Source organism: Micrococcus luteus (genome assembly GCF_014138885.1).
Classification (GTDB): domain Bacteria; phylum Actinomycetota; class Actinomycetes; order Actinomycetales; family Micrococcaceae; genus Micrococcus; species Micrococcus luteus.
In genome coordinates, this window is the sequence record NZ_JACJIK010000002.1 from 55090 (window position 1) to 112218 (window position 57129).

At 66.4% G+C, this 57129-nt stretch carries 54 protein-coding genes and 1 pseudogene (1 of these 55 only partly in view); 34 read left to right on the plus strand and 21 right to left on the minus strand.

The genetic code is table 11. The annotated features are described in order from the left end of the window. From HDA34_RS11580 to HDA34_RS11635, 12 genes are all read right to left on the minus strand, one after another. Positions 1-134, minus strand: the 5' portion of a protein-coding gene (locus tag HDA34_RS11580) for a hypothetical protein (RefSeq protein WP_087114226.1). Its footprint begins 103 nt before the window's first position; only the first 134 of its 237 coding nucleotides appear in the window; it begins with the start codon at positions 132-134; its stop codon lies beyond the left edge, outside the window. Between the two features lie 90 nt (positions 135-224). After that, the gene (locus tag HDA34_RS11585) at positions 225-1172 is read right to left on the minus strand and encodes a hypothetical protein (protein ID WP_134377209.1); all 948 of its coding nucleotides are present in this window, start codon (positions 1170-1172) and stop codon (positions 225-227) included. Then, on the minus strand, positions 1166-1900 hold the full coding sequence (locus HDA34_RS11590) for a hypothetical protein (protein WP_134377210.1): 735 nt from the start codon (positions 1898-1900) through the stop codon (positions 1166-1168). The genes HDA34_RS11585 and HDA34_RS11590 overlap by 7 nt, the downstream gene beginning before the upstream one ends. A gap of 15 nt (positions 1901-1915) precedes the next feature. Further along, the gene (locus HDA34_RS11595) at positions 1916-2332 is read right to left on the minus strand and encodes a pilus assembly protein TadG-related protein (RefSeq protein ID WP_134377211.1); all 417 of its coding nucleotides are present in this window, start codon (positions 2330-2332) and stop codon (positions 1916-1918) included. A gap of 2 nt (positions 2333-2334) precedes the next feature. After that, entirely contained in the window at positions 2335-2784 is a 450-nt protein-coding gene (locus tag HDA34_RS11600; protein ID WP_134377212.1) for a pilus assembly protein, read from the minus strand. Then, on the minus strand, positions 2781-3191 hold the full coding sequence (locus HDA34_RS11605; RefSeq protein WP_031943861.1) for a hypothetical protein: 411 nt from the start codon (positions 3189-3191) through the stop codon (positions 2781-2783). Before HDA34_RS11605 ends, HDA34_RS11600 begins: the two co-directional genes overlap by 4 nt. 43 nt (positions 3192-3234) lie before the next feature. Then, positions 3235-3417: a hypothetical protein gene (locus tag HDA34_RS11610; RefSeq protein ID WP_061867359.1), complete on the minus strand. Its 183-nt coding sequence runs from the start codon at positions 3415-3417 to the stop codon at positions 3235-3237. Positions 3418-3516: 99 nt separating this feature from the next. Beyond that, positions 3517-4389: a type II secretion system F family protein gene (locus HDA34_RS11615; protein ID WP_061867358.1), complete on the minus strand. Its 873-nt coding sequence runs from the start codon at positions 4387-4389 to the stop codon at positions 3517-3519. Beyond that, a complete protein-coding gene (locus HDA34_RS11620) occupies positions 4386-5252 on the minus strand; it encodes a type II secretion system F family protein (protein ID WP_061867357.1) in 867 nt (288 codons plus the stop codon). Before HDA34_RS11620 ends, HDA34_RS11615 begins: the two co-directional genes overlap by 4 nt. Then, positions 5249-6832 (minus strand): TadA family conjugal transfer-associated ATPase, encoded by a 1584-nt coding sequence (locus tag HDA34_RS11625; protein ID WP_061873037.1) that lies wholly within the window; start codon positions 6830-6832, stop codon positions 5249-5251. Before HDA34_RS11625 ends, HDA34_RS11620 begins: the two co-directional genes overlap by 4 nt. Continuing rightward, positions 6829-7653 carry a P-loop NTPase family protein gene (locus HDA34_RS11630; protein WP_031943866.1) on the minus strand — a complete coding sequence of 275 codons (825 nt, stop codon included), beginning with the start codon at positions 7651-7653 and terminating at the stop codon, positions 6829-6831. The genes HDA34_RS11625 and HDA34_RS11630 overlap by 4 nt, the downstream gene beginning before the upstream one ends. Further along, a complete protein-coding gene (locus tag HDA34_RS11635; RefSeq protein WP_084785986.1) occupies positions 7650-8354 on the minus strand; it encodes an SAF domain-containing protein in 705 nt (234 codons plus the stop codon). Before HDA34_RS11635 ends, HDA34_RS11630 begins: the two co-directional genes overlap by 4 nt. 144 nt (positions 8355-8498) lie before the next feature. Between HDA34_RS11635 and HDA34_RS11640 the strand changes: the two genes are divergently transcribed. From HDA34_RS11640 to HDA34_RS11650, 3 genes are all read left to right on the plus strand, one after another. Further along, positions 8499-8795 carry an ArsR/SmtB family transcription factor gene (locus tag HDA34_RS11640; RefSeq protein ID WP_031943868.1) on the plus strand — a complete coding sequence of 99 codons (297 nt, stop codon included), beginning with the start codon at positions 8499-8501 and terminating at the stop codon, positions 8793-8795. Positions 8796-8979: 184 nt separating this feature from the next. Continuing rightward, a complete protein-coding gene (locus HDA34_RS11645) occupies positions 8980-9903 on the plus strand; it encodes a ParA family protein (RefSeq protein WP_031943869.1) in 924 nt (307 codons plus the stop codon). 1 nt (position 9904) lies between these two features. After that, the gene (locus tag HDA34_RS11650; RefSeq protein ID WP_126860355.1) at positions 9905-10531 is read left to right on the plus strand and encodes a hypothetical protein; all 627 of its coding nucleotides are present in this window, start codon (positions 9905-9907) and stop codon (positions 10529-10531) included. Positions 10532-10582: 51 nt separating this feature from the next. On the opposite strand, the gene HDA34_RS11655 is transcribed toward HDA34_RS11650, so the two are convergent. Next, positions 10583-11488, minus strand: coding sequence for a replication protein RepA (locus HDA34_RS11655; RefSeq protein WP_161972429.1), 906 nt, complete (start codon positions 11486-11488; stop codon positions 10583-10585). Between the two features lie 398 nt (positions 11489-11886). After that, positions 11887-12693 carry a hypothetical protein gene (locus HDA34_RS11660; protein ID WP_031943871.1) on the minus strand — a complete coding sequence of 269 codons (807 nt, stop codon included), beginning with the start codon at positions 12691-12693 and terminating at the stop codon, positions 11887-11889. Between the two features lie 262 nt (positions 12694-12955). Here HDA34_RS11660 and HDA34_RS11665 point away from each other — a divergent pair, with 262 nt between their 5' ends. From HDA34_RS11665 to HDA34_RS11700, 8 genes are read left to right on the plus strand one after another with little or no spacing between them, the layout of a single operon-like run. Next, positions 12956-13183, plus strand: coding sequence for a hypothetical protein (locus tag HDA34_RS11665; protein WP_031943872.1), 228 nt, complete (start codon positions 12956-12958; stop codon positions 13181-13183). Next, complete coding sequence (locus HDA34_RS11670; RefSeq protein ID WP_031943873.1) at positions 13180-14274, plus strand: conjugal transfer protein; 1095 nt, start codon at positions 13180-13182, stop codon at positions 14272-14274. The genes HDA34_RS11665 and HDA34_RS11670 overlap by 4 nt, the downstream gene beginning before the upstream one ends. A 26-nt stretch (positions 14275-14300) precedes the next feature. Continuing rightward, positions 14301-14570, plus strand: coding sequence for a hypothetical protein (locus tag HDA34_RS11675; RefSeq protein ID WP_031943874.1), 270 nt, complete (start codon positions 14301-14303; stop codon positions 14568-14570). A 17-nt stretch (positions 14571-14587) separates the two neighbouring features. Further along, positions 14588-15103, plus strand: a complete 516-nt coding sequence (locus tag HDA34_RS11680; RefSeq protein ID WP_031943875.1) for a hypothetical protein — start codon at positions 14588-14590, stop codon at positions 15101-15103. Then, the gene (locus HDA34_RS11685) at positions 15100-17655 is read left to right on the plus strand and encodes an ATP-binding protein (protein WP_031943876.1); all 2556 of its coding nucleotides are present in this window, start codon (positions 15100-15102) and stop codon (positions 17653-17655) included. The genes HDA34_RS11680 and HDA34_RS11685 overlap by 4 nt, the downstream gene beginning before the upstream one ends. Further along, positions 17652-19598 carry a hypothetical protein gene (locus tag HDA34_RS11690; RefSeq protein WP_031943877.1) on the plus strand — a complete coding sequence of 649 codons (1947 nt, stop codon included), beginning with the start codon at positions 17652-17654 and terminating at the stop codon, positions 19596-19598. The genes HDA34_RS11685 and HDA34_RS11690 overlap by 4 nt, the downstream gene beginning before the upstream one ends. Then, positions 19595-21361 carry a peptidoglycan DD-metalloendopeptidase family protein gene (locus HDA34_RS11695; protein ID WP_031943878.1) on the plus strand — a complete coding sequence of 589 codons (1767 nt, stop codon included), beginning with the start codon at positions 19595-19597 and terminating at the stop codon, positions 21359-21361. The genes HDA34_RS11690 and HDA34_RS11695 overlap by 4 nt, the downstream gene beginning before the upstream one ends. After that, positions 21358-22143 carry a hypothetical protein gene (locus tag HDA34_RS11700; RefSeq protein WP_134377213.1) on the plus strand — a complete coding sequence of 262 codons (786 nt, stop codon included), beginning with the start codon at positions 21358-21360 and terminating at the stop codon, positions 22141-22143. Before HDA34_RS11695 ends, HDA34_RS11700 begins: the two co-directional genes overlap by 4 nt. A 231-nt stretch (positions 22144-22374) precedes the next feature. On the opposite strand, the gene HDA34_RS11705 is transcribed toward HDA34_RS11700, so the two are convergent. Continuing rightward, the gene (locus HDA34_RS11705; protein WP_126860576.1) at positions 22375-23148 is read right to left on the minus strand and encodes an alpha/beta hydrolase family protein; all 774 of its coding nucleotides are present in this window, start codon (positions 23146-23148) and stop codon (positions 22375-22377) included. Between the two features lie 351 nt (positions 23149-23499). Here HDA34_RS11705 and HDA34_RS11710 point away from each other — a divergent pair, with 351 nt between their 5' ends. Then, positions 23500-24051 (plus strand): hypothetical protein, encoded by a 552-nt coding sequence (locus tag HDA34_RS11710; RefSeq protein WP_134377214.1) that lies wholly within the window; start codon positions 23500-23502, stop codon positions 24049-24051. A gap of 310 nt (positions 24052-24361) precedes the next feature. On the opposite strand, the gene HDA34_RS11715 is transcribed toward HDA34_RS11710, so the two are convergent. The 3 genes from HDA34_RS11715 to HDA34_RS11725 form a co-directional block, all read right to left on the minus strand. Next, positions 24362-25624, minus strand: a complete 1263-nt coding sequence (locus tag HDA34_RS11715; RefSeq protein WP_220482113.1) for an IS110 family RNA-guided transposase — start codon at positions 25622-25624, stop codon at positions 24362-24364. Between the two features lie 261 nt (positions 25625-25885). Then, complete coding sequence (locus HDA34_RS11720; protein ID WP_010078638.1) at positions 25886-27139, minus strand: IS256-like element ISMlu1 family transposase; 1254 nt, start codon at positions 27137-27139, stop codon at positions 25886-25888. Between the two features lie 388 nt (positions 27140-27527). Next, complete coding sequence (locus HDA34_RS11725; RefSeq protein ID WP_126860574.1) at positions 27528-28007, minus strand: AAA family ATPase; 480 nt, start codon at positions 28005-28007, stop codon at positions 27528-27530. 450 nt (positions 28008-28457) lie between these two features. On the opposite strand from HDA34_RS11725, the gene HDA34_RS11730 reads away from it, so the two are divergent. The 6 genes from HDA34_RS11730 (at position 28458) to HDA34_RS11755 (ending at position 34381) form a co-directional block, all read left to right on the plus strand. After that, positions 28458-30671 (plus strand): type IV secretory system conjugative DNA transfer family protein, encoded by a 2214-nt coding sequence (locus HDA34_RS11730; protein WP_134377335.1) that lies wholly within the window; start codon positions 28458-28460, stop codon positions 30669-30671. A gap of 1 nt (position 30672) precedes the next feature. Continuing rightward, entirely contained in the window at positions 30673-30978 is a 306-nt protein-coding gene (locus HDA34_RS11735; RefSeq protein ID WP_134377336.1) for a hypothetical protein, read from the plus strand. A gap of 103 nt (positions 30979-31081) precedes the next feature. Next, complete coding sequence (locus tag HDA34_RS11740; protein WP_134377337.1) at positions 31082-32425, plus strand: hypothetical protein; 1344 nt, start codon at positions 31082-31084, stop codon at positions 32423-32425. 33 nt (positions 32426-32458) lie between these two features. Next, positions 32459-32854, plus strand: coding sequence for a hypothetical protein (locus tag HDA34_RS11745; RefSeq protein WP_134377338.1), 396 nt, complete (start codon positions 32459-32461; stop codon positions 32852-32854). A gap of 203 nt (positions 32855-33057) precedes the next feature. Next, entirely contained in the window at positions 33058-33288 is a 231-nt protein-coding gene (locus HDA34_RS11750; protein WP_031943917.1) for a hypothetical protein, read from the plus strand. 466 nt (positions 33289-33754) lie between these two features. Then, a complete protein-coding gene (locus HDA34_RS11755) occupies positions 33755-34381 on the plus strand; it encodes a hypothetical protein (protein WP_134377339.1) in 627 nt (208 codons plus the stop codon). 164 nt (positions 34382-34545) lie between these two features. On the opposite strand, the gene HDA34_RS11760 is transcribed toward HDA34_RS11755, so the two are convergent. Beyond that, on the minus strand, positions 34546-34776 hold the full coding sequence (locus HDA34_RS11760; protein ID WP_134377340.1) for a hypothetical protein: 231 nt from the start codon (positions 34774-34776) through the stop codon (positions 34546-34548). Between the two features lie 427 nt (positions 34777-35203). Next, positions 35204-36083: pseudogene (locus HDA34_RS11765) on the minus strand (IS5 family transposase). Between the two features lie 102 nt (positions 36084-36185). Between HDA34_RS11765 and HDA34_RS11770 the strand changes: the two are divergent. From HDA34_RS11770 to HDA34_RS11785, 5 genes are all read left to right on the plus strand, one after another. Next, entirely contained in the window at positions 36186-36338 is a 153-nt protein-coding gene (locus HDA34_RS11770; protein WP_166795217.1) for a hypothetical protein, read from the plus strand. After that, positions 36335-36970, plus strand: coding sequence for a DUF6338 family protein (locus HDA34_RS12190; RefSeq protein ID WP_220482390.1), 636 nt, complete (start codon positions 36335-36337; stop codon positions 36968-36970). Before HDA34_RS11770 ends, HDA34_RS12190 begins: the two co-directional genes overlap by 4 nt. A 472-nt stretch (positions 36971-37442) precedes the next feature. Further along, positions 37443-38756 (plus strand): replication protein RepA, encoded by a 1314-nt coding sequence (locus HDA34_RS11775; protein WP_166795218.1) that lies wholly within the window; start codon positions 37443-37445, stop codon positions 38754-38756. Further along, complete coding sequence (locus HDA34_RS11780) at positions 38749-39528, plus strand: hypothetical protein (protein WP_134377342.1); 780 nt, start codon at positions 38749-38751, stop codon at positions 39526-39528. Before HDA34_RS11775 ends, HDA34_RS11780 begins: the two co-directional genes overlap by 8 nt. 159 nt (positions 39529-39687) lie before the next feature. Beyond that, positions 39688-40005, plus strand: a complete 318-nt coding sequence (locus tag HDA34_RS11785; protein WP_134377343.1) for a hypothetical protein — start codon at positions 39688-39690, stop codon at positions 40003-40005. Between the two features lie 321 nt (positions 40006-40326). Here HDA34_RS11785 and HDA34_RS11790 read toward each other — a convergent pair whose 3' ends face one another. After that, a complete protein-coding gene (locus tag HDA34_RS11790) occupies positions 40327-41937 on the minus strand; it encodes a toll/interleukin-1 receptor domain-containing protein (protein WP_134377344.1) in 1611 nt (536 codons plus the stop codon). A 221-nt stretch (positions 41938-42158) separates the two neighbouring features. On the opposite strand from HDA34_RS11790, the gene HDA34_RS11795 reads away from it, so the two are divergent. The 11 genes from HDA34_RS11795 to HDA34_RS11845 all read left to right on the plus strand — a co-directional run bounded on the left by HDA34_RS11795 (position 42159) and on the right by HDA34_RS11845 (position 55080). Continuing rightward, positions 42159-43025, plus strand: a complete 867-nt coding sequence (locus tag HDA34_RS11795) for a helix-turn-helix domain-containing protein (protein ID WP_134377345.1) — start codon at positions 42159-42161, stop codon at positions 43023-43025. 11 nt (positions 43026-43036) lie between these two features. Then, entirely contained in the window at positions 43037-43714 is a 678-nt protein-coding gene (locus tag HDA34_RS11800; RefSeq protein WP_166795219.1) for a DUF3800 domain-containing protein, read from the plus strand. A 132-nt stretch (positions 43715-43846) separates the two neighbouring features. Further along, positions 43847-44998, plus strand: coding sequence for a DUF6414 family protein (locus HDA34_RS11805; protein ID WP_134377347.1), 1152 nt, complete (start codon positions 43847-43849; stop codon positions 44996-44998). Between the two features lie 133 nt (positions 44999-45131). Then, complete coding sequence (locus tag HDA34_RS11810) at positions 45132-45470, plus strand: histone-like nucleoid-structuring protein Lsr2 (RefSeq protein WP_134377348.1); 339 nt, start codon at positions 45132-45134, stop codon at positions 45468-45470. A gap of 2311 nt (positions 45471-47781) precedes the next feature. After that, positions 47782-48834: a cytochrome P450 gene (locus tag HDA34_RS12145; protein ID WP_166795220.1), complete on the plus strand. Its 1053-nt coding sequence runs from the start codon at positions 47782-47784 to the stop codon at positions 48832-48834. After that, a complete protein-coding gene (locus HDA34_RS11820; RefSeq protein WP_134377350.1) occupies positions 48831-49982 on the plus strand; it encodes a glycine amidinotransferase in 1152 nt (383 codons plus the stop codon). Before HDA34_RS12145 ends, HDA34_RS11820 begins: the two co-directional genes overlap by 4 nt. Positions 49983-50046: 64 nt before the next feature. Then, the gene (locus HDA34_RS11825) at positions 50047-51369 is read left to right on the plus strand and encodes a preATP grasp domain-containing protein (protein ID WP_134377351.1); all 1323 of its coding nucleotides are present in this window, start codon (positions 50047-50049) and stop codon (positions 51367-51369) included. Further along, positions 51369-52055, plus strand: a complete 687-nt coding sequence (locus HDA34_RS11830; RefSeq protein WP_134377352.1) for a peptide deformylase — start codon at positions 51369-51371, stop codon at positions 52053-52055. Before HDA34_RS11825 ends, HDA34_RS11830 begins: the two co-directional genes overlap by 1 nt. 42 nt (positions 52056-52097) lie before the next feature. Continuing rightward, positions 52098-53321 (plus strand): MFS transporter, encoded by a 1224-nt coding sequence (locus HDA34_RS11835; RefSeq protein WP_166795221.1) that lies wholly within the window; start codon positions 52098-52100, stop codon positions 53319-53321. A gap of 17 nt (positions 53322-53338) precedes the next feature. After that, complete coding sequence (locus HDA34_RS12195) at positions 53339-53653, plus strand: 2Fe-2S iron-sulfur cluster-binding protein (RefSeq protein WP_375139121.1); 315 nt, start codon at positions 53339-53341, stop codon at positions 53651-53653. 419 nt (positions 53654-54072) lie between these two features. After that, the gene (locus tag HDA34_RS11845; protein ID WP_134377355.1) at positions 54073-55080 is read left to right on the plus strand and encodes an IS481 family transposase; all 1008 of its coding nucleotides are present in this window, start codon (positions 54073-54075) and stop codon (positions 55078-55080) included. The last annotated feature ends 2049 nt before the right edge of the window (positions 55081-57129 follow it).

The following is a 57129-nucleotide window of genomic DNA, read 5'->3' on the forward strand; positions in this document are numbered from 1 at the left end:
TCGCCGGTGTACTCCACCCAGGCGTGCAACTTGGCCTCATAGCTACGGGGGATGCGCGCGGTCACATTGAAGCGGTCGCCGCGAGACGGGCGGCCGCCACGATGCCGGCGGGGCGTGGCTGTGGTGGGGCTCATGCGATCACCATACTTGTTTCAGCTTCCACAAGCGGAGCGGTCCTAGCGGGACACGCCGGAGCAGATCTGCGACCTGCTCCGGCGCACGCGTCACGGGCGGACGTTCAACGACTGGAACTCGCCGATCCGCACGTCCTGCGATGAGCGCGTGAGGGTCTCGATCACCCCGGACTGGCCCTGGGCCGTCCACTCCACAGACCACGTCGTGATCGCCGTGACCTTGTAGGTGGGGTTGGACATCTTCATGTACGTGTGCCCGCAGTCCGGGGACTCCTGCTTGCCGAAGCGGTCCTCGTAGACGGTGCCGGGACCGTCGCAGACCACCTGCGTCCCATCGCCCATGTCCCAGGTGACGTGCACCGGCCGCGCCGTGGCCTGCACGGCGATCCCGTTCACGTCCTTGGAGACCGTGTACGGCCCCCACGCCTGCGGATCGTCAGGGTTCCCGACCCACATCCACGCCGGCAGACCCACAGCACCCGTGCCGTTTTCCGCCACCGGGTACGGCACCATGCCGATCTCGATGCCCTTGAGCTGCATCTCCTTCACGACTGTCTGGGCGGCCTGGCGGATCTCCCCCGGCCCGGCCTGCGTGGAATCCATCCAGCGCGTCTTCACTGGCTGACCGAGCGTCAGCCCATCGCTCGGGTTGCACTGCTCCCACGCGCCCCGTTCTGGATCCTTGCCCGCCGGCGGAGTCGGCTGCGGCGACATGTTCACCCACACGCAGTCATTGACCGGGTCGTAGTTCACGTCACAGCGGTACGGGACGCTGTCGCCAGGCAGAGGCTCGTTGATCTCGCAGAAGTTCGCCCGCTTCGGGGCCTTCCCGTCCCGGCCCAGCACGGGCTGCGCGTTCTGTCCCTTACCCGGCACCGTGGCCTCCACCAGGCAGCTAGAACCCATGCTGCCTGCACGGCATCGCCCATCAGCGGTCGTCCCCGTGGCCTGGGCCGCTGCCCCCGTCGCGCCGACGAGAGCGCTCGCGGTCAGAACCCCCGCGGCCGCCATGGCGGCCCACCTGTTACGGGTCAGCACGAGGTCTCCTCCGGTCCGTTCAGCGGAGGCAGCTCGCTGGAGACGACGCTCCAGACGCCGTCGTCCTCGTTCCAGAGCACTGCGTACTTCACGATGAACCGCTGCGTGGCGCCGGTGTCCACAGGCTTGCCATCCTTGCCGGTGATCTTCACACCCGAGTTGTCCTCGCACACGCGCAGGTTCACCGAGGCGTTCTCGACCAAGGTGCCATCAGCATGGACGGACGGGCCCGCCAGGCCGTCGATCAGCTCCACCTTCGAGGCGCCCCGGTAGGTGGCCCCCGTGGCGAGCGTCTTCTCCACGTTGACCTTCTGCTGAGTCAGCTCGCCCTGCTGTGCCGCCACGGACAGGCGATCCGCGTTCTTCGCGTCACCGCTGTTCAACACGTCCGACGAGACCGTGTACAGCAGCTCAACCGCCTTGAACGCGCTCGCCTTCGCCTCCTCCTGCCCCCCCGGCTTCTTCGAGGTGACCGGCTTGTACTCCGGCAGCGCAGACGACGACGCGCTCGCGGACGACGAGGACGCGCTCGTCGAGCTCGAGGAAGCGGAGGACGAGGACACGTTCGCGGACGACGACACGTCCTCGATCGGCGCAAGCGAAGACTGCGAGGCGCTCGCGGACGTGGAGTTGCCACCCGGCGTGCCACCGCCGTTGCAGCCGGTGAGCGTGAGCGCCAGAGCCAGGGCGGCTCCGGTGTATGCGGTGGTCTTGGTGACGCGGCTCATGGTGTCTCCTTGCGGTCAGCGGGTGTTCGAGTGGATCTGGGCGGTGCCCTGGCCGTGGCCGGTCAGGACGCCGGTGGGGATGAAGCGTGGGGTGTAGGGGACGTCGACGTCCACAGTGACCTTGGTGGGGGTGACGTTGACGGTGCCGGTGGCTCCGGCTTCGGCGATCATCCCCTGGGCGGCGCGCGCGGCGGCCGCTCTGTCCAGGGTGATGTCCTCGCCGCGGGCGGCTCCGGCCGTGGTGCCAGCGTTGGCGCCGGCGCGGGCGGCCTGGTGGGCGATGGTGACGGCCTCCTCGGAGGCGCGCACCTTGCCGTTCCAGTCGATGCCGATGCCGAAGCCGACGAGCACGATGATGGGGACGAGCATCAGGACCAGCAGGGAGGACTCTCCTTGCTCGCGGCCGAGCCAGGCGCGGAAGCGGGCGATCATGCTCAGCCCCTCTCTCGATAGGTGTCCACGGGGGACGTGGCGTCGGCGGTGATGGTCCAGGACCCGGGAGTGCCGGGGATGGCCAGGTCGGAGAGCGGCACCGAGCAGGTGATGGTGGCGGAGACGGACCCGGGGATGCCGGGGGCGTTGCGCAGGGCGGAGGTGTCCAGCGTGATGTTCTGGGAGCCGCACGTGAAGTCGGTCTGGTCCAGGGTCATGCGGGCGGACTGGCGCGCATTGGACTCGGCCTGGCCGGGGTTGCGGGCCAGGGTGGCCTCGCGGGCGGCGACGCCGGCCGCCGACTCGATGGAGGTCTGTGCTGCTCCGATGCGGCCGCCCATGACGGCGATGGCGATGAGCAGTCCGATGGCCGGAGCCACGATGAGAAGCCCGACGCCGGACTCGCCGCGCTCATCACGCAGCCAGGCCAGGGACGTGTCGCGGAGGTTCACTTGACCACCCTCTCGACGGGCCCGGTCACGGACCGGGAGACGGACGGGCTGATCCACTGCCCGGTGTAGGCCGGCGCGGTGCCGGTGACGGTGACGGTCATCCGCTCTCCGGTGGTGCTGATGTTCACGGAGGCGCCCTGGAGGGTGCCGGAGTGCTGGGAGATGACCTGCTGGGCGGCCGCCTGGCCCTCGGCGCTCGAGCCGCCCATGACTCGGGAAGTTGCGTAGGCCGCGTTGGCCGCGGACTGAGCCACGGTCGAGGCCTGGTAGTAGGCGCCGGCCTGGGGGACGAGGAACACGAGCAGGAGGGCCACCGGCACGATCAGCAGCGAGGCGATGTTCGAGGAACCCGTCTCGTTGCGTGCATGGGCCTCGAGGTGCGCTCGAAGCGGTGCCGTGATGTTCATGGTGACCCCCCTGCTCGTGGTGTTCCGTCCCTGGCTGGTCTAGTCAGCCCAGCTCGCCGACCTTGTTGGTGGCGAAGGTGTTGATGCCGGCCCAGACCAGGGCGGCCAGCACGACGGCGGCGAGCACGCCGAGGATGATCTCGATGGTCTCGGCGCCGGCCTCGTCCTCGTGCTTGTCCTGGATCCAGGCGCGGAGGATCAGGTACTGCTGCATCAGCTTGTTCATGGTGAGTCCCCTCGTGTGGTGGAGATGGCCTCGGGACGGTCCCGATGCGGGTGGGTGGGTGGATGGGAGATCACGATCTCCGGGAGGAGCTCGCGCGTCTCACGCGCTCATCAGCGTCAGCATCAGAGGGGTGAGGACGATTAGCGTGAACATCAACGCGATGAACATGATGATGTTCTTCATGCGGCCGGAAGCCTCATTCTCACGGGCTGCCTCGGCGTTGAGCATCCGCACGCGCATGTTGCGACCCAACGCGCGCAAAGGCTCGTAGACGCTGGCCCCATTGTCTCCGCTCAGGCGCATGATGCGGGCGGCATCGGTGAGCTCGGGGACGTGGAGCTGCGTGGCCAGGGTCTCCAGGGCGGTCCAGGGCTGGACCTTGGTGAAGCGAGCCCGGACCAGTTCCTGACGGATCCGCTGGAAAGCCCAGGTGTCGCCGATGGCGGCTGCGTTTTCCAGAGCCACCGTGGGCTGGGCGTTGCGGCCGCGCTCAGAGGCCAGCAGCTCGACGAATACCGCGACCGCGCGTGCGAAGTCAGTGCGTGCCTTGGTCGCTCGCTTGCGGGCGGCCGAGTCAGGTGCCAGCCAGGCGACGGCGGCGACGAGCAGGCTGATCAGCAGGGACAGCCACAGCGGCAGGGAGTAGAGCACCTGTGCGGCCACGCTCAGGGCGAGGCAGACCACGAACACGAGTGTGGCGCCGTAGATCTTGGCCCAGGTGTGGCGGCTGCGGGTGGTGCCCAGGATGTCCAGGTCGGCGTCGGTGAGGCCGTTGACCAGGGCCGGCGGCAGCGTGCGCATCGTCCACTGCGAGGCCCGCTCCTGCCAAGAGAGCGCGCCGCCTCCGGAGGTGCTGGTCACGATGCCGTCGAAGGCCGCCGCGCGCAGGCGCGGACGCTGGGGCAGCAGGGGCCAGATCAGCGCGGTCGCGGCCAGGCCGAACAGCATGCCGGCGATGATGATCATCATCATGACGAGCTCCTAGCGGTCAGCAGGCGGACCTGCGGCGGCGGGGCTACCACGCGGGTCATCCAGATGATGAGCCCTGCGGTGACCAGAGCCAGGACGAGGTAGAGCGCCTGGCCCAGCGGGGTCTGGTAGGCGGCCATGGGCCCGCCCATTCCGGGGACCAGGCACAGGGAAATCACCACGATGGTGATCACGATGCGGGCCTCACGGCGGGCGCCGGCGCGGTCGGCGTAGATGGCCCGGCGCTTGGAGACCTCTTCCTCCACGGAGGTGGAGAGGTCGTCCAGGGCGTTCGCCAGGCCCTGGCCGCGCTGATTGGCGGCCAGGATCAGCTGCATGACGACCAGGTCGCCGGTCTGGTCTCCCCATTCCAGGCCCAGGCGCTTGAGGGCGTCTGCGGTAGGCCAGCCGGCCTTGATGCGGGCATTCATCGTGGCGATCTCGTCCCGGATCAGGTCGCCGGCGTTGGGCATGGAAGCGGCCAGTGCGGTCTCCAGGGAGGTTCCTGCGACGATCAGGCCGGAGAGCGAGCGCGTCCACATCTCCATCTGCGCCAGCTTCTCGATCTGGGCCGATCCCCCGCCGGAGCCGAAGGCCAAGCGCAGGAGGATGACGGCGCCGGGCAGGGCGACGAGGTAGACGAGCAGGCCGGTGAACAGCGCAATGAAGAAGCCCACGGCGGCGGCGATGCCCACCATGATCCACGTGTTGCGGTCCATGCGGCGGCCGAGTCCCTTGAGGGCGGTGAGCCAGCGCGGATCGGGTGCAGGGGCCTTGGGAGGGGCGGGCCAGAGCCAGTTCACGGCAGCCATGCCCAGGCCGAGGATGCCCAGGGCAAAGCTCAGAGGGAGCAGGAGCGAGCTCATCGGGCACCTCCGGCCAGGCGCAGCAGGTCGAAGCCGGTGCGCTCGAGATCGTTGCGCAGGCGGTTGTCCACGGGAGGGGCCACGGGCACGGCGTTCTCGTCGCCGGGACCCATGCGGAACAGGTCGGCCACCGAAATGCCCTTGTCGGTGTCGCCGGGCAGCACCTCGGAGATCGAGATGATCTTGCGCTTCACCGAGCCATCGGGCTGAGGCACCTTGCGCATCTGCACGACGACGTCGATGTGGTAGCCCAGCTGGCGAGCCATGTAGGTCTCGGAGAACTCGTTCATGCCCAGGCCGACCAGACGGCGCACGGCCTCCTCGCCGGAGTAGGCGTGGACGGTGCAGTAAGTTCCCGCGCCGGTCTGCATCGCGGAGATCATCGCGCCGATCTCCGAACCGCGGACCTCGCCGACCAGGATGCGTGCGGAGTTCAGACGCAGGGCCTTCTCCATGGCCATGGTCAACGTGTACTCGCCGATGGTGCTGCCGTCGGCGGCGCGCTCGCCCGATCCGGGGCGAGCCTGAAGCTCGATCGGCGGGACCAGGCGAGAGTCGAGCCGGTCCAGGTGCAGCTCGCGCTCCTTCTCGATGGTCACGATCTGCTCCAGCGGGCCGATCTTCTCCGCCAGGGCGCGCATCAGGGTCGTCTTGCCGTCGCCGCCGAAGCCGCTGATGACGATCGTCTTGCCGGCCTGCACGAGCGCCGTGAGGAACTCGGCGGCCAGGGGGCTCAGGGTGCCGTTGTCGACCAGCTGCTCCAGGGTGATGTTCACCAGCCGATGGATGCGGAATACGGCGGTGGGCCGCGTGGAGACCGGGCGGGCGGTGGCGGCCAGACGGACCGAGCCCATCAGGTCCATGTCCAGGTCGGGGTGGGCCGCAGAGAAGGGGCGGGACTCCTCCCCCGCGTTCGCGGCGAGGAACTGGAGCTCGGCCATCATCTGCTCATCGGTCTCGAAGACGGGAGGGCGGCGCTCCATGCTGCCGCCGGCCTTCTCCACCCAGACGTGGTCGGAACCGATCATGTGGATGTTCTCCACCCCGGGCTCGTCCACGAGTGCCTGGAATCGGCCCAGACGGAACATCGCATCGAAGGTGGCCTGGCGCAGTGCCGCCTGCTCTTCGGCAGTCCATGCGGCGTCGCGGCCGCCGGTCTGCACGTTCTCACGCATCTGCTCGATGATCGCGCGGTCGATGTGCCGCCAGCCCATGGCGTGCAGCTCGCTCTCGGGCAGGTCGATGCGGTCGGCGGTCTCCTCGGCGTGCCAGTCCACGGCCTTGGCGCGCAGCACGTCGACGATCGACCAGAAGCCCGTCAGCTCCGTGGTGTTGCTCGGCCGGGCCGGGGCGCTCTGCTCGGCCTGCGGTGCCGGCTCGGGCACAGCAGTCAGCGGCCGGGACAGCCCGGGCAGCTCAGCGGAATCGGTGGGAGACGGGGTAGTGCCCAGCGGGCGAGCCAGGTGAGCGCCGGCGGAGGCGGGGATCAGGGACGGCCGGGCCGGCTTGGCCGGGGTGCTCTCGGTCAGGAACGGGAGGTTGAGCAGGTCCAGGGACATGTCGGGGGTCTGATCCTTCATCGCTGCTCTCCTCCGGTCTCGGTGGGCATATCCGCCTCGATGAGCTGGCGGCGGGCCATCAGCGCGTCCGCGAGGGAGGCGTTGGCGGCACCGATGGCCCGCGTGTAGGAACGCAGCCTCCAGGACGTCGCCTGGGCGCCCCCGCCGAAGTGAGCGCCGGCTTCCGGGCTCTGGGGAAGGCGTCCACGCACCGGCAGGCCCAGCACCTTGGAGATGTCCTTGGAGGGGAACTCCTGGGCTCGATCTTCGACCACGAGCAGGGAGGACGTGTCCACTGCCCCCGCGGTGGCGCGGGCCTCCAGCACGGCCGGCAGATAGGCACGCGCCGCGGCCACGGAGACCAGGTCGCTGCGCACCACGACGCTCAGGTGGTCGCTGTCGCGCCAGAGCGCCTCCCGGCCGTGGGCGTTCTCGGAGCGGCCAGCGTCGACGATCACGTCGATGTCCTGGCCGGAGACGGCGCGCAGAGCCATCATCAACTCCGGCCAGAGGCCCCGCATGGATCGCGCGGCCAGCGGCTCGGACATGGCGGGCAGGAGCCAGCGGGAAGGCTGGCCAGCGTCCTGGCCCGTTCCCAGGTCGACGGCGTAGTCCCAGATGTCCTGCTCCGTCAGGGCCTGTCGCATGGAGTTGTGGGCGATGCCCATCAGGCCGCTGTCGGCCGGCATGCTGCCCTGCAACCACCCGGCGAGCACGGATGAGGGCTTGCTGACGTCGGCCTCCACGAGCAGCACAGGGCGCGGCCACTGCAACGTCATGGCCACGGCCGTGGTGCTCACCCCCGGGCTGACGCCGAAGGCCGCAAGGGTCAGGATGCTCACTTCTGCGCTCCCTGCATGATCACGCTGGCGGTGCCGGCGGCACCCCAGGTGGCGACCTTCTGGGCGTCGGCCTGCTTCACGCGCAGATCCACGGTGGTCTTCCCGCTGTTCTGGTCATGGTGGCTGGCCTCGACCACGGCCGCGACGGGGTCGTGATTCTGGTTCTCGTCACCGGCCTTGGTGTTCTGGTTGCCCGGGGTGAAGAGGACCTGGACGTGATCTCCTGCGGCCATCTCCCGGGCAGGCAGGCGCCCGACCTCCAGAGCCAGGCCCACCAGCGATTCTCCGTCCTCCACGCCCAAGGACGTTGCCGTGGACGTGCGCGTGATGGTGCTGCCCGGCTGGAGGTCGGTCGTGGCCACCTGCCCCTGGATCTGCTGGGCCTCGGTCGCGGGGACCAGCACGCTGGGGTCGCCAGCCACGCGCACGGACGAGAGCATGGAGGACTCGATCTTCTGCCCTCGCTCCACGGGAGCGTTCACCACCAGGTAGGGCTTGGCCTCGTTGGCCTGGGTCCCCACGAACGCGCCGAGGCCGCCCAGGGCAGCCAGGGCGACGGCGACAGCCACACCGCCCACGCGGCGCTTGGCCACCGGCGTCGGCGCAGGACGGCCCACGGGAGCCGCCGCGCTGGAGCCGGCCTCGCTGACGCGCGGGTTCTCGGTGGGGGTCACCTTGGGCGACCGCTTTCTCAGAGCCACCTTGGCCTGCCTTTCTCGCTACTGAGGGGACTGCACGGGGAGCGTATCAAACCTGCCAGCCGTAATAGCAGGTGGCTTGGTCCTTCACCAGACATAAAGCCCGGACCGCCCCCTCATGTCCCTCTGTACGGTAGACATTTCTGCATGAGCGCCCCCGCATCCCCCCTCGACACGGCCGTCGTCGCGTTCAACTCCACGCTGCGCATGCGCATCCTCGTGCTGATCGCCCGCTCCCCCGGCCTCGGCGCCCACGACCTCGCCACGTCCCTGGACACCCCCCGCGCAACCCTCTCCCTGAACCTGCGCACCCTCGAGGAAGCCGGCCTGCTGACCTCCAGCGACACCTCCGAAGCGCGCCGGGGCCGACGCCTGACCTACCGCCTCAACCGGGAGGCCTACAGCGCGATGATCGAGGCCCTGGGCGCGATCGTCGAGCGGTGACCTCATGCCATACCGGCACCACATCAGGAGTGCCGTTCATGCCATAACACCGCCGTATGCGCGCCAGTCCCCAACCGTCCGCTACACCAGTTGCACGCCATACCACTGAGGGAAATCTCTCGGTATTTCCCGAGAGATGCAGTAGACTGGAGGAGTCAGATCACAGGGAACCTAGGAGGTCCTCATGTCCACCCCTGCGCGCTCATACGCCATCCCAGGCGTCCTGGCGGTCGCCAACGGCAAGGGCGGTACCGGCAAGACGTCGCTGGTCGCCAACCTCTCCGGTCTGGCCGCGGCCGCCGGCATCCGCACCCTCACCATCGACCTGGATCCCCAGGGCAACCTCTCCCCCGACCTCGGTCTAGGGAAGTCGGACGGAATCGAGCTGCGTCGAGCCCTCGAAGATGGGGCGCCGCTGCCGATCTCCACGGATCCCATGCGCCCAGGCCTGGGCGTCGTTCGCGGCGGCCCTCGTTTGGCCGACATCATCAGCCTGCTGGTGGCACGCGGCTACGACGCCCCGCCCCTCGGGGCTCTTCTGCACCGGAGCCTGAGCCAGGTCATGGAGGAGTGGGACCTGGTCGTCATCGACACACCCCCGGGAGACCGCGCCCTGGTCGAGGCCGCCTTCAGCGTCGCCGAGGGCGTGGTCATCGTCTCCAAGACGGATCTCCGCTCCCTCGACGGCGTCGCTGTGACGGCCGAGCGCTTCCAGGCCGTTCACGAGACCACGAACCCCGACGTGCAGCTGTTGGGCCTGGCGCTGTTCGACGTGGAGGCGCGCGCCGTGAAGATCGAGCGAGAGGCCCGCCAGGCGCTCGAGCAGATGCTCCAGGGGCTGGCCTTCGACGAGGCCGTCTTCACCGCCCGTATTCGGCACGCCGCCGGCGCCGCCCAGGACCTGCGCAAGAGCGGACGCCTGGTGCACGAGCTCGAGAGCGATGTGGCCCGCGCTCACCGAGAGCGCTTCGCGCGCATCAAGGCCGGTGAAGCCTCGACCTTCCATGCGTCGACCATGGATGGCCTGGCAGGGGACTACGCCGCACTGGCCCAGGAGATTCTGGGACGCCTGAGCGCCCTGGGCCAGGACGAGGAGGAGGACGCCTGAGATGGAGACCCCCAATCGAGCAGACGGACTCGGCGCTGTGTTCAACGCGCGTGGCCGGGGCAAGAAGAAGCCGGCGGAGAAGGTCGACTCTGTGCCATACGCCATGCCAGAAACCACGCCAGATGCCACACCGGAATCCACGCAGGACACCACACCGGAACCGGTGCCTGTCGCCACGCGGGAGACCGCACCGGAACTGATGCCAGACGTGAGGCGCGCGGTCCCGCAGGAAGGCGCGCAGGTGGCCGAGCTGGACCGTGAGGACGCCCCCGAAGAGGAAGAGCTGGTCGTGCGCAACACGGCCGTCTACCTCCCCGTCCCGGTCCTGGAGCGGCTGAGGGCCGCGGCCGCCAAGCGGCATCGGACCTACACGGACCTGCTGATCGACGCGTTCGACGAGCTCAGCGACGATCAGCTCTTGGCGGCCTGCGGGCACAAGCCGCGTGCGGACGGGGGGATGCCGCGTGGGCGCCGAGGTGCCGCGCGCGGCCAGGGGGGCGTGCAGGTGCAGCTGCGCCTGGATCAGGAGCAGCGGGGTTGGCTGGATGAGCAGGTGGCCCGTCTAGGCGCCCCCTCCCGGAGCGCCATGGTCGCCTCGGTGTACGACGCCTGGCTGCCGAAGAGCTGAGCCGGCATGAGCAGGGGGGCGGCCCGGCATGGCCGCCCCCTTCGTGGTGCATCAGCCCACGCGCAGGTGCCGGGGGCGCTGGTGGGCTGCCTGCGGGACGTGGGTGGCGGAGGGGTGCAGGCGCAGGCCGGAGTCCACCACGGCCACCTTCGCCTGGGGGTAGATCAGCTTCACGGGCTCGAGGTTCTTCAAGAAGGCGGCCTTGAACTGGCGCGGCTGAGCGTACTGGGCGCCGAACTGGGTCTCCAGCTGGTGCCAGGAGACGGTGGTGGTGCGCTGAAGCGTGGACATCCGGTAGGAGAGCCAGACGTAGAGGTCCATGCGCATGGGGGAGCCGCCCAGGGCTGCCAGGGCGGAGGAGAGAACCGGGACGGGGGAGCGCATGACCTCCTCGAAGTAGGGCTCGCTGAGCTCGATGCGCGCATGGTCTGCCCCACGCTGGTACGTGAGCTCGTAGCGGTGGGCCACGTGCATGTTCTGGCCGCTGAGGGTGCGCCGGCCGGGCGTCTCGCGGCTGGTCTCGATGATGATCGAGGTCGTGCTGAGCCGGTGGAGCTGGTCCATCACACGGCGCTGATTCGCCCCGGAGGGGTAGGTGCCGACGCTGGAGAGGAACGCGCGCAGGGAGGGGCCGGGGTCCAGGTGGCGGGAGCGGGTGCGCACGGCCTCGGTGGACATCCAGGTGAGCAGGGAGCGGGCCAGGACGCCGAAGGGGAAGCCAGCCGGGCCGGGGGAGAGCGTCAGGGTGGTGTCTCCGTTGCGTCGGCTCCAGTGGGGGACCGTGGCTCCGGGGTCGCGGTAGGGCAGGCTCAGCTGGGCCCAGATGCGGGTGGAGAAGGCGACCTCGCCGGGGTTCTGCTCGATCTCCTCGCTGAGCTCGAGCAGCCGCAGGCGCCTGGGTGAGAGGGCCGGGCGCGTGGCCGCTTCGATGGAGGTGATGTCCGGCGTGTGGTTCATGGCTGAGGTGACCTTTCGGACCCGATGACGGGTGGGCGTGGAGGGGACGGAGCGGGTGTGGAGAACTGCGGTCGCCGGGGAGTTATCCACGTGCATCTTGTGACGGGGGCTCATAGTCGGCGGAGTGGACGCAGATTGGGGGCGAAATCGGCGGGATCAAGCCGTTCGCGTGTGTGCATCTTGTGACGGTGCGCCGGTCGGGCCGGAGGTTATCCACGTGCATCTTGTGACGGCCAGTGTGTGCATCTTGTGACAGCCACCCCGTCAGAATCGGCATGATTGCAACGATTTTGGAGGGTCCCCATGTAGTAAAACCACATGTATTCCTCCTGTAGTGGGGGGCGGTTTCGCTGTGCATCCGTGGATAGCCGTTCGGTGAGGTGGTCGCGGTCTGGGGTTCAGGCGGCCGGGGCCTGCTCCATGAGGGCCGCGTAGTCGGGAGCCAGCCCGCTGCGCTCCATGGCGTAGTCCTTCACGGCCTGGGTCAGGCGAGTGCGCAGGACGTTGATGCGCTTGCACAGGCCGCGGCCGCTGTAGCCGTACTCGTCGCTCAGGGCTGCGCGCTCGGCCTCGTCGGCCAGCTGGTAGCGCAGGAAGACCGCGGCGTCGCGGCTGGAGAAGACGGCGTTGTCTCGAGCCCAGGCGATCAGGGCGCACAGGTCCCGGGTGGCACGGCCGTTGTCGGCGGCCTCATCGTCGGCCGGCTCCTCGGCCAGCTGCGGCAGCCAGGAGGGCAGGGCCTCGACGTCGGACTGGCCGTCGTAGAGCTTGCGCTCGAGCAGGGAGTCCTTGAGCACGTCCATGGCGAGGTTGCCGATGCACGAGCCAGCCCGATGCAGGGAGGGCCGGCGGATCCACTTCCACGCTGCGGCGATGACGGCGGCGGAGACCTCCTCGCGGGCGGAGTGGTCTCCGTGCATGGTGGCCATGCGCATGCGGGTGTGACGGCCGGCGATCAGGGTGAAGCGAGGCAGCATCAGCTGGAGGACGGCGCGGGCGCAGTCCTCGTCGCCGACCGCGGCCTGCTCGAGCAGGCCGCGCATGATCTGCTCGCGGACCTCCACGGTGCTGCGGGCCACCGTCTGGACGAGCTCGATGCCGGTCTGAGCGCCGTGAGGCCAGGGGTGGGAGGTCTCGGCGTAGCGCACGGCCCACTCGGCGTTCAGGCGGTCGATCACGGTCGGGGCGTAGGTGGTGGTGCTCATCGGACTCGGTCCCTCCATCAGTGGTGTCCGGGCGTCCCGGACGGGTCACTGACCAGCCAAACGAGCAGGTCGGGAAACGAATCTGGATCTGGAGCTGGATCTGCCGATCGTCTGGATTTCCAGAACCTGGACCGCAGGAGATCGGCGTAATCATGCGGATGTGGGGGAGGGGCGGAGAAAAAGTTCCCGCACGGGAGGGACATCGGTTCCCGCGGGCGGCCTTTAGTCCGGTGAGAGATCGCCCGTCCAAGGAGCCCCCGTGATGTCCGAGCAGACCCCCGAGATCGTGACCGATGAGCAGCTGGCCAGCTTCGTGCGTGAGGGCCAGACCATGCGCGAGGCCGAGGCCGTCCTGGAGGCGGGTCTGGCGGACCTGTGTGCGCGGCCGTTCGACCAGGCCAGCCAGGAGGAGATGCGTCGCCTCCTGGACTCCGACCAGCTGCGCGAGGCCACCCTCATCGCCCGGCGGATGGGAGGGCAGGATCGGTGAAACTGCTCTCTCGCAAGAAGAAGACCGAACCCGCCGCGGAGGCGCCGGAGCAGAACAGCCCGACGCCGGCCAAGTCCAAGGTGAACAGCCTGGCCTCCCGGGTCCTGCTCTACGGGTTCTACGGGGCGATGGTGCTGTGCCTGGGCCTGTCCGGCCTGGCCGTGGTGCTGGCCGCTTCGACGGCCTCCCAGCCGGCGCCGACGGTGGAGGTGCCCGACACGTCCACAGCCGAGGGCGTGGCGACGTCCTACGTCTCGGCGTGGCTGCGTGCCACCCGCGACGACCAGAGCCTGCTGGAGCCCTACATCGGTGGCACGAAGATCCCCCAGCTGCCCGTGGAGCCGCTGGGCGTGCGCGACGTCGCCGTGGCCGGCGTCCAGCGCGGCCAGGACCCGAGCATCACCTCCGTGACCGTCGCCGCCCACGTGGAGCAGCGCTCCGGGGCGCCGAGCGCTCCGCAGGGAGCGGAGGCGACCAAGAGCCTGTCCCTGCTGGAGCAGGCGACCGCCTCGCCGACGTCCTCTGCCTCGCCGTCGCCGTCCCCGTCCGCGGCCAGTCCGTCTCCGGCGGCCGCGGCCACCACCAAGCCGGTCCCCTACACGCTGCGGTACTACCAAGTGGCCGTCCACGAGCAGGCCCCCGGCCAGTTGCAGGTCATCGGCTACCCCACCCCGGTGCCGGGGCCGGCTCACGGAGACCCCGTCACCCTGAACTACTCCCATCGGGTCGGCCCGGACACCGACCTGGGAAAGATGCTCGACGGCTTCCTCCAGGCCTACGGCGCCGGCCGCTCGGATGTCTCCCGCTTCCTGGCCCCCGGCTACAAGCTCGCCGCCATCGACCCCGCCCCCTACACCCGCCTGTTCATCCAGGAGATCCGCACCGATCAGGCCCTGGACTCCGTCCAGCCTGGCACCCCGGTGCGCGCCCTGATCCAGGCGGAGGCAGAGCTGCCCGATGAGCGCAACTCGCGTATGGGCGTGACGGTGCCGGTCACCGTGACCTTCCGCGACGGCCGATGGGAGGTGACCTCCCTCGACCCGGCCCCCCTGATCGACACCTCAGCCCCTCAGTCCACCCCGACCCACTGACCCCTCATCTCTGAAAGGGAGACCTCGTGAACGTCTTCACCCCGTACCTCCACTCTTCCCTCACGCTCGGCGCCAACTTCTTCACCTCGATCAACAACCTGATCTCCCAGGCCCAGGTCGTGCTCAACGCGCTGATCATCTTCCTGGGCGTGGTGATCTTCCTGATCGGCTCGGCCCGCGGCAAGTGGACCCTGCCGGCGATCCTGCTCTCCGCTCTGGCCGGCGGCCTGTTCATCTGGGGCGGCGTGGCCGGCGTCCAGTGGGCCGCGGACTCCGCCGGCACGACCATCAAGTGATCGGCCAGGAGTAAGCCATGACCGAGACCGGACGGTTCTACAGCAGCATCCGCCGCATCCCCACCACGCTCTACCGGCTGCCCGACGGCACCCGCGTGCCCGGGGGCCCCTACACGCTCGTGCAGGGCGTGGGCGGGGCGATCACGGTGGCGCTGCTGTGGGCCGTCCGGAGGTCCTGGACCACCGGCTTCGACCTGCTCGACTTCGCCGGCGCCCTGGCCGCTGGCTTGGCGGTCACCTGGCTGCTGCGCTTCGCCCCGGACAACCTCCACGAGCTGAGCCTGGTCATCACCGGAGCCTTCCTGGCCTGGTCCAAGCCGCCCCACGGGCATTACCGCGGCGAGACGTTCGCCCCCAAGAAGGCTCCCGCAGGGATGCCCGAGAAGCCCTCCACCCCTACCGCTCCCGCCCGCGCGATGTCCACCGACGAACCGCAGGGCGAGCCCGCGCCGACGTACCGGCCGATGGGCACCTCCTCCGTGGCCCGACTCCTCCAGCAGAGCACGACCGAGAACAAGGACACCCAGCGATGAAGAACTCCCTCCTGTACCTGCGCGAGAACCTCATGTGGACCTCCACGGGCACGGTGTGGGCAATGTGGCGCGTGCACGGGCTGCCCTACGGCTTCGGTAAGGGCGAGCACAAGGAGCGGGCCATGCTCGCCCACCAAGCCCTCTTCCAGGGCCTGCGCGGTGAGGCCATGCTCATGGGCCTGTGCGCCGAGCTCGACCCCGCCGCCGTCGTCGAGCGCATGCTCGACGGTGTCGACCTGGAGCAGTGCCCCAACTACCTCGAGGAGGTCGAGCTCTCTTTGGACGAGCTCGAGACGATCCCCGTGGGCGAGCGCGCCTACTGGCTGGCCGTGCCGCTGCCGTCCAAGTCGATCACCGACCGCCTCCAGACCCTGATCCGCTCCGTCGACGGCAAGCTGCGCGAGCAGCTGGCCCTGCCCACCTGGCGACCCACGGAGGCGGAGATCCAGGCTCTGGGGCGCACGGCCGAGCACATCGGCCGGGCCATCCCCGCCGCCTTCAAGGCTGTCCCCTCCTCTCCGGCCGAGGTCGCCTGGATCTACGCGCACTCCCAGAGCCGGGGCCTGGGATCGGATCCCACCGCGCCCGCTGGCGGAGAGGACGTGCAGGCGTTCACCTCCGGGGCGAGCATTCCCGAGCCGCTCGTGGACGAGGGCGGCCAGTCCGACGTCAGCGCCAAGGAGAGGCTGAACCCCTTCGGCCGCCGGTACGTGAAGATCGCCTCCGAGACCACCGCAGGACAGGCCTCGTACCAGGTGGTGATGGCCCTGACTGCCGGCCCCCGCGAGGGCTTCACCTTCCCCGACGACGAGTACGTCTCCTACATCGACTCCCTCAGCGTCAACGCGGACTGGATCATGCGCATGAACGTGCTGCCGGCCAAGCGCGCCGCCGCTCGGAACAAGCGTGCCGAGGAGAAGCTCAACGAGGAGTACAACCAGCAGGAGGGCGACTCCCACGCGATCACCGGCGGATCCACCCGCCTGGACGCGATCGCCGAGGACCTCAAGGCCTACCACGCCGCACTGAACTCCTCGGAGGCCGAGGTCTCCGTCGACGTCGCGGTGATGTTCATCGTCGGCGCCGAGACCCCCGAACAGGCCCAGGACCAGGCCCAGATGATCCAGGCGGCCTACTCGGCGCGCGACTTCAAGGTGATCACGCCCCTGGGCTACCAGGAGTCGCTGTGGTGGGCGTGCCTGCCAGGCACGCCGGCCTCCTCCGTGGTGAAGAAGCTCGAGCTGCTGGTCACCGGCCGGCACCTGGCCTTCGGCGTGCCCATGGTGACCGACGCGCTGGGCACCCGCACCGGATTCCGGCTGGGCACGAACATCTCCTCCTCGCGCCGCAGCCCGGTGTTCATGAACATCGGCGGCCTCATGGAGGCCGACATGTCCGGCTCGTTCGCCGTCACCGGCGAGAACGGCTCCGGCAAGTCCACCCTGCTGAAGATCGTGGCCGGCAACGTCTTCGACCGCGGAGGCCAGATCGTGGCCCTCGACCGCTCCGACAACACCGAGTGGGCGGCCCTGGGTCGACTGCTCACCGAGCGCGAAGGCTCCCAGCCCACCGTCGTCGAGCTCGGCGACACCCGCTGGTCGATCGACCCCCTGCGCCTGTTCCCGGGCAAGGTCGCCGCGCGCGTGACCCGCTCCCTGGTCTCCGTGCTGCTGGGCTTCGGCTCGAACTCCGCCGAGGGCCGGCTGCTCGGCCAGCTGCTGCACCCCGACTACGCGCAGGAGCACCAGATCACCTCCATGGGGTCCCTGGTAGCCCACCTGCTCTCCGGCCAGGGCTTGGCGGGGGAGGAGCCGGAACAGACCCGCGCGATCGCGTTCGGCCTCCAGAACGTGCAGTCCACCGAGTTCGGGCCCCTGCTCTTCGACGAGTCCCTGCCAACCCTGGACCTGTCCTCGCGCTTCCTCACCTTCTGCACCCGCGGCGTGGAGCTGCCCCGACGCCACGAGCTGGAGTCCGCCGCGCTGAAGGCGGAGCTGCCGGTGGAGAAGGTCATCGGCCGCGCCCTCTATGCCCTGATCGTGGCCATCAGCCGCGTCGTGCTCTACGCCGACGACTCCATCGAGTCGCTGATGATCGTCGACGAGGCCCACCACGCCACCGGCTCCCCGGAGACCGAGCTGGAGCTGTCCAACGTGGTCCGCTACGGCCGCAAGCACAAGGCCGCCGTGGCGTTGGGCTCGCATGACGCGTCAACGGACTTCGGATCCCAGCAGCTCCAGGCGCTGATCCCCGTGCGTATCGTCTGCCGTTCCCGCGACTCCAAGATGGCCCAGCGCAACCTCGACTGGATGGCCGACATGGGGCAGGACGAGTGGGTCGAGCTGGTCACCTCCGGGCTCTCCCCCCTGGACGACAACGAGGAGGTGGCCCCCGAGCGCCGCGGTGAGGCGTTGATGCGTGACGCCTACGGAAACGTCGCCAAGATCAAGGTGCTTCCTCCGCTCTCGCCGGCCCGCTTCAAGGCCGTGATGAGCTCCCCGCCCAAGCGCGGAGCCTCCACCGAGACCGCCAAGGAGCTGGTGCACGCATGAGCGCACGCGGATGGATGCGACGAGCTGGCGTCAGCGCTGCCGTGTTGCTGACCATGCTCTGGGCCGCCCCGGCCGCCTCTGCGGCCCCGGCAGCCCCGGCGCAGTCGGGGGTGATGGGCCTGGAGGAGTGGTCCCAGCAGGTCACCGACTCCTCCGGTGTGCCCATCTCCAAGTACGAGGCACTGCCCCTGGACCACGGCGCCGGAGGCATTGACATCAACCCCGCCCGCGACGCGCTGGTCTCCGTGCTCGACTTCTTCTGGGGCCTGCACTACATGTGCGTGACCACGTGCATGTGGCTGCTGCACACCCTGCTCGGCTTCCAGTGGGTCTCCTGGTTCTCCGGCCCGATGGAGGTCCTCGGCCAGAACTTCGGGCAGCTGGTCGCACAGATCCACTGGATCCCGCTGGCGGCGATGATCTCCGGCACGACCATCGGCCTGCTGTTCTTCATGCGCAAGCGCGGCGCGGCCTGGGGGGAGATGTTCGTCTCCGTGATGATGGTCGTGGTCGCTACGAACATCGCGCTGAACCCGGTCGCCTACATCACCGGCCCGGACGGCGTCCTCCAGACCTCCCAGCAGACCGCGGCGCAGATCGCCGTGGAGGCCACCGGAGGCAAGGGCGCGATGGACGGCGGCGCGGACGCCTCCTCGGCCCTGGGCCAGTCCGTGATGGCCGACCTGACGGACGCGATGCTGCGCGGGCCCTCCCAGGCCGTCGCCTTCGGCCAGTTGCTCGAGGGCGGCTGCGCCAGCACCTTCACCGAGACGATGAAGGCCGCGGACCCCATGGACGTGGAGTCCAAGTCGGTGATGGACCCGGTCAAGGGGTGCAGTGATTCGGCCAAGAGCTGGTCCGAGTCGACCTCCTTCACCAAGGTCGCCCCCATGCTCATGACCAACCTGGGCTCGGCAGCCTTCGCCGTGCTCGTGGCCACCATGGCGGTGGTGCTGTTCCTGGCCGTGCTCATCGCCCTGTTCTACGGGGTCTACCAGGCGCTGGCCGTGATGATCTCGATCCTGCCGGGCACCTCCCGCAAGGAGTTCTTCGGCGCGTTCGTCGGCGTGATCGCCTGTGGTGTGGTCATCGTGGCCGCGATCGTGCTCGTGGCCGTGTCCCTACGCCTGGTGGCCAGCATGTTGCTGACCACCGCAGCCCTCGGCGTGACCCTCCAGATGCTGTTGCTGGTGCTCATGCTGATCGCGCTGATCTGGCTGGTGCTGCGCGTGCGTCACGGGATCATGAAGAAGGGCGACCAGACCGCCCGCTGGCTCTCGCGCTTGGGCGCCGGCCAGGAGAAGAAGTCCAGCGTGCCGATGAAGTCGCTGGTGGGCATGGCCGGCACGGCCCTGGGCGGCTACAAGTTCGGCCGCCTCGGTCTGGCCAAGGGCGGCGGCCAGGACGGGCCTGCGCGCTCCCGGCCGACCGGCGGCGGCGCCGGCCCCTCGGGCGGCTCCGATACGCCCAGCGGAGGACCGCGCCGGCCGGATCCCCGCGGCCCCCAGGTCTTCGGCCGTGCCGCGCGCGCCGACGGCGGTAGCGGGCCTGCGCGCCGGCGCCGTCCGGGCGGGCAGCTGCCCCCGGCTCCGCTGGTGCGTGCCGTCGGCGTCGGGGCGGCTGCCATCGGTGGTCCGATGGGTGGGGCGGTCAACGTCGTTGCCCAGGGCGCGGCCTGGTCCATCGAGCGCCAGAACCGCAAGGAGCTCACCGGCCCCGGCAAGCCCCAGCGGGTGCCTCGCCAGTCCCGGATCACGGTGGGCAGCGACGGCAAGGCCACCGTGACCCCCCGCCGGCCCGAGGTCGTGGAGGGCACCGTCGTGGATTCGAGCCAGGGCCCCCAGCAGCCCCCGCGGCGGCCGCGGTCGGACAGCACGGAGGCCACCCAGCGGATGCGCGAGCGCCTCCGGGCCGCCCAGGGCCCGCGAGGGCAGCACGCATGAAGCGCCGCGCCGTCTTCATCGGGGCCGGCGCCGTGGTGGCCGTCGTCGCCTTCGTGGTGGTGCTGATCCTGCTGATCATCCTGATGATCGGCGGCGCCCAGCAGAAGCTGAAGATGCAACAGTCCTCCCTCTCCTGTGTCGTGGGGGGCCTGAGCGCCGCAGACGGGTCCCTGGCCATCCCGCTGATGGGCCGGGTCACCTCCGACTACGGGCCGCGCCCGAACCCCTTCGGGCCCGGGTACATCCCCCCGGGCTACACGAGCGAGGCGCCCTTGCTTTTCCACGGTGGCGTGGACATCGGCGGCATCCCCGAGGGCACCCCCATCAACGCCGTCATGGGCGGCACGGTCATCGGCACCAACATGGAGGGTGAAGAGGGCGGCAACATCCTCAAGATCGACTCGGGCAACGGGATCGAGTGGCGCTATGTCCACCTCGCCAACGGCACCACCGTGGTCAAGCCCGGCCAGCAGGTGAAGGCCGGGGACCACCTGGCCGGAGCCGGCGAGACCGGCGTGGCCACGGGCGTGCACCTGCACCTGATGCTCTACGTCAACGGCGAGCGGTCCAACCCGCAGACCTGGCTGGCCGAGCGCGGCCTGATCCTGGAGAAGGGCCAGATGCCCCGGCTGACCTCTCCGGCCGGCGGCGGTGCCGCGCAGGCGGCGTCCTCGAGCTCGGCAGCAGCCTCCTCAAGTTCGGCTCCCTCGGCCAAGTTGGCCAGCGGATCCTCGCCCGCGGGCGCCGCAGCGTCGGACGGGCAGCCCCCCAAGGTCAACGGGCCGGTGCGGATCACCTTGCCCGAGGGCAGCGAGTGGACGCTCTCCCCGGAGCAGGTGGAGAACGCGGCCCTGATCATCGGGGTGGCGCGCGAGCTCAACATCTCGGACAAGGGGATCCAGGTGGCGCTGATGACCGGGCTCCAGGAGACCATGCTCCAGAACATGGCGAACCCGACCCTGCCGGAGTCCATGAACTTCCCGCACCAGAAGACCGGCACCAACAAGGACTCGGTCAACGTCTTCCAGCAGCGCACCGTGGCCGGCTGGGGAAGCGTGCCGGAGCTGATGAACCCCGAGTACGCCGCACGAGCGTTCTTCGGCGGCCCAACCGGCCCGAACAAGGGCATGCCCCCGGGCCTGCTGGACATCCCCGGTTGGGAGGGCATGGCCCCCGGGTCGGCTGCCCAGGCCGTACAGAACTCGCGCCACCCCGACGAGTACAACAAGTGGGAGAACGCGGCGAACCAGATCTTGGGCCAGGTCACCGGCACCACCCCCATGATGTGCCAGGGCGCCGGCGGGGCTGCGGCCGCAGCCAGCGCCACCTCCAGCACCGCCCCCGAGGGCAACCACGCCCTGGACGAGGACACCAAGCGCCTGGAGATCCCGGCCGACTTCTCGCGCTCGAAGATCGTCTCCCGCGCCGAAGCCGGCATCGGCGGCACCTACACCTACGGTGCCGCGGAGTTCCGATCCTGGGATGCCTCCGGGCTGGTCTCGCGCGTCTACCAGGACAACGGGATCGACATGCCACGCCAGGCCCCGTGGACCGTGGGCAAGCGCACCGAGACCCCGCAGCCCGGCGACATCGTCGCCCAGAAGTGGGACCCCACCCGCGGGCGGTGGGAGCACGTGGGCATCTACGTCGGCGACGGCATGATGATCTCCGCGATCAACGAGTCCGCCGGCACCCGCAAGTACCCGGTCACCCAGACCGGCACCGACACCGTCTACTTCGACGTGATCCAGGAGAAGAAGTGAGCCGCACGGACACCACCCGTCACCCCCAGGACCCCCAGCCCCGCACGGGGCGGGCCTGGCCCTTCCTGGTCGGCGCTCTCGCCGCGGCAGGCGCCGGCGCGTGGCTGCTCACCGGCACCCCCGGCGAGCAGGCGCCGGAGGCGCCGGCCCCCACCCCCGCGGCGGCCGCGAGCTCGACGGCCGGGGCCTGGCCTCAGCCGTCGGCCAGCACCGCCCCGGCCAGTGCTGCGAGTCAGGAAACGAATCGGGAAACGACCCCCTCCACGGGGCCGTCGAAATCTGGAAACGCCCAGGTCAGCCCGTCATCGGTCAGTGCGGCGCGCAGCTCCCAGATCGAGGTGGAGAAGGCCGCCCAGGAGCGAGCCGTGCAGGGTCTGGGCCCCGACGCCCGCAAGCGTGCCGAGGACGTGGCCAGCCGGTTTGCGCAGGCCATGAACGCGCGCACGTGGCAGACCAGCCGGCAGCAGTGGCGGGAGGCGCTGGCGCCCACGGTGAGCCCTGAGCTGCTGAAGACGCTCGACGTCGATCGGGATTGGGAATCCGACGCCCAGCACCGCTTCGTACAGGCCAGGGCCAGCACGTCGGTGCAGGTGCTCGAGTCGCGCGCGCAGACCGTTCAGGGCGAGCGCGTCGACGTCGCGCTCATCGTGGCCACCGAGACCACCGGCGAGGACCCCTGGGTCACCGCGCCGCGGACCGAGCGCCCCATGACCGTCGTCGTGGACACCACCCAGAACCGGGTTGTTGCACAGATCGACATGACCCCGCACGGCGGCCTCTGAGACGCCCCCCGGCCAGGCCCTACGACACGTAGACCAGCGGCTACGACATCTTCACGCGAGCTCCCCAGCGGGAAGCCGTGCCATACGAGCACCAGCGACCGGCGAGCATCCAAGGAGCACCGAAGGTAGACGGGAGCCAGAGCTGTCGAGCTGCAGCGAAGATTGCACGACCGTGTCATCCCGCAAGCTCCATCACGGCGTCGGTTAGTCCCCCACTCGCACGGCCTCGTCTCACCGGGCAGGCGAAGGCAGTCCACGTCTTGAGTCGAACTGCGTATCTGCCGCTTCCAAGATCTGTGCCCACTCCCCGTGCGTTGGGTGGTGACCCATCCCGGCGACCTCGAACAGTGCGCTTGCCGGGGCGGCGTCGGCGAGTCTGCGCCCCTGATCAGGCGGCGTCATGGTGTCTTCTGTTCCGACCACGACCAGCAGCGGATGGCTCAGCCGATCCGCGTGATTCAGCGGGGAAGAGTCCTGCCACTGCCGCGGCTGCAGGGTCTTTTCCAGATACCGACGGGCCCCGCCGAAAGCCGTGTCCCGCGCGAAGGAGCGCAGTTCAGCTGGGGCGTTGACCAGCACTACGCCGTCGAGGGCCCCGGCAGGCTGATCCGCCGCGGCCAGGGCTGCCATCAGCCCTCCCATGGAGAACCCCACCAGTACGATGCCTGCCACGTCCGGCTGCCTGCGGATCCAGGCCAGGACTCGTGAGATGTCGAGGGAGGCGCTGAGCCCGTAGTCGTCGACGCCGGTGGAACCGTGCCAGCCGCGCAGGGAGATGCTCACCGCGTGCCGTCCACGCTCGAGCACCTGGTGTGCGACCGGGGCCATGGTCGAAGCGTCCTCACCCCACCCGTGCAGCAACAGGATTGCTGGCGCCTGCCGGTCACGCCACCAGGCGTACCCGCCCAGCTGCACGTCCTCGAACTCCAGCAGCACCGGGACCGCGCCGGGAAGACGGGGCAACAGCGTGGCGCCGATTGGGTGAGGGGTCAGCGGGCTCTCCATGAACCCATGGCAGTCCCGTGGTGCGAGCACGTCAAGATCCCCAGTGGAGTGCTCGGGTGGTGACCCGCGAACCTGGCACTCGTGTTGGCGGATCTCTTGACGAACCAGGCTTCCCCGCCACAGTCGACACACCGAAAGCCGTTGCCCTGTGAGCGATGAAGCGCCCTGACGTCGTCGTCGGCATGCTGGAAGTCGACCGCGTTCCAGATGTGACCGGTGTGGATGCTCCCAGCTCGCTCCATGGCCCCCTCCTTCAGTACCTGGACACGGCCAAGATAGGACATGACAAAGACGGGTTTAGCGCCCCTGGAAGCAGAAGCAGCTGGCAGACGAGAGGTCACTATGAAGCTGATGGACTTCGAGCAGCTCAGCGAGCGTGCGGTGGAGTGGAACCTGAGCCGCGATCGAGCCCTCCGGGGGTTCCTTGGCCACCCACTTGTGGTGCGGCTGGGTTGGCCGGATGACGTGATAGAGCAGTGGCTGTTCGACCACGCAGGCCACGGGGCGTTCCACGTCGACTACGGACACATCAACCTCAACGAGATCACCTGGACCCTTGAGCGGCTCGACACGTCTCTTTTGCTCGAGGTGCGTACTGGGGCTTCCGAGGAGGGCGCCATCGAAGCTTGGGCCGAATGCCACGAGCATGCGGTCCGTATCCGGGCTACCTCCGGCTCCCCGGCGCACATGGGCATCCGGGAGAAGTGGCACAAGGAGGGCACCTGGCTTCGGCCACCGCTGCTGATCGAGCGAGCCTTGGTCGGGGAGGGGCTTGCCGGGCTTCAGCTGGTCGAAGGCCGCACCCGCGTGGGCGTCCTGCGCGGACGCTATGCCGACAAACTCTTCGTGGCGGACACCCACCTGGCATGGGTGGGTCGGAGGAACTCAACGAGCTTCCCCTGACGGTCGACTGTCCTTGGCGGGGGCGGGTTGGGGGCGCAGTGCGCGGGGGACGCCTCGCCATGCGACGAGGTTGTTGTCGAGGAGCACCTGAACCTTGCGCTGGAGCTGGTCGTTGTCCCAACCCATGGCCGCCCCCAGCTCGTACCACCCGGGACCCTTCTTGTTCTCGATCCAGTAGCGGGCGACCCACAGGACCGCCTTGGCCTGTTCCGCCGGGGTGAACGTGTCGCCCGTCAGTTGTCACCTATCCGTGCAGCAGTCCCGCAGCAGTGGCGGGTCAAGTCCCGAGTAGTGGATGCTCCTATTGCTGTCAAGCGGCCAGTGGCGGGCTGATCTGCTCCAGGATGGCGGTCGCTCGGGCCTCGAGTTCAGGGTCGGCGCGAGTGCCGATCTCGAGTCGTCGGAGCCGCTGGTAGGGGACGCCGAGAGTGGCGGCGAGAACGCTGATCGGGATGCCTTTCGCTTGTCGGCGTGCTCGGAGTTCGCGCCCGACGGGATTGTCGGTGGCGGGATTGAGCAGAGCGGCATAGATCTCGTTCGCGACGTGTCGTTTGAGGCAGCGCATGATGTCACGGTCGGTGAGTTGCTCCGAACGACGCCTCTCGAAGTAGGCCATCGTCCGAGGCTCGCGATGCCGCATGCGCAACAGCACAATCCGGTGCAGCGCGGCGTTCGCGTGCCGGTTCCCGCCGCGAGAGAGTCGATGCCGTGTGCGTTGTCCGGAGGAGGCGGGGATCGGGGCGACACCGGCGAGAGCGGCGAAGCTGGCGCGGGTTCCGAGCCGCTCGGGGTTGTCGCCGGCGGCGACCAGGAGCGTCGCTGCAGTGACAGGACCGACTCCGCTCAGGGACAGCAGCGTGGGGTTGACCTGCCGGACGAGCATCTCCAACTGTTGTTCTATCAGGTCGATCTCGGCTTGCATCGTGAGGTGTCGGACCGCGAACCGTCGCAGTGTCTGCCGGGCGACGACCGCGGGATCGGGGGACGTGATTGTTCCGGGCCGAGTCTTGGCGAGCGTGTTCACCAGACGCTGCCCGCTGAGAGCGCGGAACGCCTGTCGCACGAGCTCGGGTGCGGTGATCAGCAGCGCGTGGATCTGGTTCATCACTTGCGCTCTGGCCTTGGCCGCCGAGCGCCGCTCTGCGAGGAGGATCCGCATCGACTCGACCGCGCCATCACCAGACTTTGGGATCGCGGTGTCCGTTCCTGCGAGGACAGCGACCGCTGCCTGGTGGGCGTCGAGGGGGTCGGACTTGCCGCGACGACGGCGGGCTTGCCGGTCCTGTCGCGCGACTTCGATGACGGTCAGCCCCGCCGTGGTCAGCGCGCGTGCGAGGCCAGCCCCGTACGACCCCGTTCCCTCCACCCCGATACGGACGACATCACCGTGCGCGTGGAGGAACGCGACGATCTGCGCGTAACCGCGACCGTCGGCACGGAACTCTCGGTCCGCGACAGGTCGGCCCACGAGATCGAGGATCGCGACGTGATGCGTTTTCTTGTGCGTGTCGACCCCGGCGACCAACTCGGAGCCTGGTGGCAACGGGTTGGTCAGCGGCGGGTCGAGTGTCATGCTCGTCATTGACGGGATTCCCTTCCAATGGTGATGAACGTCACCGCGGGTCGGGTGAGTGCAGACAGCACAAAGGTGAGACGACTTTCCGGTCAGGCTCCTATCAAGTCATGTGCCCGCCCGGCCCGCAGCGACCCCGGCGTCGACGGACAGATCCACAAAAAGACAGCCGCGAACGGCGTCCGTGTAATTTCGGGTCACGCCGGCGCCGGAGCCGAATCCATCATCTCTGTGTAACGCTCTGATCCTCCATTGGTGCTGCTAGGCGCTGAGTTCGAGGGTGGTTTCCGGTTCGGCGTTCACCTCGTTCCCGGTGTCGTCCACGGTGGTGAGGCGGCAGCGGGCCAACACCTCGAGGCCGAGGTAGCGGCGGCCCTCGGCCCACTCATCGGTCTGCTCAGCCAGCACCGCCCCGACCAGGCGCACGATCGCTGCCCGGTTCGGGAAGATGCCCACGGCGTCGGTGCGACGCCGGATCTCGCGGTTGAGCCGTTCGGCCGGGTTGTTCGACCAGATCTGGGTCCACACGTCCTTGGGGAACGTGGTGAACGCCAGGATGTCCGCCCGGGCACCATCGAGGTGTTCGGCCACCGCGGGCAGCTTTTCGCTGACGTAGTCCAGCAGCCGGTCGAACTGGGCGTCCACGCTGGCGGCGTCGGGCTGGTCATACACCGAGTGCAGCATGGCCTTCACGGCCGGCCACATGGACTTGGGGGTGATGCCCATCAGGTTCGCCGCGTAGTGGGTCCGGCACCGCTGCCAGGTCGCTCCGGGCAGGTTCGCGGCGATGGCGTCCTTGAGCCCGGTGTGGGCGTCGGAAGTGACCAGGCGGACTCCGGTCAGGCCCCGGGCCACCAGGTCGGCGAAGAACTCGTTCCACGCCGACCCCGTCTCCGAGGTGGCCACCCGCAGGCCGAGGACCTCGCGGTGGCCGTCACCATTGACCCCGGTGGCCAGCAGCACCACGGCGTTGACCACCCGGCCGCCCTCGCGGACCTTCATGCTCAGCGCGTCGGCGGCCACGAACGTGAACGGCCCAGCCTCCCCGAGCGGGCGATGACGGAAGGACTCGACCTGCTCGTCCAGCTCGGTGGCCATCCGCGAGACCTGGGACTTCGACAGCGCGTTGATCCCGAGGGTCTTGACCAGTTTGTCCATCCGCCGGGTCGAGACCCCGGCCAGGTAGCAGTCGGCGACCACCGTGATCAGCGCGGATTCGGCCCTTTTGCGGCGCTCGAGCAGCCACTCCGGGAAGTACGTGCCCGACCTGAGTTTGGGGATCGCCACGTCCAGGGTCCCGACCCGGGTGTCCAGGTCCCGGTGCCGGTACCCGTTGCGCTGGGTAGCTCGGCCCGGGGTGGGTTTACCCCATTCGGCGCCGACCACCGCGTCGGCGTCAGCGGAGAGCAGGGAGTTGATCACGGTCTGCAGCAACGAACGCATCAAATCCGGGGATGCTTCGGACAGGGCTTCGCCGAGCAGGCCGGCAGGGTCGACAATATGAGGAGCGGTCATCGTGATGACTCCGTTCGAGGATTCTGTGGAAGGTTGACTCGAAGGATCACACGGTGGCCGCGTCCACATCCGGAACGACGTGCCCAGTCACCGTGCGCTACACCACTCTATGGGGCACTACTCAGTGGCGAGGCGATGTGCATGGGCCACACGGGGGCGGGAAGTGCGCCGGAGACGGCACCGCAGGAGTGCCGTTCAGGTGCCATAACGCGAGCGAGAAGCCCGCAGGAAGAGCGGGAGTCGAGCGCCTCCACCCATCGGGAAATCCTGATGTCGAGATGCAGCGAAGACTGCGCACCGTGCGCGTCGAAGTCCTTACGGATCGGCACGTTCCGCGTCGTCGGGAAGGGTCGAGTCACGGAGGCGGCTGCTACCCCGGCAGACGAGACTAAGCGCCGTGCAGGATGCGAGTGGCGATCTGGTCCGGTGGCTCAGTCGCGGTGATGCGATGTTCATCGACAAAGGGCAGTGGCTGCCAGCCGTGGTACCACGCCGCCATCTCGTCAGCGGAGAACTCTGCGGCCTTGGGACGCATCGCGTGCCGGCGGGCAGTCTCCTCGAAGGTCAGGTCGAAGGCGTAGAACCGAGCATCGTCACTGGCCGGCGCAACTCGTTCCAACATCGGCCCGTACCGCCCTGCGTGGAAGATCCCGTCGAGGATCACGTGATGTCCGCGCCCGAGGCAGTGCCGCGCCGCTGCTTCGAGCAGGTCGGCGTGCTCAAGGCTGTCCTGCTCACGTTCGGCGTAGATGCCCCGTCGGAAGAGGTCCTGGCTCAGGATGGCAGCGGGACCGTCCAGGCGTTCCTGGAGGAGACGCGCGACCGTGGATTTCCCGGAGGCTGCGTTGCCACGAAGCACGATGAGCATGGTGCCAGGGTAGATGCGAGAGCTGGCCGAAGATGGCTCCGTGCGCGCGCCACAGCGTGACAGGTGTCAAGCCTTCAGACGCCGAGGCGGGTATGCAGCACATTCGCGCGTTTGTGCAATCTTCGTTGCATCTCGACACCTGAAGGACGGGGAAGAAAGAAAAGCGAGATATTGCCCTCTGGAATGGGCTGATTCGCTCGGGTTAGCCTCCTCCTCTCGACTCCGTCTCGCTAAGGAGGCTACCCGACGAGTCAAGTCCATGGAAGGGGGTACCGGGGTGATCTGCCTTCCACATGATTGCGTTTTTACGGCAGGGGGTACCGGGAGGCGATCAGAGGGTGGGGTGCGTCGGCGAGGCGGGGGGAGGGACATCGGCGGCGCGGGCGGGCCTTATGGGCAGTGAACGAGAGTCGTCGGCCCCGTCCTCGGGGCCAGAGGGTGAGGCCGCAGATGAGCGTGGACATGGAGCCGCAGATGGGTGTGGGCACGGCGCAGGCCGGCGCGCATCAGGAGGTCGACGAGGGACTCAGGGTGCTGGCCCCTCAGCCGCAGCCGGCGAAGTTCTTCGGGATCGGATCGGGACTGGTCGCCGCCGGCGCGCTGGCCGCCGGCATGTTCGCCGCCACGGACCCGGCCCTGGCCTACACGGTCGCCGGCGGTGGTGCCGGCGTCTCGACGGCATCCCTGGTGGTGGCCGAGCGGGCGCGGCAGCGGGCGGAGATCGCCGACCACTTCACCGAGCAGATCTGCCCGGTGATGATGATCCGCCCGCGGCCGTCCCGGGCCGCGGTGAAGCTCTCCCGCTGGCGTGGGGGGTTCATCGGCCTGCCCCAGCAGGTGCAGCTGACCTACCACGCGAGGGTGGTGCCGGACCCGGAGTGGCTGAAGTCCCTGGCCGAGGTCGCCTCGGTCAGCCTCGGGGCCAAGTACAAGGTGGAGGCCCACCTGCCGCGCAAGCGACGCGTGGTGCTCGGTGCCGTGGGGGCCGAGCAGGTGGAGAAGACCGACCCGACCGTGGACCGCGCATCCCGGGTGGTGCGGGACCTGCTGGGCGAGTCCGCCCGCGTGAAGGTCGAGCTCAACGACGACGGCGACGCGACCCGCATCGAGGTCGCCCACGAGCAGGGCAGCAACATGGCCATGGCCTCCAAGCGGCTGCGCGTGGAGCGGGTCCTGGCCACCCGCGTGCCCGGAGACTGGGTCCCGGAGTGGAACCTGGTCGAGGACACCGTCGTGTTCTCCGCCCGCGAGCCGATGCCCTCCCTGGTCCTGCCCCCGCCGGAGCACTCCCCGCTGGTGCGCACCCACGCCGACTACCGAGATTTCCAGATCCCCCTGGGCGTGGACGAGGACGGCGAGCAGCTCTCCTGGCACCCCCGCAAGCAACCCCACATGGTGGTGGTCGGCACCACCGGCTCGGGCAAGACCGTCGTGGAGCAGAACGTCGTCCAGCGCCTGACCCAGGCCGGCTGGAAGGTCTGGGTGATCGACGGCAAGCGGATCGAGTTCATCGGCCTGCGGGACTGGCCGAACGTGGAGCGGCTGGCCTCGCGCATCGAGCACCAGGTGAAGCTGATCGAGGACGCCCACGACCTGATGAACGAGCGCTATGCGCTGATCGAGGCCGGCAAGGCGACCTCCGCCGACTTCGAGCCCGTGGCCCTGATCGTCGACGAGGCCACCACGCTGCTCGAGGCCGCCGACGACTGGTGGGCCGAGGTCAAGCCCAAGGGCGGATCCTCCAAGTCCGCGGTGCTCAAGCGCCTGGGCAACATCGGACGCCTGGGCCGCTCGGCGAAGATCCACATGCTCATCGGCCTCCAGCGCGCGGACACCCGCTTCATCTCCGGTGAGTTCCGCGACAACCTCGGCATGCGCGTGGCCATGTCCCGCCTCAGCCCCGACGGCGCCAAGATGATGTGGGACTCCTACGTGGTCGGCACCACCATCCCCCGGCACATCAAGGGCCGCGGCATGGCCCTGAACTCCGCCGGCGTGCCCGTCATGATCCAGACCATCTACGCCCCCAACCCCGACCCGGGATCCGACGACTACGACCCCCAGCGCGTCGCCGCGGTGCGCCCCCGCGAAGTCGTGCACAAGAAGATGCTGGTGGAGATCCTCGATCCGGTCACGGTGGACCTGGACGGCAACGAGAACCCCACCAGCTACGCCGACTACATGAACGCCCGCGTCTACGAGGCCCCCGACCAGCCCCAGGTGCAGCCGGCCACCGCGCCCGCCGCCAGCGCGGCCGTCCCGGCCGGCGCGCTCGCGGCCTTGCAGTCCCTGAACACTGCTCCCGCCACTGCCGCGGTCGAGGAACGCCCGACCGGGCGCCCCTCTCCGGCTGTGCTGGCCGACCCCAGCCGCCCCGTGATCGCCGAGCGCAAGCACGTGCCCTACGTCCCCGACGACGAGCAGGACCTCTTCGAGGGCTACGGCGAGCCCGTCGAGTCCCCGGCCGAGGAGTTGCAGGCCGGCGACCTGATCCAGATCGACCCCGACTCCGAGACCTGGGCGGTGCTCACCGAGGACCCCCAGGAGGACGAGGCCGGGATCTACCTGGAGTACATCGAGCGCGACACCGGGGAGGCCGGCGGCATCTCCGTGGCCGCCACCGAGATGCTGCCCACCCGCCACATCGAACACGAGGAGAACTGAGATGAGCGCGAACACCAACGGCACCAGCGACGGCACCGACATCATCTGGATCACCCTGGCCGGCATGTTCTTCCTGGGCACCGGCGCCTTCACCGCCTGGGCCGCCAGCGCCCTGAACTCCGTGCGCCAGAGCCTGCTGGAGATCGGCCTGCTCGTCCCCGCAGACCAGGCCGCCTTCGAGCTCGCAGACACCGGCGTCGGCGTCAGCCTCCCCCTGGTCCTGGGGGCCGGCGCCGTGCTCGTGGCCATCGTCATGATCGCCGCCTATCGGTCCGCCAGACGCCGGGCCCGCGGCCTGGACGACTGACCTGACGGACTCGTCAGCAGCTAGGGACATGTCGCGGAGAGCCCGGCCTTGTGGTCAGTGAAGGCGCCCGTGCAGGGCGGATGGATCGGACCAGGAGGTTGGCATGTGCAGGGCTCAGGGCGAGGCGGGGTGTCCCCACGGACGTCGATGCCCCCCGAACGCAACGGCACGGGATGCCGCGCTGAAGCGTCGACGGGAGAACCGGGCGATCGGACAGCAGATCGCCCGATGGGCCAAGGCCGAGGGCAAGGCTGACGAGCTGGCCGAGCTGAAGAAGCAGCGCAAGCCCATCAACGAGATCAAGGACTGGGCCGGCCAGGCCGGTGCCCCGGAAAGCGTCTTCGCCCGCGCCGCGGGTCCGGCCAAGAAGGGATGGGAGGCCGCCAAGACCGAGCTGCGCAACGACCCCAAGGCCCCAGCCCGCCGAGGACCGGCCCGCGGGGGAGCGTCGGCCGCCGCAGCCGCCGGCGGAGCAGGCGGAGCCGGTGGCGGTGGGGGCGCCGGCGGCGCCGGAGTGGCCGGTGGCGGCGGAGCCGTCGGCGGCGTCGCGGTCGCCGGTGCGGGCGGCGGCGCAGGCGCAGGCGCTGGCCGCGACCACCGCACCCCGACCCCGGCTCCCGGCTCGGCTTCGACGGGCGCTCGCGGGTCGGAGTGGTCGGAGTGGGAGGACCAGTGCGGCGAGGAAGAAGCCGCCCGTGTGGCGTTGCTGGTGGAGCGGCAGGGGCGCACCGCCGAAGAGCGGCAGCTGATGCGGATGGACTCGGCGCGTGAGGGTGCGCCGGTCGCGGGCAAGGGCGTCAACGACATCAAGCGTCTGGTGTGGGACGACGGCGCGTGCGGCTACTTCAAGCCCTACGACGAGCTGGACATGGACATCGCCGAGGCCTATGGCCACGACGGCCGGCTCCAGCCCACCCATGAGGCCGCGGCCTCGCAGTTCGCCCAGGCGCTGGGCCCGAAGTACGCGGCTTTGGTGCCTCCGGTGGCCCTGGTCAAGTACGAGGGCCAGTGGGGGTCCATCTCCTATGGAGTCCCCGGGGGGCCGATGCGGGCAGGGGCGGACGTGATGCACATGGCGGCGCACCACTCCGATCAGGCCAGTGATCTGGCCTTCTTCGACTGCCTGATCGGGCAGGTCGACCGCCACGGCAGCAACGTCCTGATGGATCGCCGTGGCCTCTCGGCGATCGACAACGGATTCGCCTTCACCGACGGCGTCGGCGGCGTGAACGCTTCGTTGTTCGTCGACGCGCGCTCCCAGCACCCGCAGGCCCGCGCGACCACTCGGGAGGAGAAGGCCATCCTGGCCCGCTTCCTGGACTCTGAAGACGGCTTGGGCCTGCGCGGCACGATCGAGGACGGCCGCTTCCACGAGGTGCGCCGGAGGGCTCGTCTGATGCAGAGCAAGGGCCGGATCCTGAGCCTGTCGAATCTCTACGAGCGCTGATAAACTGATACAAGATCAACATAAGGAGATCTGATGTTCACCATCACCATCCACCACCTGGACGGCCTCTCCGGCCTCCAGCGGCACGTCGGATACGTGCACGTTGACGGGGAGGACGTCCAGATCCATGACCCCGAGGGGCACCTCGACCTCGAGCTGCCCACCCCCACCGTCGACGACCTCGGCCGCGGCGAGCGCCGGCGCGCCACCTATGCCCAGGACCCGGTCGTGTGGGCCTACAACCTGCCTGCCCTGCTCCGCGGGCCCTACGTGCTCGCCCAGCGTCATGACCAGACGCCGGACTGGGTTGAGCAGCTGCTGGAGCAGCCGCAGGCGCCGGCCGCCGGCTCCCCTGGTAGCGCCGAGCTCATCGCGCAGCTCATCGCGGGCAGCTCCGCAGCCAAGGAGGCCGCGGCCGAGCCGGCATGACCGGCCTCGGCGATCGCGTGCGGATGAGCTCGCGGCCGCAGCTTGGGCCCGCGGACCGGACGGGGACGTGTCGCGGAGATGCAGCATGAGCTACGGCTGAACCGACCGCGAAAGACGCTTGTGCGGTAGGCGAGGGACGTGTATGGTTAGACACGTAGCGGGCCCCATGAGGGGGCCTGCACCCCTCACCGAAGGAGCGCCCCATGGGACGCATCGCCCACCGCATCTACAACGTCTACGGCCCGGACAGCGCCGACATCGACTGCCTCTGCCCCCTCTGCGGCAAGGCCGACTACGTCTCCATCACCCAGGACGAGGCGGACGCCCTGGACGCCGGCCAGCCCGTCCACGAGGTCCTGCCCCACCGCACCAAGGTGGAGCGGGAGCGGATCATCTCCCAGATCTGCCCCGACTGCCAGGCAAACCTCTGCTGACCTCCCCGCCACGGCGGCCCCCCTCACTGGAGGGGGGCCGCCGTCGTCTCATGCGCCAACGCTCCAGCCCCGGGCCAGCAAGACATCCCCGGAGCCGGGGGGACGCGCACACGGGGGCAGCACCGCCAGGGCCACCCATGGTCGCAGCGTCGGCGGACCCGTCCACTCGACGGCGACGCCGACGCGCGGACGTCCCGGCCCGGCCAGCCCGGAGCGAACGCGTCCGCGAGCGCGGGTCGGCCGGGGACGTGTCGTGGAGATGTGCTGCCGGCGGCCGCGGCTGCTTCAGCTCGGGGCGCCGGCGGCCGCGGGTCCGGGGCATGTCCCCGGCGTGGTCGTTGGGTCGACAGCGATTTCCGCGGGAGGTGGGCTCTCTGGCGGCTGATGCCGGGCAGGATGGGCGGAGGGTGCCGGCGGCGTGGATCGGCGACAGGCCGAGTCCCGGGGGTTCCCGGTAGGAGGGTAGATGGCAGGCGATGAGCAGGCGTCGGCGGAACGGGCGGAGCGGGCCTCCCGGCTCAAAGCTCGCGGGAGGTGGCTGGCCGCGTGGGGGGCCATCGTGGGGGCGATCTTTTCCGCTGTGACGACGATGGCCGTGCTGGCCCCGGGGGACGACAGCCTGGGATTCTCAGCTCCGCCGCCCCCTGGAGAGGAGCCTGCGATGTCGCCTGAGCTGCGCGCGATGATCGTCCTGGCGTGGGTGTTCTTCGTGGCCGTGCTCCGTGCCCTGGTGTCGACGCGGCAGGCTGGCAGGGCGCGGTCCACCTGTGCGCTTGCGGCGTTCGGCGTGGCCTGCTTGCCGCTGGCGGCCGGGTTTCTCTGGCACAGTCCGGTGGTCGACTCGATGGAGGCGTGGGGGTTGCTCGTGTCCTCTGGGTTCATCTTCGCTGGCCTCTTCTGGCAGGACGAGCTGACGCTCCGTGCTGAGCGCCTGGAGGATCAAGTTGCGGAGGAAGCCGAGCGGAAGAGGAGTCAGCGCGAGGCGGACCTGCGTTGGTACGAGCAGGAGTTGAGCCGCATGGAGGGCAAGCTCGAGGAGCTCACGAGCAGGGAGGCGGAGCGCCGCGGCATGTGGTGCTTCTGGCGGCGATGACTGCCGTGTCATCCACGCATGGGGGAGACCGGCGTGCCGTGGATGTCCGCCGGCAGAGCTGCGGCCGAGGGTAGGCGGCACGGCGCCGGCCTGCGTGTTACGCCCAGGGGTCCGCGAGCGCGGGCCGGGCGGGGACGTGTCGTGGAGATGGGCGGCCGGCTGCTTCAGCTCGGCCGGCCGGGCTGCCGCGGCTGCGGGAGCTGGAGGTCCGGGGCATGTCCCCGGCACGGCTGCAGGGCGGGCGCGGAGCCGCGCGGGGCCTGCTCGGCCTCGGGGGCCGGGGCGGTCCGCGGGCGCGGGTCGGCCGGGGACGTGTTGTGGAGGGCGGCCGGCTGCCGGCGGTGGTGCAGCGGCGGCCGGCGCCGCGTGCTGGATGGGCCCGAGCTCGGCGTCATGTCCCCGCCTTGCGGCGGGCCCCGGGGCGAGCGGGGGTAGGTCTCTGTCCCTCGTGAGCGCCGGGGGCTCGGCGGCGGGGTCAGTAGGCCGGTGTGGCGAGGACGGGGCTGGGGATGGGGCTGGGGATGGGGCTGACGAGGTGCGGGCGCTCGCGGGTGTGATCGGCGGCCCGGCCCGGCCCGGCTTGCTCGAGCCGGCGGGTCAGCTAGCGCGTGCTGCGGGGGACGTGTCGCGGAGATGGGCGGCCGGCTGCTCCGGCTCCAGCTGCTGGGTGCCGCGGTGGGTGCGCGGGGTGGGGAGGTGATCACCGCGGCGGGTCTTGGCCGGGGGCAGCGGGTGTCTGGCGCTGGGCCTCGCGCCGTCGGGGGCCGGATGCGCGCGGAGGGCGCCACGGTTGCACCCGCTGCGCCCTCCTAGGGCGTGTTGCTAAAGGATGGTCGCTAGCCAGTGGAGCGTCGCGGCGAGACTGAGCCCGGCGTGATAGTTCCGGGCGTACTTGTCCGAGCGCATCGCGATCCCTCGCCACTGCTTGAGCCGGTTGAAGCACCGCTCCACGACATTGCGTCCCCGGTAGCGCTGGCGCTGGTCTTCGGTGAAGTCGATCGGCCGGCCCGGGCGTCTGCGCCGGTGCGCGATCTGGTCGGCCCGCTCGGGGATCGTGGCCGCGATGCCATGCCGGCGCAGCCAAGCCCGGTTCGCCTTCGAGGGGTAGCCCTTGTCCGCGATCAGCCTCTGCGGGCGTGTCCTGGGCCGGCCACGGGCCCCGGCAACGCTGATCTGCTCCAGCGTGGTGGTCAGCATCGAGGTGTCCGCGACCTGGCCGCCGGTCACTACGAACGCCAGAGCCCGTCTCTTGCCGTCACAGACCAGATGATTCTTCGTCGTCAGGCCACCACGGGAGCGTCCGATCGCGTGGTCAGCCGGCTCGTCCCCTGTTTTCTTGTAGTTCATCCAGGCCCCCTGTGGTGCGGGGCAGGGTCGCACCGTGCTGATGGACGCGCACGATCGTGGAATCGATGGAGGCGACCCAGTCCAGTTCCCCGGCCGCCTGCGTCATGGACTGGGTCTTCTCCAGCACCTGCTCCCACACGCCCTGGGCAGCCCACCGGTTGAAGTTCTTGTAGATCGTGTTCCAGTTCCCGAACCTCTCGGGCAGATCCCGCCACGGCGCCCCGGTGCGGAACCGCCAAGCGGTGGCCTCCACGACCGTGCGCCGATCCACGGGCGGGTGCCCGGTGGTCTTCGCTTCCGGGAGCAGTGGGCCGATCACGGCCCAGACCTCGTCTGAGATCACGTCACGCGACATCCCTCAAGACTGAGGCATCGACCCCTTGGAACCCTTTAGCAACACGCCCTAGACTTATATAGCTCTAAGTGAGCGATAGTAGAGAGAAGGCAGAGGCTAGACATGAATGCTGATCCCCGGGACAAAACGCCCCAGCAGGATGATCGTCAAGTAAAAGAAAGTGCTCTTTTAGGATCTTCATATTCATATCAGGTTGAGAAAATCGAGATCGGCGTGATGACGTCTGAACAGCTTGCCGAGACGGAAGACGATTGATCCCGAATAGCATCGCTGCTGTTGTATCGTTTCTTCTGCTGATCGCTCCCGGCTTTGTCTGGGAATGGCAACGGGCTCGCTACATTCCAGGCACTAAAGATTCATCCCTAACTGAGGTGTCTCGCGTAGTAATAGTTTCTTTAGTGGCAACAGTCATCTCAGCCGCGCTCTTATTGTGGTGGGTCTGGATTCCGCTTTACTCCGCTGCGCAGCGGGGGGGCCAGGAAGCCTTCTCGTCTCCAGCCGCTTCGGTTCCATATGTCGGCGCTACCTTGCTGACTTCAGCAATGGCGTGCGGTCTTGTACTAATAGTGTCCGTGTTCGTGTGGCCGGGTAAAGCTCCCATAGATCGGGTGCGAGTTTGGCATCGAGCCTTTGTTGGCTGGCGTGATGAGCGGTCAGCGATGCCTTATCTGATTGTTGAAATGGATGACGGAACCATATGGCGCGGTGCTCTTATGGCGTTTGACTCCGACCCGGAAGATAGTCAGAGAAGTATCGCTCTGGGACACCCATTGCAACGAAAACGGGTGGGTGAAGAGGAGTTTAGCTATAGATCAAAGCGGTGGAGTGTACTAGTGCTTCCTGAAGGGCAGATCAAGTCCATTCAGGTTGCATATCCGCCTAAATAAACGGGCCAGGTAAAGGATTGGTCTCGAAATCGCGCGCTGATCAACCACTGCAGGTGACTCTCCGGCGGCTGTAGAGCCCGGTTGCGCCGCCCGGCCCGGGCCGCCCTCGGCCCGGTCGCGCCGTCCGGTCGCGCCGCCGGGTCCGGGCGCGCGTGTGCTCGGCCTCCCGGGGGGGTGCTCGGAGTGCGCCGCCCCTCGGCTGGGGCCGGCGTGGGTTGGGGGAGGGCGGGGCGGTCGTGTGGGCGTGTGCGGGCCGTTCGTGGGGCCGGTGGGCGGGAGTGCCGGATCGGGGGTGCCCGCGCCTGAGGGGGCGTGTGGGCCGTCCTGGCGGGGGTGCCCTTGTTCGGCCTGAACCGCCCCGGGGGAGTGTTAGCGCCAGCCCCGCCCCCACCGTCCCGGGCCCTGCCGTCTGCCAGCGCGCCGAGTCGCGTTCGGGATGATGCCGCGCGAGCTGATGGAGTTCGCTCTCCCCATGGACCGACCGAAGCCGGGTGAACATGTGTGGACCCGCCGCAATGGCCGGGTCACCTACACCGTGACCGCCGGAGCCGTCCCCGACGCTGACGGCGTGCTCTACGCGGAACTGCCCTCGGGCCGCTGCGCCCGTGCGGCGCTGCTCTACCTGTTCTCCGAGTCCTGGGTCACCGAGCGGGCCACCGTCGATCTGGGCATGTGCACGCACCAGTACCTCGCCGCCCTCGGGGTGTCCAAGGGGGGTGTGACGTACCGGGAGGCCGTGCGTCAGCTGGACCTTGTGGCGGCCGCGCAGTTCACGATCCAGGTGGACGCCGAGACCACCGAGGACGACGAGCGCGGCCCCGGCCGATCTCGGGAGATCACCGGAGCGCGCCTGAGTGAGCGCGTGCACCTGTGGGAGCCTGCCGTCCGGGCAGACCCCGAGGCCGAGATGACCCCGGCCACCATCACGCTCTCGCGTCAGCTGATCGAGATGGCCCGGCGTCACTCCGTGCCCGTTCCCTGGGAGGCCTGGGGCCACCTGATGCGCACCACCCGTTCACCGCTGGCCCTGGACGTGTACGTGTGGCTCTGCGCCCGCCTGTACAAGGTGCCCTGCACGACGCGGATCACCTGGGAGCAGCTACACGCCCAGTTCGGCAGTCGGTCCGACCTGCGCAACTTCAAGCGAGCATTCCGGCAAGCCGTGGCCTCCGTGAGGGAGGTCTGGCCCGAGGTCTGCAGCTGCAAGGGCACCTGCGACCCGAAGCGCAACGCCTGCCGCGTGCGCGAGTCCAAGGGGCGGGATCAGACGCATATCGCCTTCGACCCGAAGGAGGTGCCCCCCACCGCTCAGGATGTGCGCCAGCAGGGGAAGGCGTTCCTCTGGACGACCAAGGCCCGCTTCGACGCGCAGGCGGCCCGCTACTACCACCCGGAGCTCGCGGTGCAGGTTTGGGGTCGGGCGCGGGCGCGGATGCTCTCCGGGCCCATGGCGAACGGCATGGAAGGCGGGGCGCTGCACGTCCCGGCCTCCACGCTGTTGGGGGTGCGCGGGGATGCGATCTACACCACCGAAGTCCCGTCGTGGGCGTTGCCGGTGGCGCGTGGCGGCGGCGATGACGGACGGGTGGGCCGGATGCGCTTGCAGGGGTACATCCCCGGGCCGTTAAAGATCCCCACGGATGAGACCGAGCGCAACCGGCTGCGCGCCAAGGCCGCCCGTCTGGGCGTGGATGCGGCGTTCTCGGAGTTCGAGATGCAGGCGGCCCCCGCCGACGGGACCGACTATCTGCCCGGTGAGGACGATCAGGGGGCCGACGTTGAGTGATCCCTCCCAGCTGTCTCCGGCTGAGCTGGTGGCCCGGGTGCGCGAGTCGTACTCGCTGACGTGGGCTGAGCTGGGGGCGGCGATGAACCGCTCTCCGCGCATGATGCGCAAGATTGCCCGCGGGGAGACCTCGGGGGAGGCCTACCGGGAGGCGTTGACGGAGCTGCACGAGACCGGGGCGGTCGCGCATGCGCCCAAGCGCCGCCGCAACGCGGCGGGCAAGCTCGTGAAGGTGCGGGCCAAGGCCGGGGCCAAGACGGCGACGGTGACCCCGAGGGACGCCCGGCGCGGCCCGTCACTGTCTAAGCACACGCGCACGGTGACGCACCTGCCCGACGGGAACCGGATCGTGCGCATCGGGCTGCCCAAGACCGTGGGATCGTCCGCGCGCGGGGAAGGACTGCATGCGGCCCGGATGGCGGTCGTCAACGTGGCCCGGGGGTCGCGTCACCAGGACAAGCGCGTGCATCTGCGCGCCACGGTCGATGTGGGCGGAGGACACACGCGCACGTTCGATGTCGGCTCCAAGGGCGGTTACCTGGCCGCTGACGTGGTGGCCGACGTCCGCGACCGTAACGGCGGGGACATGGGGGCGTGGATCGCCTCTCAGATGGGGGACCGGTACGCCCAGGACGCGGTGAAGCAGGGCCAGCTGGTCGGGCTGTCGTTGACCACGTTCAACGCGGTCCGCTCGAAGGAAGAGCGCAAGGCCCTGGACGAGGCCGGGGTGCGCCGCTGGAACCGACGAGGGGGACGCACGAGGTGGGGATGAGCATGCACGAGCACGAGCACGAGCACAGCCGCGCGGGCGGGCAGGGTCAGCCGGCCCCGCCGCCGCGGCGGTGGGATCACCCGCTGGACCCGCACGCCCATACCGGCCCGTACTGGCCCCCAAAAGGCGCTGCTGGACATCCTGGCCCGGGCCGCCGGGGTGCAGTCCCACGCGGCCGCCGACGCGGTCACGCGCGCCCGGCTGGCCGCGGCCGCGGACGAGCTGCACGGCGCGGGCCTTGACCCGCGGGTGTTGGGCCTGGTCGCTGAGCCACGGGTAGACGAGCTGTTGGGGGTGGGGGAGTCTTCGGGCCGGTCTCTGCGGGGCCGGGATGCGGCGTTCCCGGCCCCGGTGACGCGCGGGCGGCTCTGGTGCGAGACGGACGTCGTCGACTACCTGGCTTTCAAGCACGAGACGTCCCCTCGGCCGGGGGCGCTGCGCAGCGTGCAGGCCGCGCGGTCGGATTGGGCCGGTTGAGTGCCCCGGTGGGCGCTCAGCTCCCGGTTGTGGGCGTGTCCTGTGGTGCGTGCGTTTGGTGACGCCCTTCAGCTGTTCCCGGGGGTCTCACCTGTATTCATAGCCCCATATGTCTAGATGGGGGTATGTGCGTATGCGCAAATGATCCGCCTCTTGGCCTGCCCCGCAGTCCGGTTCCCTCTGCCCCCTGGCCGCCCCGCCCCACCCGGCCCGGCGGCGCCTCAGCGCCCGCCGGAGGCGGCTGCGGAGACGTGGAGACGGCGTGGCGATGGAGGCGCGGCTAAATTCTGATGCCGACCCCTACTCAGTTTCTCTGAAAGGTCAGCGCCTTGAATGGGCCTCTGCGACCTGGGTGAAGTGTTCCACGCCGGCTTGGACCGCCTGGCGTGCTCGCGCGAGGTCGCCAGCGAAGAGGCCTTGCCGGACGAGATTCCACCCAGAGCCTTCGAGAGTAGCTTCTTGGGCTAGTTGCTGTGCCGCGTTGGTGCCGCGGACGCGGTATTCGGCGTAAACGGCCGCCCGGCCCGTCCAGTTCGGGCGACCATAACGCTGGTGGCCGTCACGAAAAGCAGGGTCGGCGTCCAGGCTCAGGGCTTGTAGCAGCACTTCTGCGTGCTCGAAGTGGTTGCTGAATGCATCCTCGTCCGGGAGGGTGTCCGTGAAGAGGGGTCGCAAGGTCGCGTAGAGCCATTCGGCAGCTGCGTTCTTGAGCCTGCTGTACCGGCGGGTCTCGATGTCAGTGAGGGTCTGCGTTGGCTCAGCGTCTCCGCGAGCCTGACGGGCAACCATCTGGCTGATCTGTTCGGAGCAGGCAGCGGAGAACGGCCACCACGGATCTGTGGCGGTTAGCAGTGCCACGCGCTCTCCCGCCCTGGGGTCCTGGATCTTTGGGCTGATCACCAATGCCTGAAGGTTGGCGTACTTCTCATGGGCCACCGCGGTGATCGCAGCCGTCATGATCGAGAGCACTGCGGGGATATGACGTAGGGCGGTCAGTGTCGTGAGCCCATCCACGCGGCTGACTGCAGCCTGAGTGAGAGTCCGCATCCCGGAGATCCAAGGCTCGAGCTGCGTGGAGTCTCCGAACCGGGTGGCCACGATCAAGGAAGAACAGAACGGCTGCACCAATTCGCTCAAGTGGCGGGCCTGTTCCGTAGCCCGCACCAATGGGTCTACTTCCTCAGGAACAGAGTGGTAGCGCTCTGGGTCGTTGAGCTCCTCGAAGATCCGACTGGTCTCGGCATGGATCAGGTCACTCAAGGCGATCTTGCGCTGCGGGTCCAGCAGCATGGCTTTGGTCTCTTCACTGAGCCGGGTGGTCCGCTCCGCCTCAGAGAGGTTCTCCAGAGCGGCCTGGAGGTTGGCCGACGTGGGAGAACTGGAGCCCATCAGCTGATGAAGCCTGGAGGTCAATCCTACGTAGTGCTGGTTCTTGTCTGTCCCGAACAGGTCGGTCCAGTGCAGGTCGCGGATCGTGTGATTGGCTCCGATCTCCCATTCGGGGACGGGAGTGCTGTCCAGGCGGAGGGGGAAGAGCCAGGCATGTCCCGGGGTGTGCTTGCGGAACTCCTCGACGGCCAAGGTCAGTTCCTCGTTCATCGTGTTCTTCGGCCGGGCTGCGTACTGGGCGGAGAAGCAGGCAAGAAAAGCTACGGCGTCATCGCTGCGGATCGCCTCACGGATCTTGGCCTTCCATTCGTCTCCGGGCGCCAAGCGGGTCAGGTCGCGCCAGTAGGGAATGCCGGCCGCGCTGAGCATTCGGCACAACTCATCGACGGCCTCGGCGTCTTCGCGGACGTAGGAGATGAATACGTGCTGGCTAGTGGCATCCGTCATACGCGCGAGCATAGGGGGCAGGGCGGACGCCTTGAGCTGACCAGGCATGGAGCTGCCGAGCGCCTTAGCCGCTCCGTGATCGATGTGCTCGGACATGGTAGGTCCATCGAAGTGAGATCGTGATCTTCCTCTGGCCCGTGAGCCTGACGGCACTCTCTGCGGTGCAAGCGGCCCTACGTATCCCGTATCGCATCCGGTGTCGCATCGTGTGTCGCATCGGCGTATCGAAGGGATCATCGCATTATCTAGTGTGGGACGTCAATCGGATTGATCGTTCTCTCCCCAGTGGCCTGTGTCTTATGTGGGATGATCGAGCCATGAATGAGGAACTGACCCCGACTGAGGTGTCTCCGGCGGAGACGCGTGCTGAGATGCTCCGCTTCTCGGCGCGTGGTTATGCGCAGCTGCGTCATGTGCTGGTGCAGCTGCCCGGTGCCGAAGGTGCGGACGAGTCGAGGGAGTCGACGTTGGCACGGGTGGTGCGTGCTCGTAAGCACCGGGCTCTGGTGCTCTACCTGCTGGTGCTCACGTGTTGGCCCTGGCTTGAGAAGAGCCGGGAGCCGTTGTCCGCCGTGGTGTGGGTGCGGGCTCTGACTGCACGTGGAGGGCTGACGTGGTCGCCCTCCACGTTGTCTCGGGCGTGGAAGGACCTGGAAGAACTCGGTCTGATCGAGCGGACGCGTGAGGACCGGCTCGTGCGGGTGAGTCCGCGCCGAGAGGACGGCAGTGCCGCGTATGAGGCCCCGGCTGGTCGGGAAGACCGATGGAACGCCTACTTTGTCCTGCCTGATGTGTTCTGGGAGGAGGAGTGGTTCGCTCGTCTGAGCTTGCCGGCCTTGGTCATGCTGCTGGTAGTGGCCAAGGAGACCAACGGTAAGAAGAGCGAGGTGTGGCTGACGTACGCGAATGCCGAGCCCTGGTACGGGATCAAGGAACAGACTGCGCGGAAGGGCCTGAAGGAGCTCGAAGAACATGGCCTGCTGCACCGGCGAATGGAGAAGATCAAGGCTCCCTTGTCGCCGACGGGCAGCACCGTGCGGATCTGGTACTCCCTGACTGGGGACTTCGGACGCGAAGCCAGACGGGCGATGCAGAAGCGAGCGACAACCGCACGGAAGAATCGGCTCTCCAGCTCGAGCACGACAGAACCAACGACCTTTAACACGGATAAGGCGACCTCATGACGATCTCCCGCATGCTCTACATCGACGATTCCGGGGCGGAGAGGGATGGGCTGATCGTGTACGGGTGGATCGAGTGCCGGCCCGAGCGATGGCGGCACGCGCTGCGCACCATCCTGCAGATGCGCAAAAGCCTGTACCGGGATTACCTGGTCCCGCCGGCGCGAGAGCTACATGCCACGGAGTTCATCAACGGCCGTGGGCGGATCTCGACTCGTGACGATGTGGAAGACAAGACGGAGTGGAAGACCCTGGGGCGGGACGTGGCCCGGGCGTGCCTGGAGATGCTTGCTGGGTGCGAGGACATCCGTGTCGGTGCCGTCTACCGACAGACCACCGCCAAGGGCAGTGACTTCCACAAGGAGAAAGGGCGGGTGTACCAGGAGCTGTTGGAGATGCTGGATGTGCAGCACCGTGCCGAGGACAGCTATGTGCTGGTCGGCATGGACGGGAACGGCGACGATCCGATCTACCGGGAGGCGCACCGGGCCCTGGCTCTGGATACCCGGCATGTGATTGAGGACCCGATGTTCCATGATTCCAAGCAGTCTCAGCTAATGCAGATGGCTGACCTGGTTGCCTACACGGTGTTCTGTCACCTGAACCGGCACAAGGGCAACGAGTTCGCCTGGGGCTGGTATGAGCAGTATCTCGAACCCCGGGAGTGCGAGCAGGGTCTGCAGCAGATGTGATCCAGAGACAGCTAGACCCGCCAATCCACGAGTGTGGGGCGGGTCCGCACTCTACAGTGTACTACAGCTATCACCAGGCATTCGGCGGCCTCGGTGGAGGGGGATGGTGGGGGCCTGGCCTACGCTCCCTTTATGAGTGAGCAGCAGAGCAGGGAGTCCAAGGGCAACTCGGGTCAGGCTGACGTTGACCTGCCGGTCTTGGAGCAACCGAGTAAGCCCACTGTCTCGATCTATCAGAACCCTGATCACATCGAAGGGATCCTGCAACAGCTGTTCGAGCAGCCCGTGTTCACGGAGCGCTCGATCGAGGACCGCACCGAGCATCTGGACTCCCGCGCCCAGAACACGGGCGGCAAAGGGACGGCGAAGGTCTCGGTCACTCTGCCCCACCTCGTCAGGGCGGAGCTGGGAGGGGAAGGGAATCGAGGCAAGAGCAGCGAGGGACGTATGACCTCGGTGAGTGGGGGGAGTCACCGGGGCAAGTTCACGCAGCCGTACTTTCTCCATATGGTGCGGACCGCTTTGAAGGGGCGTCAGCTGATTCGTCGGCCGCGGGGTAGGAGCTCTGCTGCCAGACTGCGTCCCGGGGACTTCGTGGAGTTCACTGCGACGTTCACTCCGAACCAGGCCAGTGCCTTGCTGGACGTCCTCACCCCGGAGCTGGTCGAGGCCATCACCCGCAAGATGATCCACGACAAGGGCATGCAGGACTTCATCCCAGGTGCCCCGGAGGTAGTTCAGAAGTTCGCACTTGAACTGCAAGCCCGCCAGGATGCAGGAGGCGTGATTGCCAGGTCGGCGACGGAGGCGATCAGAGCGGACTTCCGTGCCACCAAGACCCGGGAGTTCTACGGCCAAGTCGGCAGTGAGAAGGATGCGCTGACGTTCATCACCATGTGCGAGCCGGCCCACTTCGTCTTGGATGATGAGGACCGGATTCTCGACGGAACTTACACTGTCTTGGCCAAAGTCGCTGGCCCCTTGGTCGACGACGAGCCCCTGTTGAGCAGGAACAAGCTGCTCGAGCGGATCCATCCGACCGCATTGGACTACGGCGCGCAGCAGCTGAACGACTTGGTCCACGGGCAGATGACCAAGCTCAGTGCCCTGCTGGATAAGACTGATCCAGATGATGACGGGTGGAATCCTTGGGAGGACGAAGAGGGCGCTGCCGACAGGGCAAGAGAACCGGGAGGTGAAGACCCCGCGGTCTTCGACTTCCACTTCGACTCGCGCATCCGCGGGGCGTCTATCCGAGTTATTCCTATCGCCATCTTCGTATGATCAAGGAACTCGTGAATCGCCACCATAACTCAGACACACACAGGGTCGGCGTGGGCATTATGAAACTTGACTCTAAGGACCGCTAGTCAATAGTATTCGGGTTCGATACTGGTAGCGACTTGAGGAAAAGGTAATGGCGACGATTTCTACGATTGCGGATGACTTTGATGGATCCACTCCGGCTGAGACGGTGAGGTTCTTCGTCTCTGGCAAGGAGTATGCGATCGATCTGAATGAAGAGCACAGGGGAGAGCTGCAGAAGGTTCTTGCCGAGTTCGAGGACAAGATGGATTCCTATGTGACCAAGGCGCGTGCCGTGGGAAAGGCTAGGACCGGCAAGACGTCCAAGGCGGCTGCTTCCTATGATGCCAAGGCGGTGCGGGCCTGGGCCGCGGATAACGAATACGAGGTCGCCGATCGAGGGCGTATCCCGCTCGAGATCCTAACCGCCTATGAGAACCGTCAGAGCTGATCCCGGAGATGGAAGAACCCCTGCCTTATAAGGCAGGGGTTCTTCCTGCTGGTTGAGCACCGTTTCCTATGCCTGCGGGGGTTCAAGGTGCAGCCCGCGTGCAACCAGAGTACGCAGTGCCTCGGTTACGGCCATGCCCCTTATAGCTATAGACCCATTGAACTTATGTTTGCACTACCAGTGCTGATCTGCGGGGTTTGAGGTGGGTTATCCAGCGATGATTTGGGCACCGCGGGCGTGGCTCCATTCGATCCATCCGGGGGCTACGAGTGCGCCGAAAGAGAGGCTAGTGGCAACTTGGACGTAGAAAAGGCGCCCCTAGATCATCAGGATACAGATGGATTCGAGTCGGATAGTTAACGCCCATCCCGTCTAAGTACTAACGGCCAGAATTATATTCGGCGAATTGGGCATGCCCTTCGAATAATACTCGGACAACAAAAAGGGATGGTTTACAACCAGACCTGAAGTCAATGCCAGCGGAGACACCACCTGAAACATTCAACGTTAAGGACGCGAAAAGACCCATCTATCCCCAGGGCCGAAGATGTGTAAATGATCACACGTAAAGCCCCGAAGCCACGGTACATTATCAACAGTGCGTAAGTAGAAACCCCGATGGAGGGATGATTCATCACCGAAGGATGGAGATAGAACGTGCAGAGAGTCGTCAGGTGCCCGCCCATGCTTCAAAACAGAATTAGAAGAATTAGCCTGATGGTTAATTTGAATGCGCAACAACGGCGCTGTCAGCGGTGGACAGGAGCGGAGTCCGCGAGACTTGGCTGCTGCCTCAACCTCTTTTATCGTACCACCGTCTAAAAGACCTATTTCCTCCACTGAAGCTTCGACTACGGAAACAACTGGCGATCCCTCCAAGTGCAGGTTCGCAAATGAATCGTCAAGAAAAGATTCGGCATAATGATTTAACCGCACCCCCGCCTGCCTGAGATGGCGACGTAGTTCACTTATGGACCTAACGACGGAGAGGTCTAAGTTCAAACCTTCAGGGGGTAGCACAAGTGTCATTACTTAATCGTACCCTAATCGTAGGTCGGAAGACCAGAAGGACGCTTACCGTGATGGAGGAGGCTCTACTTCCCATCTACACGCCTCGATGGATTGAAGCTAACAGAGCGCGCGCTCTACGGGAGTCCAAGGCTGACGGACGCTCGGCTAAGCCAGCCTACCACACGCACCGGAAAAATAAAGGCCTGCAACAGCGGTGGGGCTTACCTTTCGCGACAGTCGATTCTGCGCATAGGCATCCGTATCAAGATACACGGGACTCTACGGGCCGACCTCTGGCGTCCGCACGCAATCACGGCAGATACACGGAACGTACCGCGGCCCCGACAATAGCCGTGCTGGGATCAACACGCTTCTTCTTCGCACCGTAGGTCGGTGGTTGCGTCGGGCTGGGCTCCGCCGGTTCAGGGACCTGGCACCCACGGTGAGGCTCTGCGTCTGCAGCGGCACCGATCAGCGCCGGGAGGGGGCGCCGAAGTGTGAAGAAAGGCAGGGCAATATCTGACGATGGTGGTTGACGCGCTCACTGAAGCAACAGCCAGGCCGGGTCAGCATCGAGGCGCGGGATCGCGGCTCGATTGGGGCACATGTATCTACGCTCCGTGATGCGTGGGTTCACCGTCTGGCCTACACCGACATAGACACCGATAAGTAGCCCGGGAGGCAATCGGTTTCTTCTGCAGAAACGGGCCGTCTTCTCCGCTGCAGAAACGGGCCGTCTTCTCCGCTCACGGCATGTCTGCTCACGGACGACGACGACCAACGCGTAAAGGACTTCACGGTTGTGTTGCTCGGAGGTCAGTACCAGCTGAGCCAGCCCTACACCCTGCGCTACCACAGGAGGGCCGAGCGATACAGCCGGCCCATAGTGGACGACGCCCTCCTGCACGCGTTCACACGCCTCAGGGCAAGGCGGCCGCGTCATGCCCTCATGCAACTGACATGTGATATAGTTCACTCAGTGAGGGCGGGGTTGCCCTCCGTCGGACCGCGATGCGATCCGTCTCACATCAAGGGGGAAGGAGGGGAAAGTCATGACTTACGACCACATTCTCTGATACCCAGCCCAGGGCCTAGGCAGTTAGAGCTGCCTAGGCCCTGGAGCGCAGGGAGGGTGGATTTTTCCTAATTAGCGTCCATAGTAAACCGCGTACCGCATAGGGGGGGCATGTATATTTTTAATCCATTAATCCCTGAGTTCCAGAATGACCCGAATGCCACCTATGAGCATCTTAGGGAAGAGCACCCATGTTTGTGGAGCCCACAAACGAATAGTTGGGTAGTGAGCCGCTACGACGACTGTAAAGAAGTTCTGCGAAACTCTGATGTCTTCGCAAGAGACCCTGAGCGAGCAGGGTTCGAAAAACCAGAGAGTACCCATAGTATACAAAAAGAAGATCCACCAGTGCAGCAGTACTTGCGGCGCCGCATGCTGAAGACACTGCATTCGCAAGACCTGAGGGGGATCGCTGAGGACGGGGTAAGTACGCTCGTCAAGCAGGTAGAGAGCATTCCCATTGGTCAGGAGATAGACCTGCTTTCCCATGCGCTTGCCCCGGCCTGCATGAGAATGATTTCCATGACGCTTGGCGTAAAGCCCGTCGACTCCAGGGAATACCACTCCATTTCCCGGGCTTTAACTAGGGGCATGGACTCCGGATTCGACCCGAGCCGTCTACCTGCCGCTCAAAGTGCGGGCGAGAAGTTGCGCTCAATTGCAGATGGGTGGTTTGAGGAAGATCTGAAGGCAGGTTTCATTCAGTCATTGCAAGGAGACCCAGAAGTTCAGAATGAACTTGCATCGCGAGGAAAAGCATACCTGAGAAACACTGTGGCGGGCATTTTCAACGCAGGTTACTCAACATCGTTCGCGATGGCGGCTTCTATTTTACATACATTGAATAGCGCCCCGGAAGTAATTGACCTGGCAAGAAGTGCGGATGATGCGAACCGAGCGGCGGATGAACTCGTGCGCTATCTCAGCCCTGCCCAGGCAACATCGAGGTACTGCGTCAAGGATTGGTATTTCGGCGACCAGTTCGTTGCTGCTGGCTCTTCGGTGATTACTTTGATGGGATCGGCTAATCGAGACCCGCGAAAATTTGAGAACGCCGATATTTATTGCCCGGACCGCCCCGACAACCAGCATCTTGGGTTCGCATGGGGACCGCACGTCTGCCTGGGCGCAAGGCTAGCATCTGAATGGACTCAAGCACTACTTAGACGACTGCCCGAGTGGAGTAGCTCCTATGAGGTGAACCGTTTCGATAGAGCAGACTCGGCTACGCTTAGGACGTATGATTCAATCATGGTAAGAAGAGGAGAAGTAAAATGACGGCCGTCAATTCGCATGATGAATGGTCCCCTTTGAGGGAGATTATCGTTGGGTCCGCGAACAATTATGTATCGCACGATCGAGAGCTATCGTTCGATATCTTCTTTCACGAAAATTTGTACCATTCGGACTGGGCGTATCCTCGACTACGACAGCGGCGGGATAACTCTGTTCTGACAGAGGAGCGCTCGCATCGCATCAAGGAGCGCTATGTCGAAGAGCTCATTGAGGACGTTGAAGGCTTGGCCGAAACTCTTCAGGGACTGGACGTTAAAGTTCATCGACCGGTCCAGCTGCCCAGTGATGCAGATCCTATTGCGGGATTTGGGTGGCAGGCACCCCCGGTCCCCCCTTTGAATCTTCGAGATAATACTCTGATTGTTGGTAGCGAGATCATTGAAACACCACCAGCTATTCGATCTCGGTATCTTGAGACACGTTTCTTGAGCAAAGTCTTTATGGAATACTTCGAGGCGGGATCGCAGTGGACGACTATGCCTCGTCCAGTGCTTACTGACGCGTCTTTTGATCAAAGTTACGCGAACGACCTTGAAACGTCCCTTGGGGGTCCGACGGAAGTTATCTCAGATCCTCAGGTGTCCCCTTATGATGTTGGACTTGAGATGATCCTTGATGGGGCTCAGTGCCTGCGCCTTGGTCAAGACATTGTCGTCAATGTAGCTAATGAGAATCATGCAAAGGGATATGAGTGGCTACGGCGCCATCTTTCGAGTGAGTATCGAGTCCACCGCGTTGACCGAATGAGTGATAACCATATTGATAGTATGATTCTCGCCCTTCGACCTGGACTCTTCCTCGCCCGTCATCCTGACATTAAGAAGCTGATGCCGAAGGAATTCCAGGGTTGGAAGTACCTCGTGCCGCCTGAGCCGAAGGACGATAATTTCCCCAGTTACGAAGACAGTGACCTGGTTCTCACGAGTCCGTATATCGACTTGAACGTGCTTTCAGTTTCACCGGATACGGTTCTTGTGAATAGGGACTGCCTGGGACTCATCCGAATGCTAGAAGGTGAAGGGTTCACGGTGGTCCCCGTCCAGCATCGCCACCGACGTCTCTTTGGCGGTGGTTTCCATTGCTTTACATTGGATACGGTGCGAGATTCTTCGCTCACGGATTACAGGTGAACCTGTCAGGTGAAATGGAGTCGTATTGGGAAAGCTTCTTATACTAAATGATTCCGATCCATGGATGATGCGTAAGAAGGATATTAGATCCTATTCTGCCCATGGTCTCTGGTTTGTTGAAGCAGGCGATACTGTCCTATCCATTAGCGACATCGACCAGACGTTTGTGAGGCACGTTTTTGACTCGAAGGGTATTGAACGCCGAGAAATAGCCTTCGAACGTATGCCTGCCGGTGTTGGAGAGGGCCGGACGTTTGATGGAAATGCGCTCGTCGCTGACAGTCAACTTGTCGCATCGCTTCGACAGAAGGTGCACGGAGGCCTGATTACGACGGCCGAAGCATTGTGGATGACACCTGAGACTGCGGAATTAATCGGAATGCTTGGTTTGGAGGGATCTTCCACCCTTGCAGCTGGCGGTGGTATGCGTAGTGCTGGTTACGAGGTGTTCAATTCTAAGTACGCTTTTAGAGTGTTCGCAGCCGGAATAGATGTGCCTATACCGGAAGGCGTGGCGGTGTTCACGCGGGAAGCGGCAGAACGAGCCACATTGGGCCTCCTATCTAAGCCGGAAGTGCACGGTGTCATGTGTAAACGTGCGCATGGGGGCGGTGGCGGAGCGAACCACCTTATTTATACGGACAGCTGGGCGCGCCAATCAGACCCAAGGAGTTCGGGCGCTTCAAAGCAGACGCACGTTAAGAAGAGTATGCACGTAAGCGTCGCGGATCAGGTTTCGAAGTTCTGGGAAGCGCAGTGGGAATGGATGAGTAATGGGCAGACATTTCCTGTTGTAGTGGAACACGCGCTTAATGCGGAAAGAACTCTGTATGTGGAGACTTGTGTCACCGACGACGCTGTGTTCTCTCCGGTGGTCGGAGAACTAGTGTACAAAGCGGGAGCTTTGGTCGGTGAGTTGTGTCCGGCGCCGAGTGTGTCGGACCTCATCGGTCAGCGTTTGAAGAAGCAGGCCCATCGCGTCTTTGACCTTTACCATAAAATGGGCTACCGTGGCGTGTTTAGTGTTGATTTCGTCGTGCTGTCTGATGCTGGGAAAGTATACATTACCGAGGTTAACGCTAGATATACCGGTAGTACTCATCTGTACCGCGTTATGCCTCATCTGGTAGAGAAGTTCGCAGGAGATTCTGTGGTGTATCAGTTTGAGGTCAACGGAAAGGCCGGAAATAACACCTTAGAGGTGTTTCTTGAGCGTGTTTCAGACAATAATCTGTGTCTAGGAACGCAGGCCGATCGCGCTGCCGTTGCCGTGACACCGCCGCTGGGATCGTCTTTAGATGGGCCAGTAATGGCCGCTGCCATCGCACCAAGTGAGGCGGAGGTTTACGAGATCGCGGCTATTCTGCAGAACGAGGTGGATGAGTGATGGGTGAAAAGACGGGACGGACTACTGTTCTGTGTGTCGGCAATCCAATGTTGGCGCGTCCAACAAGGAAGGTTGCTATCGGTAATGGAGACGAATTTCGTAGTGCCGTTCGTGATGTGGAAGTCTTGACGGAAGTGCTGAGGGGGTCCAGGGGGGTGGGATTAGCCGCTAATCAAGTGGGGATCAGTAAATCTATCGCCGTACTTGAGGATTTGACGGTGAGAGATGACGAGCGGCTACTTGATAAGGGCCTTGAAACGCTCCCTCTCGTGCAGATGATTAATCCAGTAATCACCAATCGATCGGCAGAAGTAATTGTCCACATGGAGGGGTGTTTGTCGATTCCTGGACTGTATTGTTTTGTTGAGAGGCATGACTCGGTTACTGTGGAATGGACTAACGCTGGTGGCGAGAAGATGCGCAAGGAATTTCGAGGATGGCCGGCGCGTATTGTTCAGCACGAGGTGGATCATCTGGATGGTATCGTTATCAGTCAGAAGGCGGTAAAGGGCATTCTTATCGGAGAGTATGAGTATCGGGAGTTTTGGCGAGAAATGTCACCCATGGAGATTATTAAGCAACTGGGTGCTGACAGGGAAGAGGGTCTGCGCAGCGCGACCCCCCGTGTAGTTGAGCGTACTCATACAGAAATGTGTCAGGTTGCTGACTGGTTTACTGTAGAGTAATAGATTGAGGGCCAGATAAGGGGTACCGTGAAACGACCGAGAGTGCGGCTGGTTGACGTCAGTCCGCTAAGGGAGTCGGCTCCTTTTGCTAGGCTCTGGGCGGCCGGTGCAGTGGTTCAGGTTGCTGCTCAGAGCGCTCAGGCTGCTTTGGCTTGGTGGATTTTTCAGGAGAGCGGGACGTCACTTGCGGTTGGACTGCTCGGGGTGGCTGTCGGAGTCCCCGTTGTAGCTCTTTCTCTTGTAGGCGGCGCTTTAGCCGATAGTCGTTCACCAAAGAATGTTGCACTGGCAGGAGTTCTCGCACAGCTCGCATGCGCTATCGTTTTTTTTGTGTCGACTGTTTCGGGCATATTATCTGTATGGTTGACGTTTTGTCTCGTTGCCGTCTCGAGTGCTGGCGGGGCAATAGCAGCTCCTACAAGGCGGCCGTATTTGAGGCGTCTCCTTCGTAAGGAGGCAATCCCGGCTGCTGCTTCGTTGTATATGATATCGATGCATGTGGGCCAAATTGTGGGGCCAATTGTTGGAGGCTTGATGGTAGCTTCCAGTCTAGGGCTGGGTGCGGTATTTGGGGCTCAGATCGGCGCAATGGGTATATATCTCTATGCCGTCTTATCCTTACCCCCGCTTGGCCCGGCTGGGGCTAGTGGTCGCATAACTGCGGGTATATGGGACGGGTTGAAGTATGTGAGGGACCGACCCGTCATTCGTGCATGTATTGGAATCGACTTGTATTTGACGTTCTTTGTCGTCCCAACTGTATTGTTTCCGGAACTTGTCGAGCGACATTGGGGGATGGGCCCGGAGGCCTATGGATATCTCCTTGCTGCCGTAAGTATCGGCGGTGTTGCCGTTACCCTGTTTGCCGGTACGTTTACTTCCATGTGCCGGCTTGGTCGTGGGCTTCTTATTGCCTCTGGGGTTTGGGTTCTCGCGGTGGTTCTTTTGGCCGCTTCACCGTCATTTGAAGTTGCCTTGCTACTGGCAGCTGTCATTGGGGGAGCGGATGTGGTCACCTTAACTTTGCAGCAGGCGATTGTGCAGCTTGCCGTCGGGGATGAAATGCAGGGCCGGGTAGGCGCGTTGCAAATGTTGGTCGGCATGGGGGGGCCCCAGCTCGGAGGGGCGCGAGCTGGTGCGTTTGGTTCGCTCCTTGGCCCCGTGGGAGCGTTGGTTGCGGGTGTTCCGTTCGCGATAGCGTTGATTGCACTGGACAAGAGAGGGCTGAGGGCTGTGGCTGGGTTTGAAAGGGGGCATGGCGGGTGACTTCGAATAGTTCCTATGTGGTCTTTAGACAAAGGGGCCTTCCACCCCTCCGAGTTGCTTTCGAGGAAGGCGTTTCCTTGTTGGAGTTGGCCAAGAGGGCTGGTGTGACAGGGGTTCTTGGGAGATGTGGCGGTTATGCATCATGTGGAACGTGTCATGTTTACTGGGCGGATGGGCCGGCCGAGATTTGGGGCGAGGGGCGTTCAGGTGTCGAGGATGATGTTCTTGAGTCGGCTGCATCGGTGAAGTCTGACAAGAGCCGACTTGCTTGTCAGGTCATGCTGACCCCCGGCTTGGGAACGGTGATTGTTGATATTGCCCCGAGGCAGTAATCGGGGCAGATAGCGAATTGGTGGAGCATTCCGATTGCATTCCTATAGTTATCGGGGCATTCGTAGTGAGATGCCTGACTTCACCCCAGCGCAGACAGGCACAGCGTCTCTCTCTCTCTCTCTCTCCCCCCCCCACGCCCAGACCGAGCGCTATATCGAGGTGATCGCCGAGGTGACCCCCCCCCACGGTGCGCACCTGTGTGCCCCAGGAGCTCAAGTATCAGCTGGTCGCGTCGGCCAAGCAGCAGGAGCGCACGGAATCCGCGGTGATGCGTGAGGCCCTGGAGGAGTACGTGCTGGCCTAGGTGTTGTGGGTCATGAGGTTCTTGACATCCGTACCGGGCTGAGATGAGACGAGTGGGCCCCGCCCCGCAGGATGGAAGTTCCTCAACAACCCACCTGCCAGAAGAGACCCACTCATGACTCACGCTAACGCACCCCTGACCCCCACTGGCCGTCTCAGGATGGTCCACCGCCACCTGCACGACGGGATCCCGCAGGCACACGTGGCCGCCGAGTTCCGGGTGAGCCGGCCCACGGTGGCCACCTGGGTCGCCCGCTACCGCGCCCAGGGAGAAGCCGGCATTCAGAACCTGCCCAGCCGGCCACACCGTTCACCTGCCCAGCTCGATCCGGTCTTGGTCGCCCAGATCCACGCCCTGCGGCGGGAGCGCAAGTGGTCCGCACGGCGCATCCATCACCACCTCGTCTCCGAGGGCCACCGGGTGTGTCTTCGTACCGTGGGACGGTGGCTGCACCGACTCGGGATCTCCCGCCTACGGGACCTGACCCCGGCCGGAGAAGACCTGCGCCAACGACCCCAGAAGATCACCGCGAGAGGGCCGGGGCACATGGTGCACCTGGATGTGAAGAAGATCGGGAAGATCCCAGACGGCGGCGGCTGGCGCACCCACGGACGTGAAAGTGAAGCAGGCCGTGCTTCCAAGCGTGGTGCAGGCCGGCGGGTCGGCTACACCTATCTGCATTCGGCGATCGACGGGTTCACCCGGCTGGCCTACACCGAAGCGTTGGAGGACGAGCGGGCGGCCACGACCGTGAGCTTCTACTGCCGGGCGAGGGCGTTCTTCGCCGCCCACGGCATCACCGTGGACCGGGTGGTCACGGACAACGGGAACAACTACCGGGCTGCGGACTTCACCGCGAAGGTGGTCTCGCTCGGAGGCCGGCATCACCGGATCCGGCCCTACACCCCGCGCCATAACGGGAAGGTGGAGAGGTACAACCGGCTGATGGTCGATGAGGTCCTCTACGCCCGCCCCTACACCTCAGAGCAGGCTCGGCGTGAGGCCCTGGCGGTGTGGGTGAACCACTACAACTACCATCGGCCTCATACCTCCTGCGGGGACGCCCCGCCGACCTCATTGGCACCGGCCCGAGTCAACAACGTCATGCCCTCCTACACCTAGGTCGGCTGATCGGCCCGGCTCCCGTCGTGGCCATATGTCTGGCGGGTGGGCAGGCACTTGCATCTGGTGATGCCTCTAGGGGGGTGGGTGTCACAGGATGGACACGCCAGGGTGTCTTGTGGTGGTTCCTGGTGTGGCCCGACGGGGAGTTGCTTGTGAGCAAGATTCCAAGGTTTCCAGCCCTACATAGGCTGCATTGCCAGCGCCCGCCCCGGCCCGCTGCGCGCTTGCAGAGCCCCGTTCGCACCATGAACCGATTCCGAAATGCCCGGCGGCGGCGCCGATGCACGCGCACCCAGAGAGGCGTACAGCTCCCCGCCACCGATTCCACCGCCCCGCCCGATGGTGTCTCAGCGGCCGCGGAGGCCTCGTCGGCCGGCATCGCGTCGGGCAGAGGCCATCCCGTGCCGACTGGTCCCAGGACGGTGACGTGTCTGGCGCCGCGACATGACCGTGCGGATGGCGATTGTCCGACGTCTTTGCGGCCGGGCCGATGGCGGTCCACGACGCCGTCGTGGAAGCTGATGGACCCGCCTCCAGGCGCGGTCGACGTAGGTGACCGGCTGGCCGATGGCGCCGGTGGCGTGAGGTGCAGATGGGTCTCGTGTCCTTGGGGTCTCTCCTTGGTGGGGTGCTGGGGGCCTCCTCCCCTGCGACGGGTCTAACCATACACATCTCGGGGTGAGGGGTGCAACCCGGCGTCGCGCGCGGGGCGGGGCGCGCCCTGTGGCCAGCTCCGCGCGAGCCTCGGGCTCAGGCCCCGGCGCTCGACACTGCGTCCACGCGTGCTGGCCCGGGCCGTCGGCCACCTCCGGGCTGCCATGAGCGGACCGCGTCGAACAGGCGAGCGGCCCCAGCGCCCTCAGCCCGCTCGCGCGTGACGCACCTCCGTCTTCCACACGCGGCATGAGCAGCCCTGGGCCAGTCGTCGACATTCCGCCATGCCACGCTTGGACTCGCGACCTGATCGAGTGGGCGAGGACAGGCCATGGCCTCGTCTTGCCGCGTAGCGTGCAGCACCGTTGGCCAGCCGTGCAGGAAATGGCGTTCACGCGCACGGCTCGCGGCCCTCTCCAGCCGGGGCGGAGCTCGCCGGCATCCTGTAGGCAAGCGGAACAGGCGGTGATCTTCGATACTCGCCATCGCGGCCACGTTGGGCACCTGGACCGTCTGGCAGTCGGTGCGGAGGTGACGGTGTCCGCATCGGCGCTCAGGCTCACCACGGCGCGCTTGCGACGCTTGTGCGGCATCAGGGTCGTCACGCCGTCTCGGTGCAGACGCACGGCCGTGGGGCCTCGCCATGCGCACGGAGTGTCCCGGCGTACTCGGCCAGCGTGCGCACGCGCTGGTAGCGTGTCCGTCGAGTAGGCGATCCAGGCCTGATCGGCTGAACTCGACGGGACATGGAGCAAGAAGTCCGCCGGCGATGCGGACATCGCCGTGCCTCGCTCTGGCGGGCCGCATGGCGGCCACTTCGAGGGCGCGAGCGATCGCGGGACGATGAAGTGGACATGTGTGTAGGTGCCTCCTTGGTGGGGTGCGGCCCCTGAGTGGGGCCCGCGGGCGTCCTCGGCGGGGCGCTCCCCGCCGAGTGTCTAACCATACACCTTCGGGGCGGGGGTGTCTACTGCGCGTGTGTGTGTGGTTACTGGTGTGGTATGCATGGTGCAGGCAGTGTTCCCGCATCCGTTCCCGTGATCGCCCGCTGCGCTCGCCGCGCGCGTGCTCCTGTTCCGGCTGGTGTGTGCCGGCCCCGGGGCCGGCCTGTGGTGGCCGTGTGGGGGAGGGGCGCGTGGCTGAGTGGGCGTGTGCGGGCCCGTTCGGCGGGCTGGTGGTGGTGGTGTGCCGGTTCGGTGGTGCTCGGGCGTGAGGGGGCGTGTGGGCCGTCTGGCGGGGGTGTCCTTGTTCGGCCGAGCCGGCCGGGGGAGTGTTAGAGCCAGCGCCGTCCCAGCCCCTCCCGTCTGCCAGCTTGCTCGGCGGGCGCGTCAGCGCCCCCGTGCCCAGCTGTACGCCGGCAGCAACCCAACCGAGGCACCCAACCGCTCTCGG

Coding starts and splice junctions, on each gene's coding strand:
- HDA34_RS11720 (WP_010078638.1), bottom strand. CDS start 27,139: ATGACCGCTCCTCATATTGTCGACCCTGCCGGCCTGCTCGGCGAAGCC.
- HDA34_RS11830 (WP_134377352.1), top strand. CDS start 51,369: ATGGGTGAAAAGACGGGACGGACTACTGTTCTGTGTGTCGGCAATCCA.
- HDA34_RS11685 (WP_031943876.1), top strand. CDS start 15,100: ATGAAGAACTCCCTCCTGTACCTGCGCGAGAACCTCATGTGGACCTCC.
- HDA34_RS11655 (WP_161972429.1), bottom strand. CDS start 11,488: ATGAACCACACGCCGGACATCACCTCCATCGAAGCGGCCACGCGCCCG.
- HDA34_RS11595 (WP_134377211.1), bottom strand. CDS start 2,332: ATGATCGCCCGCTTCCGCGCCTGGCTCGGCCGCGAGCAAGGAGAGTCC.
- HDA34_RS11615 (WP_061867358.1), bottom strand. CDS start 4,389: ATGATGATGATCATCATCGCCGGCATGCTGTTCGGCCTGGCCGCGACC.
- HDA34_RS11710 (WP_134377214.1), top strand. CDS start 23,500: ATGGACTTCGAGCAGCTCAGCGAGCGTGCGGTGGAGTGGAACCTGAGC.
- HDA34_RS11705 (WP_126860576.1), bottom strand. CDS start 23,148: ATGGAGAGCCCGCTGACCCCTCACCCAATCGGCGCCACGCTGTTGCCC.
- HDA34_RS11800 (WP_166795219.1), top strand. CDS start 43,037: ATGCTCTACATCGACGATTCCGGGGCGGAGAGGGATGGGCTGATCGTG.
- HDA34_RS11810 (WP_134377348.1), top strand. CDS start 45,132: ATGGCGACGATTTCTACGATTGCGGATGACTTTGATGGATCCACTCCG.
- HDA34_RS11665 (WP_031943872.1), top strand. CDS start 12,956: ATGTCCGAGCAGACCCCCGAGATCGTGACCGATGAGCAGCTGGCCAGC.
- HDA34_RS11775 (WP_166795218.1), top strand. CDS start 37,443: ATGGACCGACCGAAGCCGGGTGAACATGTGTGGACCCGCCGCAATGGC.
- HDA34_RS11750 (WP_031943917.1), top strand. CDS start 33,058: ATGGGACGCATCGCCCACCGCATCTACAACGTCTACGGCCCGGACAGC.
- HDA34_RS11740 (WP_134377337.1), top strand. CDS start 31,082: ATGTGCAGGGCTCAGGGCGAGGCGGGGTGTCCCCACGGACGTCGATGC.
- HDA34_RS11820 (WP_134377350.1), top strand. CDS start 48,831: ATGACGGCCGTCAATTCGCATGATGAATGGTCCCCTTTGAGGGAGATT.
- HDA34_RS11695 (WP_031943878.1), top strand. CDS start 19,595: ATGAAGCGCCGCGCCGTCTTCATCGGGGCCGGCGCCGTGGTGGCCGTC.
- HDA34_RS11735 (WP_134377336.1), top strand. CDS start 30,673: ATGAGCGCGAACACCAACGGCACCAGCGACGGCACCGACATCATCTGG.
- HDA34_RS11805 (WP_134377347.1), top strand. CDS start 43,847: ATGAGTGAGCAGCAGAGCAGGGAGTCCAAGGGCAACTCGGGTCAGGCT.
- HDA34_RS11770 (WP_166795217.1), top strand. CDS start 36,186: ATGAATGCTGATCCCCGGGACAAAACGCCCCAGCAGGATGATCGTCAA.
- HDA34_RS11795 (WP_134377345.1), top strand. CDS start 42,159: ATGAATGAGGAACTGACCCCGACTGAGGTGTCTCCGGCGGAGACGCGT.
- HDA34_RS11645 (WP_031943869.1), top strand. CDS start 8,980: ATGTCCACCCCTGCGCGCTCATACGCCATCCCAGGCGTCCTGGCGGTC.
- HDA34_RS11680 (WP_031943875.1), top strand. CDS start 14,588: ATGACCGAGACCGGACGGTTCTACAGCAGCATCCGCCGCATCCCCACC.
- HDA34_RS11725 (WP_126860574.1), bottom strand. CDS start 28,007: ATGCTCATCGTGCTTCGTGGCAACGCAGCCTCCGGGAAATCCACGGTC.
- HDA34_RS11825 (WP_134377351.1), top strand. CDS start 50,047: ATGATGCGTAAGAAGGATATTAGATCCTATTCTGCCCATGGTCTCTGG.
- HDA34_RS11715 (WP_220482113.1), bottom strand. CDS start 25,624: ATGACACTCGACCCGCCGCTGACCAACCCGTTGCCACCAGGCTCCGAG.
- HDA34_RS11605 (WP_031943861.1), bottom strand. CDS start 3,191: ATGAACATCACGGCACCGCTTCGAGCGCACCTCGAGGCCCATGCACGC.
- HDA34_RS11745 (WP_134377338.1), top strand. CDS start 32,459: ATGTTCACCATCACCATCCACCACCTGGACGGCCTCTCCGGCCTCCAG.
- HDA34_RS11790 (WP_134377344.1), bottom strand. CDS start 41,937: ATGTCCGAGCACATCGATCACGGAGCGGCTAAGGCGCTCGGCAGCTCC.
- HDA34_RS11625 (WP_061873037.1), bottom strand. CDS start 6,832: ATGAAGGATCAGACCCCCGACATGTCCCTGGACCTGCTCAACCTCCCG.
- HDA34_RS11620 (WP_061867357.1), bottom strand. CDS start 5,252: ATGAGCTCGCTCCTGCTCCCTCTGAGCTTTGCCCTGGGCATCCTCGGC.
- HDA34_RS11755 (WP_134377339.1), top strand. CDS start 33,755: ATGGCAGGCGATGAGCAGGCGTCGGCGGAACGGGCGGAGCGGGCCTCC.
- HDA34_RS11610 (WP_061867359.1), bottom strand. CDS start 3,417: ATGAACAAGCTGATGCAGCAGTACCTGATCCTCCGCGCCTGGATCCAG.
- HDA34_RS11650 (WP_126860355.1), top strand. CDS start 9,905: ATGGAGACCCCCAATCGAGCAGACGGACTCGGCGCTGTGTTCAACGCG.
- HDA34_RS11690 (WP_031943877.1), top strand. CDS start 17,652: ATGAGCGCACGCGGATGGATGCGACGAGCTGGCGTCAGCGCTGCCGTG.
- HDA34_RS11845 (WP_134377355.1), top strand. CDS start 54,073: ATGACTCACGCTAACGCACCCCTGACCCCCACTGGCCGTCTCAGGATG.
- HDA34_RS11660 (WP_031943871.1), bottom strand. CDS start 12,693: ATGAGCACCACCACCTACGCCCCGACCGTGATCGACCGCCTGAACGCC.
- HDA34_RS11590 (WP_134377210.1), bottom strand. CDS start 1,900: ATGAGCCGCGTCACCAAGACCACCGCATACACCGGAGCCGCCCTGGCT.
- HDA34_RS11760 (WP_134377340.1), bottom strand. CDS start 34,776: ATGACGCCGAGCTCGGGCCCATCCAGCACGCGGCGCCGGCCGCCGCTG.
- HDA34_RS11730 (WP_134377335.1), top strand. CDS start 28,458: ATGAGCGTGGACATGGAGCCGCAGATGGGTGTGGGCACGGCGCAGGCC.
- HDA34_RS11640 (WP_031943868.1), top strand. CDS start 8,499: ATGAGCGCCCCCGCATCCCCCCTCGACACGGCCGTCGTCGCGTTCAAC.